General features: G+C 71.4%; 45 protein-coding genes. 18 read left to right on the plus strand and 27 right to left on the minus strand.

Annotation, left to right across the window (positions count from 1 at the left end; genetic code table 11):
- Nucleotides 1–522 precede the first annotated feature (522 nt).
- Nucleotides 523–1,209: an SCO3374 family protein gene (locus tag JF597_RS42660; protein ID WP_294009412.1), complete on the plus strand. Its 687-nt coding sequence runs from the start codon at nucleotides 523–525 to the stop codon at nucleotides 1,207–1,209.
- On the opposite strand, the gene JF597_RS42665 is transcribed toward JF597_RS42660, so the two are convergent.
- The 10 genes from JF597_RS42665 to JF597_RS42710 all read right to left on the minus strand — a co-directional run bounded on the left by JF597_RS42665 (nucleotide 1,188) and on the right by JF597_RS42710 (nucleotide 9,653).
- Entirely contained in the window at nucleotides 1,188–1,523 is a 336-nt protein-coding gene (locus JF597_RS42665) for an Lsr2 family protein (protein WP_093500012.1), read from the minus strand. The two genes, JF597_RS42660 and JF597_RS42665, sit on opposite strands and share 22 nt — an antisense overlap.
- Nucleotides 1,524–1,845: 322 nt before the next feature.
- The gene (locus JF597_RS42670; RefSeq protein ID WP_294009416.1) at nucleotides 1,846–2,379 is read right to left on the minus strand and encodes an amino-acid N-acetyltransferase; all 534 of its coding nucleotides are present in this window, start codon (nucleotides 2,377–2,379) and stop codon (nucleotides 1,846–1,848) included.
- 9 nt (nucleotides 2,380–2,388) lie between these two features.
- Nucleotides 2,389–2,823: a BlaI/MecI/CopY family transcriptional regulator gene (locus JF597_RS42675; RefSeq protein ID WP_294009418.1), complete on the minus strand. Its 435-nt coding sequence runs from the start codon at nucleotides 2,821–2,823 to the stop codon at nucleotides 2,389–2,391.
- 130 nt (nucleotides 2,824–2,953) lie between these two features.
- Nucleotides 2,954–3,133: a hypothetical protein gene (locus JF597_RS42680; RefSeq protein ID WP_294009420.1), complete on the minus strand. Its 180-nt coding sequence runs from the start codon at nucleotides 3,131–3,133 to the stop codon at nucleotides 2,954–2,956.
- 83 nt (nucleotides 3,134–3,216) lie between these two features.
- Nucleotides 3,217–3,834, minus strand: coding sequence for a hypothetical protein (locus JF597_RS42685; RefSeq protein ID WP_294009495.1), 618 nt, complete (start codon nucleotides 3,832–3,834; stop codon nucleotides 3,217–3,219).
- A 325-nt stretch (nucleotides 3,835–4,159) separates the two neighbouring features.
- Nucleotides 4,160–4,957, minus strand: a complete 798-nt coding sequence (locus JF597_RS42690; RefSeq protein WP_089099902.1) for a type III pantothenate kinase — start codon at nucleotides 4,955–4,957, stop codon at nucleotides 4,160–4,162.
- Nucleotides 4,958–4,961: 4 nt separating this feature from the next.
- On the minus strand, nucleotides 4,962–5,939 hold the full coding sequence (gene nadC / locus JF597_RS42695; RefSeq protein WP_294009424.1) for a carboxylating nicotinate-nucleotide diphosphorylase: 978 nt from the start codon (nucleotides 5,937–5,939) through the stop codon (nucleotides 4,962–4,964).
- Nucleotides 5,940–5,944: 5 nt separating this feature from the next.
- Complete coding sequence (locus JF597_RS42700) at nucleotides 5,945–7,693, minus strand: L-aspartate oxidase (RefSeq protein ID WP_294009426.1); 1,749 nt, start codon at nucleotides 7,691–7,693, stop codon at nucleotides 5,945–5,947.
- On the minus strand, nucleotides 7,690–8,691 hold the full coding sequence (panC, locus tag JF597_RS42705) for a pantoate--beta-alanine ligase (RefSeq protein WP_294009428.1): 1,002 nt from the start codon (nucleotides 8,689–8,691) through the stop codon (nucleotides 7,690–7,692). Before panC ends, JF597_RS42700 begins: the two co-directional genes overlap by 4 nt.
- Complete coding sequence (locus JF597_RS42710) at nucleotides 8,688–9,653, minus strand: DUF2520 domain-containing protein (RefSeq protein ID WP_294009430.1); 966 nt, start codon at nucleotides 9,651–9,653, stop codon at nucleotides 8,688–8,690. Before JF597_RS42710 ends, panC begins: the two co-directional genes overlap by 4 nt.
- A 174-nt stretch (nucleotides 9,654–9,827) precedes the next feature.
- Here JF597_RS42710 and JF597_RS42715 point away from each other — a divergent pair, with 174 nt between their 5' ends.
- Nucleotides 9,828–11,018, plus strand: coding sequence for a low specificity L-threonine aldolase (locus tag JF597_RS42715; RefSeq protein ID WP_294009432.1), 1,191 nt, complete (start codon nucleotides 9,828–9,830; stop codon nucleotides 11,016–11,018).
- A 113-nt stretch (nucleotides 11,019–11,131) separates the two neighbouring features.
- On the opposite strand, the gene JF597_RS42720 is transcribed toward JF597_RS42715, so the two are convergent.
- Nucleotides 11,132–11,806: a response regulator transcription factor gene (locus JF597_RS42720; RefSeq protein ID WP_294009434.1), complete on the minus strand. Its 675-nt coding sequence runs from the start codon at nucleotides 11,804–11,806 to the stop codon at nucleotides 11,132–11,134.
- 85 nt (nucleotides 11,807–11,891) lie between these two features.
- Nucleotides 11,892–13,097, minus strand: coding sequence for a sensor histidine kinase (locus JF597_RS42725; RefSeq protein ID WP_294009436.1), 1,206 nt, complete (start codon nucleotides 13,095–13,097; stop codon nucleotides 11,892–11,894).
- A gap of 118 nt (nucleotides 13,098–13,215) precedes the next feature.
- Here JF597_RS42725 and JF597_RS42730 point away from each other — a divergent pair, with 118 nt between their 5' ends.
- The gene (locus JF597_RS42730; RefSeq protein WP_294009438.1) at nucleotides 13,216–14,238 is read left to right on the plus strand and encodes an SAM-dependent methyltransferase; all 1,023 of its coding nucleotides are present in this window, start codon (nucleotides 13,216–13,218) and stop codon (nucleotides 14,236–14,238) included.
- Nucleotides 14,239–14,287: 49 nt separating this feature from the next.
- On the opposite strand, the gene JF597_RS42735 is transcribed toward JF597_RS42730, so the two are convergent.
- Entirely contained in the window at nucleotides 14,288–15,439 is a 1,152-nt protein-coding gene (locus JF597_RS42735) for an NADH-quinone oxidoreductase subunit D (RefSeq protein ID WP_294009440.1), read from the minus strand.
- A 31-nt stretch (nucleotides 15,440–15,470) separates the two neighbouring features.
- On the opposite strand from JF597_RS42735, the gene JF597_RS42740 reads away from it, so the two are divergent.
- Together JF597_RS42740 and JF597_RS42745 are read left to right on the plus strand one after the other, a co-directional pair.
- Entirely contained in the window at nucleotides 15,471–15,974 is a 504-nt protein-coding gene (locus tag JF597_RS42740) for a PH domain-containing protein (RefSeq protein WP_294009442.1), read from the plus strand.
- Complete coding sequence (locus JF597_RS42745) at nucleotides 15,971–17,299, plus strand: PH domain-containing protein (protein WP_294009444.1); 1,329 nt, start codon at nucleotides 15,971–15,973, stop codon at nucleotides 17,297–17,299. Before JF597_RS42740 ends, JF597_RS42745 begins: the two co-directional genes overlap by 4 nt.
- Before the next feature lie 211 nt (nucleotides 17,300–17,510).
- On the opposite strand, the gene JF597_RS42750 is transcribed toward JF597_RS42745, so the two are convergent.
- Both JF597_RS42750 and JF597_RS42755 read right to left on the minus strand, forming a co-directional pair.
- The gene (locus tag JF597_RS42750; RefSeq protein ID WP_294009446.1) at nucleotides 17,511–18,683 is read right to left on the minus strand and encodes a hypothetical protein; all 1,173 of its coding nucleotides are present in this window, start codon (nucleotides 18,681–18,683) and stop codon (nucleotides 17,511–17,513) included.
- A 130-nt stretch (nucleotides 18,684–18,813) separates the two neighbouring features.
- Entirely contained in the window at nucleotides 18,814–19,926 is a 1,113-nt protein-coding gene (locus tag JF597_RS42755; RefSeq protein WP_294009448.1) for an alpha/beta hydrolase-fold protein, read from the minus strand.
- 224 nt (nucleotides 19,927–20,150) lie between these two features.
- On the opposite strand from JF597_RS42755, the gene JF597_RS42760 reads away from it, so the two are divergent.
- From JF597_RS42760 to JF597_RS42785, 6 genes are all read left to right on the plus strand, one after another.
- Nucleotides 20,151–22,046 carry a phosphatidylglycerol lysyltransferase domain-containing protein gene (locus tag JF597_RS42760; protein WP_294009450.1) on the plus strand — a complete coding sequence of 632 codons (1,896 nt, stop codon included), beginning with the start codon at nucleotides 20,151–20,153 and terminating at the stop codon, nucleotides 22,044–22,046.
- A 100-nt stretch (nucleotides 22,047–22,146) separates the two neighbouring features.
- The gene (folP, locus tag JF597_RS42765; protein ID WP_294009452.1) at nucleotides 22,147–23,040 is read left to right on the plus strand and encodes a dihydropteroate synthase; all 894 of its coding nucleotides are present in this window, start codon (nucleotides 22,147–22,149) and stop codon (nucleotides 23,038–23,040) included.
- Complete coding sequence (locus JF597_RS42770) at nucleotides 23,037–23,540, plus strand: nuclear transport factor 2 family protein (protein WP_089099919.1); 504 nt, start codon at nucleotides 23,037–23,039, stop codon at nucleotides 23,538–23,540. Before folP ends, JF597_RS42770 begins: the two co-directional genes overlap by 4 nt.
- 248 nt (nucleotides 23,541–23,788) lie before the next feature.
- Nucleotides 23,789–24,148 carry a dihydroneopterin aldolase gene (gene folB, locus JF597_RS42775; protein ID WP_093500050.1) on the plus strand — a complete coding sequence of 120 codons (360 nt, stop codon included), beginning with the start codon at nucleotides 23,789–23,791 and terminating at the stop codon, nucleotides 24,146–24,148.
- Entirely contained in the window at nucleotides 24,145–24,756 is a 612-nt protein-coding gene (gene folK / locus JF597_RS42780) for a 2-amino-4-hydroxy-6-hydroxymethyldihydropteridine diphosphokinase (RefSeq protein WP_294009456.1), read from the plus strand. The genes folB and folK overlap by 4 nt, the downstream gene beginning before the upstream one ends.
- Before the next feature lie 50 nt (nucleotides 24,757–24,806).
- Nucleotides 24,807–25,295 (plus strand): DUF3180 domain-containing protein, encoded by a 489-nt coding sequence (locus tag JF597_RS42785; RefSeq protein ID WP_294009458.1) that lies wholly within the window; start codon nucleotides 24,807–24,809, stop codon nucleotides 25,293–25,295.
- Nucleotides 25,296–25,314: 19 nt separating this feature from the next.
- Here JF597_RS42785 and folE read toward each other — a convergent pair whose 3' ends face one another.
- The 6 genes from folE to dacB form a co-directional block, all read right to left on the minus strand.
- Entirely contained in the window at nucleotides 25,315–25,920 is a 606-nt protein-coding gene (gene folE / locus JF597_RS42790) for a GTP cyclohydrolase I FolE (protein WP_294009460.1), read from the minus strand.
- Nucleotides 25,921–26,057: 137 nt separating this feature from the next.
- Nucleotides 26,058–28,097: an ATP-dependent zinc metalloprotease FtsH gene (gene ftsH, locus JF597_RS42795; RefSeq protein ID WP_294009462.1), complete on the minus strand. Its 2,040-nt coding sequence runs from the start codon at nucleotides 28,095–28,097 to the stop codon at nucleotides 26,058–26,060.
- Between the two features lie 127 nt (nucleotides 28,098–28,224).
- Entirely contained in the window at nucleotides 28,225–28,785 is a 561-nt protein-coding gene (hpt, locus tag JF597_RS42800) for a hypoxanthine phosphoribosyltransferase (RefSeq protein ID WP_093500061.1), read from the minus strand.
- A 76-nt stretch (nucleotides 28,786–28,861) separates the two neighbouring features.
- The gene (tilS, locus tag JF597_RS42805; protein ID WP_294009464.1) at nucleotides 28,862–29,974 is read right to left on the minus strand and encodes a tRNA lysidine(34) synthetase TilS; all 1,113 of its coding nucleotides are present in this window, start codon (nucleotides 29,972–29,974) and stop codon (nucleotides 28,862–28,864) included.
- Between the two features lie 191 nt (nucleotides 29,975–30,165).
- Nucleotides 30,166–31,299 carry a zinc-dependent metalloprotease gene (locus JF597_RS42810; protein WP_294009466.1) on the minus strand — a complete coding sequence of 378 codons (1,134 nt, stop codon included), beginning with the start codon at nucleotides 31,297–31,299 and terminating at the stop codon, nucleotides 30,166–30,168.
- A gap of 254 nt (nucleotides 31,300–31,553) precedes the next feature.
- Nucleotides 31,554–33,215: a D-alanyl-D-alanine carboxypeptidase/D-alanyl-D-alanine-endopeptidase gene (dacB, locus tag JF597_RS42815; protein ID WP_294009468.1), complete on the minus strand. Its 1,662-nt coding sequence runs from the start codon at nucleotides 33,213–33,215 to the stop codon at nucleotides 31,554–31,556.
- Nucleotides 33,216–33,294: 79 nt separating this feature from the next.
- On the opposite strand from dacB, the gene JF597_RS42820 reads away from it, so the two are divergent.
- Nucleotides 33,295–33,786 (plus strand): inorganic diphosphatase, encoded by a 492-nt coding sequence (locus JF597_RS42820; protein ID WP_018547987.1) that lies wholly within the window; start codon nucleotides 33,295–33,297, stop codon nucleotides 33,784–33,786.
- A gap of 161 nt (nucleotides 33,787–33,947) precedes the next feature.
- The gene (locus JF597_RS42825) at nucleotides 33,948–35,603 is read left to right on the plus strand and encodes a threonine/serine exporter family protein (protein ID WP_294009472.1); all 1,656 of its coding nucleotides are present in this window, start codon (nucleotides 33,948–33,950) and stop codon (nucleotides 35,601–35,603) included.
- Between the two features lie 106 nt (nucleotides 35,604–35,709).
- Here JF597_RS42825 and JF597_RS42830 read toward each other — a convergent pair whose 3' ends face one another.
- A complete protein-coding gene (locus tag JF597_RS42830) occupies nucleotides 35,710–36,600 on the minus strand; it encodes a VTT domain-containing protein (RefSeq protein ID WP_294009474.1) in 891 nt (296 codons plus the stop codon).
- Nucleotides 36,601–36,738: 138 nt separating this feature from the next.
- On the opposite strand from JF597_RS42830, the gene JF597_RS42835 reads away from it, so the two are divergent.
- On the plus strand, nucleotides 36,739–37,104 hold the full coding sequence (locus JF597_RS42835) for a YbjQ family protein (protein ID WP_294009476.1): 366 nt from the start codon (nucleotides 36,739–36,741) through the stop codon (nucleotides 37,102–37,104).
- A 12-nt stretch (nucleotides 37,105–37,116) separates the two neighbouring features.
- Here JF597_RS42835 and JF597_RS42840 read toward each other — a convergent pair whose 3' ends face one another.
- A complete protein-coding gene (locus tag JF597_RS42840; protein ID WP_294009478.1) occupies nucleotides 37,117–37,878 on the minus strand; it encodes a MerR family transcriptional regulator in 762 nt (253 codons plus the stop codon).
- Nucleotides 37,879–38,014: 136 nt separating this feature from the next.
- On the opposite strand from JF597_RS42840, the gene JF597_RS42845 reads away from it, so the two are divergent.
- Nucleotides 38,015–39,301 (plus strand): ion channel protein, encoded by a 1,287-nt coding sequence (locus tag JF597_RS42845; protein WP_294009480.1) that lies wholly within the window; start codon nucleotides 38,015–38,017, stop codon nucleotides 39,299–39,301.
- Nucleotides 39,302–39,377: 76 nt separating this feature from the next.
- Entirely contained in the window at nucleotides 39,378–40,787 is a 1,410-nt protein-coding gene (locus JF597_RS42850; RefSeq protein ID WP_294009482.1) for a glutamate decarboxylase, read from the plus strand.
- 48 nt (nucleotides 40,788–40,835) lie between these two features.
- On the opposite strand, the gene JF597_RS42855 is transcribed toward JF597_RS42850, so the two are convergent.
- From JF597_RS42855 to JF597_RS42865, 3 genes are all read right to left on the minus strand, one after another.
- Nucleotides 40,836–41,375, minus strand: a complete 540-nt coding sequence (locus tag JF597_RS42855; RefSeq protein WP_294009484.1) for a DinB family protein — start codon at nucleotides 41,373–41,375, stop codon at nucleotides 40,836–40,838.
- Nucleotides 41,376–41,480: 105 nt separating this feature from the next.
- Nucleotides 41,481–42,941, minus strand: a complete 1,461-nt coding sequence (locus tag JF597_RS42860) for an aldehyde dehydrogenase family protein (protein ID WP_294009486.1) — start codon at nucleotides 42,939–42,941, stop codon at nucleotides 41,481–41,483.
- Between the two features lie 154 nt (nucleotides 42,942–43,095).
- A complete protein-coding gene (locus tag JF597_RS42865; RefSeq protein ID WP_294009498.1) occupies nucleotides 43,096–43,920 on the minus strand; it encodes a helix-turn-helix transcriptional regulator in 825 nt (274 codons plus the stop codon).
- Between the two features lie 333 nt (nucleotides 43,921–44,253).
- Here JF597_RS42865 and JF597_RS42870 point away from each other — a divergent pair, with 333 nt between their 5' ends.
- Entirely contained in the window at nucleotides 44,254–44,754 is a 501-nt protein-coding gene (locus tag JF597_RS42870) for an ATP-binding protein (RefSeq protein WP_294009489.1), read from the plus strand.
- A 91-nt stretch (nucleotides 44,755–44,845) separates the two neighbouring features.
- On the opposite strand, the gene JF597_RS42875 is transcribed toward JF597_RS42870, so the two are convergent.
- Nucleotides 44,846–45,115: a DUF397 domain-containing protein gene (locus tag JF597_RS42875; RefSeq protein ID WP_294009491.1), complete on the minus strand. Its 270-nt coding sequence runs from the start codon at nucleotides 45,113–45,115 to the stop codon at nucleotides 44,846–44,848.
- A gap of 223 nt (nucleotides 45,116–45,338) precedes the next feature.
- Here JF597_RS42875 and JF597_RS42880 point away from each other — a divergent pair, with 223 nt between their 5' ends.
- On the plus strand, nucleotides 45,339–45,629 hold the full coding sequence (locus tag JF597_RS42880) for a hypothetical protein (RefSeq protein ID WP_294009493.1): 291 nt from the start codon (nucleotides 45,339–45,341) through the stop codon (nucleotides 45,627–45,629).
- The last annotated feature ends 179 nt before the right edge of the window (nucleotides 45,630–45,808 follow it).

Consider the following 45,808-nt stretch of genomic DNA (forward strand, 5'->3'; position numbering starts at 1 on the left):
CGGTGCCGATGTAGTTGTGGTTGAGCATCCGGGCTTCTTCCTGAGCCAGGACGACAACCCGCCGCGCGCGGTCGGTGAACCTCTCGAACATCGTTAATCGCTCCTCAGAGCGGTCAGGCAGTGGGGGGAACTTCCCCTCTCTGTCCTTCCGCAGCTTAGTCCCGCAAGCGGGGACCGCTCATTCCAACTGCCGACACCGTCGATGGCCTCCCTGACCCCGAACGCCGACATCTGCTCCAACCCGATGGTGCGAGACGATGTTCCCGCAGGCCAGGCAGTTACCCTTTCCGTCAGTACGCCGATGGCGAACGTGAGACGGCCTCGCCTGCGTGTCGCCCCCTCCCACTAGGGATGTCTTACCCGCAGCTACGGACAGTCCATGCCGTGGGCCCCCGGTCCCTCCGCTACGGGCGAACAACCTTGCGTCCCTCCGGACCCCCGCATGCCCGCATTTCCGGAACCCTGCGCAGTCACACGCGCACCCAGCGTAACCTGGACGGCCTCGGGAGGGTTCCACCAGGCATGGCTGGCACAGCACCTCTGGCCGCTTCAACGGTCCCTCACCCCCGTCGTCCGTTCGATTCCGCTTCCGGTTCCGAGTGCGGCGCCGGTTCCGGTTCGGGCACCGTACGGCACTGGTACGAGAACGATCTGGGATGGGCAACGGTGCCCGCGGCTCCCGGAGAGCCACTGCGGCTGGTCACGGGCGTGCGCTTCGACGTGCTGGAGGTGCCGGCGCGGGCGGGCGTGCGAGCGCTCAGGCACCTGCTGCCGGGCTCTCCGGTGGCCCTTCAGGGCGACAGGATGCGGCTGCTGGTGGCGGCGGGCAGCGCGGAGGAGCTGCCGGGGCTGCTGGCCTGGCTGGAGTGGGGCGCACCGGCCCTCGATCTCGGCCTGCGGGCACTGGGCGCCGGGGGCGCGATGGACGCGCCGACCCGGCCCGGTCCCGCGGTCACCGGGATCCGGCCGCCGTCCGGATCCGCCGGGGCCCCGGCCGGGCCCGTGCAGGGGGCCGCCGTCTGGTTGCGGCCCCCCGAGTCGGGGTGCGAGGTCGAGGCCTCGCTGCCGACGCTGTCGGCCATGGGGGGCGTCAAAGGCGCCCCCGATCTCGTACGGCTCGTGCACACGGTGGCCACGGAGTGCCACCGCGTCCGGCTGCGGCGCGTGGGCCACGGGCCGGAGGACAGTCAGGCGTTCGCGTCCTCGTAGGCCTGGCGAATCGTCGCCGGAACACGGCCGCGGTCGTTCACGTCGTAACCGTTCTCCTTGGCCCACGCGCGAATCTGCGCGGTGTCCTGGCTGCCGCCGGAAGCCGCACGCGCCTTTCCGCGTCCGCCCGAAGCACGGCCGCCGGTACGCCGGCCGCCCTTGACATAGGGGTCGAGAAGGCCGCGCAGCTTGTCCGCATTGGCGGTCGTGAGGTCGATCTCGTACGTCTTGCCGTCCAACGCGAACGTCACGGTCTCGTCCGCCTCGCCGCCGTCGAGGTCGTCGACAAGAAGGACCTGAACCTTCTGTGCCACCGGATTTCCTTTCATCGATAACTTCAGGGCCGGGGGCCTGCGGCGCCCGCCGTTTCGCCGCCCCCTGTTATATGCAGTACTGCAGTACGTCGGAAAGCAAACCGCTTTTGCGGGAAAAACACAAACCCCTGGCAGAGACCGAGGGGCCCGCTCCCACCCGGAAACATGCGCGTTTCGGACATAGGGCACCGGGGCAAGGGGGGATGCCCGGAATAGCGGGCCGATCTCGGGCCCATCTCCGTCCATCTCTGCCTCGACGGCCCTTGTGTCAGCCCGCGATCCCTCAGGATCCTTCAGGATCCCTCTCGACCCCTCTCGGCGATCACAGATGCAGAAGCATCCGACTGTTGCCCAAGGTGTTCGGTTTCACTCGTTCGAGTCCCAGGAACTCAGCGACACCCTCGTCATAGGAACGCAGCAGCTCCGCGTAGACATCGGTGTCCACGGGTGTCTCACCGATCTCCACGAAGCCGTGCTTCCCGAAGAACTCGACTTCGAAGGTCAGACAGAAAACGCGGCGAACACCAAGCCAACGTGCGGTCTCCAGCAACTTCTCCAGCAACTGATGACCGACACCGGCGCCCTTGAGGCCCCGGTTCACCGCGAGAGTGCGCACTTCCGCGAGGTCTTCCCACATCACGTGCAGTGCGCCGCAGCCGACGACCTCGGCGTTGTCGTCGCGTTCCGCGACCCAGAACTCCTGGATGTCCTCGTAAAGCGTCACGGTGGCTTTGTCGAGCAGGATGCGGTCGCGAACGTACACGTCGAGGAGGCGGCGCACGGCCGGGACATCGCTGGTCCGGGCCCGCCGGACGGTGATGGCTTTTGCGGTGACTTCGGGGCGCGTCGCTGACATGAGCGGACGCTATCGCCCGCCGGCGTCCGTCGCCGAGCCGGGGTTCTCCTCTCGCGGAGCCGCCCGGTCTTCCCTCTCGCTATCCGGGCCCTGCACGATGCGTACGGCGTCCCGGAGGGCCTGGCGCTGTTCGTCGCTCATCATCCCGAAGAAGGCGACGAGCGCGGCGGCCGGGTTGTCGCTCTGCGACCATGCGTCGTTCATCAGGGCGGCTGCGTAGGCGGCCCGGGTGGAGACGGCCTCATACCGATAGGCACGCCCTTCGGCCTCCCGCCGGACCCAGCCCTTCTGATGGAGATTGTCCAGAACGGTCATCACCGTGGTGTACGCGATGGACCGTTCCTGCTGAAGGTCTTCCAGGACTTCTCGAACGGTCACCGGGCGGTTCCACTTCCACACCCGCGTCATGACCGCGTCTTCGAGTTCTCCCAATGGGCGAGGCACAGCTCAGAACAATAGTGGGAGATCTCGCCAATGGCGTGCCGGACGTGCACTTTCATCAACAAAGGCGAACAAAAGGGGCGTACACCCCGGAAAGGCGGTACACGCCAGCGGGCGCGGCCCGGGCTGGCCCTCAGGCGCCGTCGGTCTTGGTGACGGCGGCCTGGCGGGCGTTCTCCGCAAAGGCCGCGTCGACGGCGGCGTCCTCCTTGGCCTTGGCGGCCCCGCCCTGGGTCTTCACGATCACCCGGACCAGACCGATGAAGAAGACGGCCATGACGACCGGAGGAACGAGCGCGGAGACGTAGTCCATGGGTCCAGGGTAGCCACGGAGTATCGGGCGAAAGGGGTGGGGTGGGCGAACCACTCCGCAACCCCCCGCCAGCTGCCGTTTTCTCAGCCCGCGGCGAGTTGCTGCGGGGGCCCGGCGGGCGGCGCGGCGGGCCGGCGCCGCGGAAAGACCTCGCCCGGTGTGGGAATGGGCCGCTTCGGCACGGCGGGCTCGGGAGCCGCGGGCCGCGGCGCGGGCCGCTCCGCGGGCTTCTCCTTGGGCTTCTTCTCCGGCTCCTTGGCCACCCCGCCCGGCAGAGCCGTCAGCCGGACCCTGGAGGCCGGGACGGCAGGTGCCGGCACCTTCCGGGCCCCTTGGGCGAGCCGGGCCCGCACATCGCGCTCGGCGAGCTCCTGGCAGCGCCCGAGCAGAGCGGCGGCACCGGCGTTCCCCCGCAGCGCCCGCAGCGCGGCGAGGTCGTCCGGGGTGGGCCGGTGCCCGGCCCCCAGCGCCTCCTCCAGAACGGCGAGGTAACCGACCACCGTCCCCGGCAGGGCCGCACGGTACCGAGCCAGATCGGCCACCAGGAAGGCACGCAGCCGGGCCCCCTCGCCGATCGCCTCGTCGAGCGACTCGGCGAGCCGATGACAGTCCTTGACGTCCTCGGCGGAGACGGGACCGGGGTGAAGGGCGAGGGCGAGAGCACGGCGGAGCACACGCAGCTCCTCCGCACCGAACGCCATGCCGCCGCGGGATCCGTATGGCGTGGGCATGGACCGAAGATACGCGTAAATCAGACAAACTCGACATACCGACCAGGTGTGGCGCAACAGGTCCACCCACCTGGCCGCCGCCGACCGATAGCGCCCGCCCGAGGCCGGAGGACGAAAGCCGGTCGGCACCACATCAGCCCGTCCGGCGTTTGAGGACGAGGCCGTTCAGGCCGAAGCGGGGGTCCGGGGGCGGCAGCCCCCGAAATGGGCGGTCAAAGGGGGCCCACCCCCTGGAAGGACGGGACGGGTAGGGGCGGCGGGGGCGGGGAAAACCACGCCAGCCCCCACCGTCCGCTCACATCCGCGACACGTTCCGCTCGTACACCAGCCGCAACCCCACCAGCGTCAGCCACGGCTCATGCTCGTCGATCACCGACGACTCCCCCAGCACCATCGGCGCCAGCCCACCCGTCGCGATCACCGTCACATCGTCCGGATCATCGGCCAGCTCCCGCGCCATCCGCCCGACCACCCCGTCGACCTGCCCGGCGAACCCGTACACGATGCCCGCCTGCATCGCCTCCACCGTGTTCTTCCCGATCACACTCCGCGGCCGAGCCACCTCGATCTTCCGCAGCTGCGCCCCCTTGACGCCCAGCGCCTCAACCGAGATCTCGATACCGGGCGCGATCACACCCCCGACGTACTCCCCGCGCGCGGACACCGCGTCGAAGGTCGTCGCCGTCCCGAAGTCGACGACGATCGCCGGCCCCCCGAACAGCTCGACGGCGGCGACCGCGTTGATGATCCGGTCGGCGCCGACCTCCTTGGGGTTGTCGGTGAGGATCGGCACCCCGGTCTTCACCCCGGGCTCCACCAGCACCGCCGGCACATCGCCGTAGTACCGCCGCGTGACCTCGCGCAGCTCGTGCAGCACGCTCGGCACGGTCGCGCAGATCGCGATCCCGTCGATGCCGTCGCCCAGCTCGTCGCCGAGCAGCGGGTGCATGCCCATCAGGCCCTGGAGGAGCACCGCCAGCTCGTCCGCGGTACGGCGCGCGTCCGTGGAGATGCGCCAGTGCTCGACGATGTCCTCGCCGTCGAAGAGCCCGAGGACGGTGTGTGTGTTGCCGACGTCGATCGTGAGGAGCATGGGGTCACTCCGCCTCGCGCAGGTCCAGGCCGATGTCCAGGATCGGCGAGGAGTGGGTGAGGGCGCCGACGGCCAGGAAGTCCACGCCCGTCTCGGCGTACGCCCGCGCGTTGTCCAGCGTGAGCCGCCCGGACGCCTCCAGGAACGCGCGCCCGCCGACGATCGCGACGGCCTCCTCGCACTCCCCCGGCGTGAAGTTGTCCAGAAGGATCAGGTCGGCGCCCGCGTCGACGACCTCGCGCAGCTGGTGCAGGGTGTCGACCTCGACCTCGATCGCCAGCTCCGGGAACGCCTCCCGGACCGCCTTGAAGGCCTGCCTGACGCCGCCGGCGGCGACCACGTGGTTGTCCTTGACCAGGGCCGCGTCGGAGAGCGACATGCGGTGGTTGACGCCGCCGCCGCTGCGCACCGCGAACTTCTCCAGCGACCGGAGCCCCGGAGTGGTCTTCCGGGTGTCACGCACGCGTGCCTGCGTGCCCTCCAGGGCGTCCGCCCACGCGCGTGTGGCGGTCGCGATGCCGGAGAGCCGGTTCAGGATGTTCAGCGCGCTGCGCTCGGCCGTGAGCAGGTCGCGGGTGCGGGTGGTGATCGAGAGCAGCTTCTGCCCGGCCTCGACCCGGTCGCCGTCCTCCACGTGCCGCTCGACCTCGAACTCGTCGGTGCAGATCACGGAGACGACGGCCTCGGCGACCCGGAGGCCCGCGACGACTCCGGCCTCGCGCGCCACGAAGTCGCCGGTCGACACGGCCTCCTCGGGGATCGTGGCGACGGTCGTCACGTCCACGCCGCCGGCCAGGTCCTCCTGGACGGCCACGTTGGCGATGTCCTCGACCTCGATGGGGTCGAGCCCGGCGGCGGCCAGCAGCTCGGCGAGCGCGGGGTCGAGCCCGCACTCCAGGTACTCCTCGTCGCCCTCGGCGCCACAGGCACAGCCGTCGCCGCAGCCGCCGCCGTCGGCGAGGGGAAGGTCGTTGGTGCTCACGTCTGTCACTGCTCCTGGTGTGGCTGGTGCGGCCGGGTAGGGGGGAAGTCTGCGGTGGCGGTGGTGCCCACGGCCAGCGTCCGGTCCGGATTCAGCCGTACGACGATGTGGCGCCCCCAGCGGGCGTCGTCACGGTCGGCGTGGTCCTCGCGCCAGTGGCAGCCGCGGGTCTCCTCGCGGCGGCGGGCCGCCTCGACGAGAACGCGCGCGACGCACAGGAGGTTGGTGGCCTCCCAGGTGTCGACGCCGGGCTCGGCGGTCTTGCCGTTCTCGTCCAGGGCGTCGCGGGCCTCGGTGTGCAGTCGCTGGAGCTGTGCGGCGGCCCTGGCGAGGGACTCCTCTGAGCGCAGCACGCCGGCGCCCTCGGTCATGATCCGCTGGATGGCGAAGCGGCTCTCGGGGGCGAGCAGCGGGTGCGCGGGCTTCTCGGGGTGCGGGACCGGTGCGGGCACGCGCGCGTGCAGGCCGTCGTCCGCGCGTGCGGCCGTGATGTCGGCGGCGATGCGCTCGGCGTAGACGAGGCCTTCGAGGAGGGAGTTGGAGGCGAGCCGGTTCGCGCCGTGCACGCCGGTGCACGCGACCTCGCCGCAGGCGTACAGCCCGGGCACGGTCGTACGACCCTGCGCGTCGGTGCGCACGCCCCCGGAGGCGTAGTGGGCGGCGGGCGCTATCGGGATGGGCTCGGTGACCGGGTCGATGCCGTTGGCCCGGCAGGCGGCCAGGATGGTCGGGAAGCGGTGCTCCCACATGTCGGCGCCGAAGTGGCGGGCGTCGAGGTACATGTGCTCGGCGTCCCGCTCCTGCATGCGCCGCATGATGCCCTTGGCGACGACGTCCCGGGGCGCCAGCTCGGCGAGCTCGTGCTGCCCCACCATGAAGCGCACGCCGTCGGCGTCGACCAGGTGGGCGCCCTCACCGCGCACCGCCTCGGAGACCAGCGGCTGCTGGCCCTCGGCGTCGGGGCCGAGGAAGAGCACGGTCGGGTGGAACTGCACGAATTCGAGGTCGCTGACCTCGGCACCGGCCCGCAGGGCCAGCGCCACGCCGTCGCCGGTCGACACCGACGGGTTGGTGGTCGCGGAGAACACCTGGCCCATGCCGCCGGTGGCGAGGACGACCGCGGGAGCGTGCACGGCGCCCACGCCGTCGTGCTGGCCCTCGCCCATGACGTGCAGGGTGACGCCGGCCGTACGGCCCTCGGCGTCGGTCAGCAGGTCGAGGACGAGGGCGTTCTCGAAGGTGCGCAGCCCACGCGCGCGTACGGCCTCCACGAGGGCCCGGGAGACCTCGGCGCCGGTGGCGTCGCCGCCCGCGTGCGCGATCCGCCGCCGGTGGTGCCCGCCCTCGCGGGTGAGGTCGAGGCCGCCCTCGGAGGACTCGTCGAAGATGGCGCCGGTGTCGATGAGCCGCCGTACCGCGCCGGGGCCCTCCGTGACGAGGATCCGTACGGCGTCCTCGTCGCAGAGGCCGACACCGGCCACCAGGGTGTCCGCGAGGTGCTGTTCGGGGGTGTCGCCCTCGCCGAGGGCCGCTGCGATGCCGCCCTGCGCCCAGCGGGTGGAGCCGTCGTCCAGACGGGCCTTGGTGACGACGACCGTGGTGAGCCCGGCGGCCTGGCAGCGCAGGGCCGCTGTCAGGCCGGCCACCCCGGACCCGACGACGACCACGTCCGCCGAGATGCTCCACCCGGGGGCGGGCGCGTGCAGTCGTATGCCGGTGCTGGTGCCTGTGCTGCTGGTGCCTGTGCTGGTCACGAGGCGGCTCCGAGGGTTCCGAAGGTGAGCGGAAGGTTGTCGATCAGCCGGGTCGTCCCGACCCGGGCGGCGACGACGAGGACGGCCTCTCCGATGAAGTCGTCGTCGATCTCGGTGAAGTCGGACGGGTCGACCAGGGCGAGGTAGTCCAGTTCGAGCGGCGGGTCGTAGTGGACGGCCTCGTCCAGGACCTGGCGGGCGGCCGCGCGGACCGCCGCGGCGGCGTTCGGCACGGCCTTGGCGACGGCGTGCGCGTCGGCGGCCGCCCGGGACTCGCCGATGGCGCTGAGCGCCTCGGCGCGCGCCCGCGTGGACGGCACCTCCAGGGCCCGCGCGCGCAGCGCCTCCTGCGCCGCGTGCCGGTCGCGGCCGGCGAAGAGCGCGCGGGACAGCGTGAGCGCCGTGCGCCGGTCGTCGGCGGACAGGTAGCGGTTGCGGCTGGACAGCGCGAGCCCGTCGGCCTCGCGCACGGTCGGTACGCCGACGATCTCGATGCCGAAGTTCAGGTCGCGCACCATGCGCCGGATCACGGCCAGCTGCTGGGCGTCCTTCTGCCCGAACAGGGCCGCGTCGGGCCGGGTGAGGTGGAGCAGCTTGGCGACGACGGTGAGGACGCCGTCGAAGTGGCCGGGGCGGGAGGCGCCCTCCAGGAGCGTGCCCATGGGGCCGGCGGTGACCCGCACCTGGGGCTCCCCGCCCGGGTAGACCTCGTCGACGGAGGGGGCGAACACCACGTCCGCCCCGGCCTGTTCGGCGATCTTCAGGTCGGCGTCCAGGGTGCGCGGGTAGCGGTCGAGGTCCTCGCCGGCACCGAACTGGAGCGGGTTGACGAAGACCGTGACGACGACCTCGCCGTCCCGGCCCGCGATCTCGCGCGCGGTCCGGATCAGGGTGGCGTGGCCCTCGTGCAGGGCGCCCATGGTCATCACGACGGCGCGGCGGCCGTGCCGCACGCGCGCGTGCAGTTCGTCGGCGGTGCGCAGCAGGGCGGTGCTCATCGGGGGTTCCCCTCGGTGCCGTCGGTACCGGTCGTGCCGTGGCCGCCGTCGGCGCCGTCGGCACTGTGGGCGAGGACGCCGAGCAGGTCCTCTGCGAGTTCGGGCTTCAGCAGGCCGTGCGCGAGCGCGCGGTCGGCCGTCGCGCGGGCCATCGCCAGGTAGCCGTCGACGGCCTGCGGGGCGTGCCTGCGCAACTCGGTGACGTGCGCGGCGACGGTGCCCGCGTCCCCGCGCGCGACCGGCCCGGTCAGCGCCGCGTCACCGGAGCGCAGGGCGTTGTCCAGGGCGGCGCCGAGCAGCGGGCCGAGCATCCGGTCGGGGGCCTCCACGCCGGCGGTGCGCAGCAGCTCCATGGCCTGGGCGACCAGGGTGACCAGGTGGTTGGCGCCGAGGGCGAGGGCCGCGTGGTAGAGCGGGCGGTTCTCCTCGAAGATCCACTCCGGTTCGCCGCCCATCTCGATGACCAGGGCCTCGGCGGCCAGCCTCAGCTCCTCGGGCGCGGTCACCCCGAACGAGCAGCCCGCGAGCCGCTGCACGTCCACCGGTGTGCCGGTGAAGGTCATCGCCGGGTGCAGGGCCAGCGGCAGCGCGCCCGCGCGCAGGGCCGGGTCCAGGACCTTCGCGCCGTACCGCCCTGAGGTGTGCACGAGCAGCTGGCCGGGGCGCACGGCACCGGTCTCGGCGAGACCGGACACCAGGCCGGGCAGGGCGTCGTCGGGGACGGTCAGCAGGACCAGGTCGGCGCGCCGGAGTACTTCGGCGGGCGCTACCAGCGGGACGTCGGGCAGCATCGCCTCGGCGCGCCGCCGGGAGGCGTCGGAGACCCCGGAGGCGGCCACCGGGCGGTGCCCGGCGAGCTGCAGGGAAGCGGCCAGCGCGGGGCCCACCCGGCCGGCGCCGACGACGCCGACGGTGAGCCGCGCGGGGCGGTCACTGGGGTCTGGCTGTTGGACTGTACTCACGCGAGGGTGGCCTTCCCGTTCCAGTCCGCTCTGGGTACCGGACGATTTCTCGTCATGTTAACGCTATCCGGTCCGGGGCCGATCGGTCGTCCACAGGCTGTGGGTGACGGATCACACCGGCCCTGCGGAAAAATGACGGGCCCTCGGTCGACGTGCCACGGCATCATCCACGGCATGAGTGATACGGCCACGGCCCAGGACGAACAGCCGAAGGAACCCCTGTCGGCTCAGGACCGGATGCGGGAGCGGCGCTCCGCCGCCTACCGGGGGGCGACCCGCATCCTCGCGCGCGTGGGCGTGCGGGCTTCGCTGCGCGAACGGCTCGCGCGGCTCCAGGAGGCGGCCCCCGAGGTGTACGACCTGGACGAACCGTCGGACGTCTACGGCAACGGCGTGGTCGAGGCCCTGGAGCGGCGCGTCGCGGCCCTGCTGGGCACGGAGGCCGCCGCGTTCTTCCCGACCGGCACGATGGCCCAGCAGGTCGCCCTGCGCTGCTGGGCGGCCCGCACCGGCAACCCCACGGTCGCCGTGCACGCCCTCGCCCACCCCGAGGTGCACGAGCGCAACGCCTTCCGCGAGGTGGCCGGCCTGCGCACCGTGCGCGTCACCGGCGAGCCCCGGCTCCCCACCGCCGAGGAGATACGCGACTTCCCGGAGCCCTTCGGGGCGCTGATGCTGGAGCTGCCCCTCAGGGACGCCGGTTTCGTCCTGCCCTCCTGGGAGGAGCTCACGGAGGTGGTGGCCGCGGCGCGCGAGCGCGACGCGGTGGTGCACTTCGACGGCGCGCGCCTGTGGGAGTCCACCGTCCACTTCGGGCGCCCCCTGCCCGAGATCGCGGACCTGGCGGACAGCGTCTACGTGTCGTTCTACAAGTCCCTCGACGGCTTCGGCGGCGCCGCGCTGGCGGGCCCGAAGACCCTGGCCGAGGAGGCGAAGACCTGGCGCCACCGCTACGGCGGAATGGTCTTCCAGCAGTTCCCGACCGCCCTGTCGGCCCTGGCCGGCCTGGACCGCGAACTGCCCCGCCTCCCGGACTACGTCCGCCACGCGCGCGTGGTCGCCGCGGCCCTGCGGGACGGCTTCACCGCGGCGGGCGTCCCCTGGTCCCGCATCCACCCCGAGGAACCCCACACCCACCAGTTCCAGGTCTGGCTGCCGTACGCCTCCGAAGCCCTGACGGAGACGGCGGTACGCCAGGCCGAGGAGACCGGCACCTACCTCTTCTCCGGCTTCTGGGAGCCGAAGGGCCCGGGTCTGTCGATGACCGAGGTCACAGTGGCTGAGGCGGGCCTGGAGTGGACGGCGGAGGACGTGCGGGCAGCGGTCGCGGACTTCGTGACGCGGTTGCCTGACGCGCCCCGCTAGGGGCGCTGGGGGTCCCCCCCGGCCGACGGCTGGGGGGAACTTGCGCGATCAGCCACGACGGCGCCGCAGACGGCAACGGCAGACGGCGCCCCGCGGCACTTCCAGCGGAGCGCCTAGCCGAGTCCGCCGCCCGCCCGCACCAGCCCGGTCTCGTAGGCCAGCACGACCACCTGGACGCGGTCGCGGAGCCCGAGCTTGGTCAGGATGCGGCCCACATGGGTCTTCACGGTCGCCTCGGACAGCACCAGCCGGCTCGCGATCTCGCCGTTCGACAGGCCCTGCGCGACCAGCACCATCACCTCGCGCTCGCGCTCCGTGAGCCGCTCCAGTTCCTGGTGCCGGGGCTCCTTGCCGGCGGAGGGCAGCATCGGCGCGAAGCGGTCGAGGAGGCGCCGGGTGGTGGAGGGCGCGACGACGGCGTCGCCGCTGTGCACGGAACGGATGGCGGCCAGCAGTTCGCCCGGAGGCACGTCCTTGAGCATGAAGCCGGAGGCACCCGCCTTCAGCCCCGAGAAGGCGTACTCGTCGAGGTCGAAGGTGGTCAGGATGAGCACCTTGGGCGCGTCGGGCTGCTCGCAGATGCGGCGGGTGGCCTCCACACCGTCCAGCTTGGGCATGCGTACGTCCATCAGGACGACGTCCACGGCGGTGGACTTCAGCACCTGGAGGGCCTCGACGCCGTCGCCCGCCTCGGCGACGACCTCCATGTCCGGCTGGGCCGCGAGCACCATCCGGAACCCGGTGCGCAGCAGCACCTGGTCGTCGACGAGCATCACGCGGATCGTCATCGGGTCCTCTTCCGTTGCTTGTTCTTCTTGATCGGGCGCTCGGCCTGGGGGCGTGACAGGTGTCAACCAGGGGCGTGCGTCTGCGTCAATGCGCCGGCTTGAGCGGCAGCAGGGCACTGATGCGGAATCCTCCGCCAGGGCGGGGGCCCGCGTCGAGGGTGCCGCCCACCATGCCGACGCGTTCGCGCATGCCGATCAGGCCGTGCCCCTGGCCGTCGGCGCCGCCCTCCTCGTACATCTCGTGCGGGGCGCCCTTGCCGTCGTCCTCGACCAGCAGGCCGAGGCCGTCGTCGAAGTAGACCAGCCGCACGCTGGCGCCCGCGTTGGGGCCGCCGTGCTTGCGGGTGTTGGTGAGCGCCTCCTGCACGATCCGGTACGCCGTGAGCTCGACGCCGCTGGGCAGCGGGCGCGGGGTGCCCTCGACCTTGAAGTCGACGGGCAGGCCGGAGGTGCGGCACTGCTCGACGAGGTCGTCGATCTGCTCCACGTCGGGCTGCGGAACGTACTCGCCGACCTCCTTGTGCTCACCGGTGCGCAGCACGCCCAGCAGGCGGCGCATCTCGGCGAGTGCCTGGCGGCCGGTGGAGGAGATCGTCTCCAGGGCCTTCTTGGCCTGGTCGGGGGCGGCGTCGAGGACGTAGGCGGCGCCGTCCGCCTGGACCACCATCACCGACACGTTGTGCGCGACCACGTCGTGCAGCTCGCGCGCGATCCGGGCGCGCTCGGCGGCGACCGCGACCTTGGCCTGCGCCTCGCGCTCCTTCTCCAGCCGGGCGGCGCGCTCCTCCAGCTGCGCGAAGTACGCGCGGCGGGTGCGCATGGAGTCGCCGAGCACCCAGGCGAGCACGAACGGCACCGTCTGGAACAGCACGATCGCGACGTGCCCCGCGAAGCTCGCCTCCCGCTGCGGCCACCGGATCTCCGCCAGGGGCGCGGCGAACAGTCCGGCGTAGAGGCCGAACCGGGACGCCCAGCGCGGGCCGACGGCGGCGTTCGTGCAGACGATCACCAGCATGGCGAAGTTGGCGACGGTCGTCTCCACGTCCAGCACCAGCTGGGCCAGGCCGGTGGCCGCGGCCAGCACGAGCATCTGCTCCGGGAAACGGCGGCGCAGCGCGACGACGACGCACATCACGACGGACACGGCCAGCATGCCGGCCCTGGATCCGTGGTGCTGCTGGGCCTCGCCGAGCTTCCAGATGCTCGCGCCGGAGAGCCCGAGCAGGACGACGGCCCAGAAGCTGTCGACCCATGTCGGGTGCCTGCGGAGGAAGTCATAGAGGCGCTGCACGTAACCCAGAGTAGCGAAGCGTGATAGGTGCAGGGGTCAACCGGAGGGCCGATCCCTGTTCCGCACGCGTACTCCCCAAGGTGGAGAAGGTGATCACCTGTGCGCCTAGTCTGGCCCGGTGACGGATGAGGCGACGCGAGAGACGGCCGACGACGCCCCTGGCTGGCGTGCGGCCACCGAGGCGGCCCTGTACGGCCCCGGCGGCTTCTACCGCCGCCCGGAGGGCCCGGCCGGGCACTTCCGTACGTCGGTGCACGCCTCGCCACTGTTCGCCGAGGCCGTGGCCGAACTGCTGTGCCGGGTCGACGAGGCCCTGGGCCGCCCCGAGGAGCTGGACTTCGTGGACATGGGCGCCGGCCGGGGCGAACTGGTCACCGGCGTGCTCGCGGCCCTGCCCGCGGACGTGGCGGCACGCACGCGTGCGTACGCCGTCGAACTCGCCGACCGCCCGCCGGGCCTGCCCGACCGGATCACCTGGCTGACCGAACTCCCGCGCACCGTCCGGGGCCTGCTCTTCGCCAACGAATGGCTGGACAACGTGCCCGTCGAGGTCGCCGAGGTGGACGCGGCCGGGGTGCCCCGCCTGGTGCACGTCCGGCGGGACGGCACCGAGCTGCTCGGCGAGCGCGTGTCGGGTGCGGAGGCGCAGTGGCTCGCGCGGTGGTGGCCGCTGGCCGCCGAACCGGGACTGCGCGCGGAGATCGGGCTGCCCCGGGACCGGGCGTGGGCGTCCGCCGTCACCAGCCTCCAGCGGGGGCTCGCGGTGGCCGTGGACTACGCGCACACCGCGGCCGCGCGCCCCCCGTTCGGGACCCTCACCGGCTTCCGCGAGGGCCGCGCGACGGCACCCGTGCCGGACGGGGCGTGTGACATCACGGCGCACGTGGCGCTGGACGCGTGCACGGCGCTCGACCCGGCGCTCAGGCTGCCCGAAGCGCTCCTGTGCACGCAGCGCGACGCCCTGCGCGCCCTCGGCCTGGTCGGCGCCCGCCCGCCGCTCACGCTCGCCTCCACGAACCCCGCCGGTTACGTGCGCGCCCTCGCGACCGCGGGCGAGGCCGCCGAGCTCATGGCCGTCGGCGGCCTCGGCGACTTCCTCTGGCTGCTCCAGCCGGTGGGTATCGAGGACGCGCTGCTCTAGGGGCTCCGCTTGTTCCTCCCCCGGCCTCGGCCGGGGGTACCCCCAGCCCCTACTTGTCGATGTCCCCCACCACGAAGAACAGCGACCCCAGGATCGCGACCATGTCCGCCACCAGCGTCCCCGGCAGCAGTTCGGTGAGCGCCTGGATGTTGTTGTACGACGCCGAGCGCAGCTTCAGCCGGTACGGGGTCTTCTCGCCCTTGCTGACGAGGTAGTAGCCGTTGATGCCGAGCGGGTTCTCGGTCCAGGCGTAGGTGTGGCCCTCGGGCGCCTTGAGGACCTTGGGGAGCCGCTGGTTGATCGGTCCCGGCGGCAGGGCGGCGAGCCGGTCCAGGCAGGCGTCGGCCAGGTCCAGGGCGTTGTGCGTCTGCTCCAGGAGGCACTCGAAGCGGGCCAGGCAGTCGCCCTCGCTCCGGGTGACGACCTTCAGGGTGTCCTGGAGCTCGCCGTAGGCCAGGTAGGGCTCGTCCCGGCGCAGGTCGAAGTCGACGCCCGAGGCGCGCGCGATGGGCCCGCTCACGCCGTACGCGTGCACGGCCTCCGCCGCGAGGACGCCCACGCCCCGGGTACGGCCGCGGAAGATCTCGTTGCCGAGGACGAGGTCGTCGAAGACGTCCGTGCGGGAGCGCACGGCGGCCACGGCCGCACGCGCGCGTGCCGTCCAGCCGGCCGGCAGGTCCTCCTTGAGGCCGCCGACGCGGTTGAACATGTAGTGCATGCGCCCGCCGGAGACCTCCTCCATGACGTTCTGGAGCTCCTCACGCTCGCGGAACGCGTAGAAGACCGGGGTGATGCCGCCCAGCTCCAGCGGATAGGAGCCGAGGAACATCAGGTGGTTGAGGACCCGGTTCAGCTCGGCGAGCAGGGTGCGGGTCCACACCGCGCGGACGGGCACCTCCATGCCGAGCATGCGCTCGACGGCGAGGACCACGCCCAGTTCGTTGGAGAAGGCCGACAGCCAGTCGTGGCGGTTGGCGAGCATGATGATCTGCCGGTAGTCGCGGGCCTCGAAGAGCTTCTCCGCGCCCCGGTGCATGTAGCCGATCACCGGCTCCGCCGAGACGATCCGCTCGCCGTCCAGCACCAGCCGCAGCCGCAGCACGCCGTGCGTGGAGGGGTGCTGGGGGCCGATGTTGAGCACCATGTCCGTGCTCTCCGCGGCGCCGCCGATCCCGACCGTGGTCTCCGTCGTAGGCGTCATGAACCCAGTCTCCCCTACGTACGCTGGCCCCATGGAGACGGGGAGCGCCACCGGCGCCGAGACCACGGGGACCGAGCCGGTGTGGACGGGACTGCCGCCCGGCCTGCTGCGGATGCGCCGGCTGCTGCTGGTGGTGTGGCTGGGGCTGCTCGCCCTGGCCCTGGGACTGCTGCCGGGCCTGCTCGCGGGCCCGGCGTGGGCGGCCTGCGCGCTGCTGCCACTGGCCGCGCTGGCCTGGGGCTGGGTGCTACTGGGCCGCAACTGGCGCTCCTGGCGTTACGCCGAGCGCGCCGACGACCTGCTGATCACCCGCGGGGTGCTGTGGCGCGAGGAGACCGTGGTGCCGTACGGGCGGATGCAGCTGGTGGAGGTGACCTCGGGGCCCGTCGAGCGGCACTTCGGGCTCGCCACCGTGCAGCTGCACACCGCCGCCGCGGCCACCGACGCGACGATCCCCGGGCTCGACCCGGCCGAGGCGGAACGGCTGCGCGACCGGCTCACCGAGCTCGGCGAGGCCCGATCGGCGGGGCTGTGACCGCGCCGGGCGTCGAGAGCGCCATACCCGCGGGCCGGACCGTCGGCGAGCGGCGCCTGCACCCGGTGACGCCGTTCCGGCGGGCGTGGGCGCCGGTCGCGGTGCTCACCGGCTGGGCGGTCCACGACCCGAACCAGGCGCAGGAGCAGCTGACCAAGCTGACCACGACCATGGTCCTGGGCGGGCTCGCCGCCCTGGTCACCGCGGGCGCCCTGTACGGCTTCCTGACCTGGTGGTTCACCTACTTCTCGGTGACCGACAGCGAACTGCGCATACGCACCGGCCTGTTGTTCCGGCGGACCGCGCACATCCGGCTGGAGCGGATCCAGGCCGTCGACATCACCCAGCCGCTCCTCGCGCGCGTGGCGGGCGTCGCCAAGCTGCGGATAGACGTCGTCGGCACCGACAAGAAGGACGAACTCGCCTTCCTCGGCCAGGGCGAGGCGCGTGCGCTGCGCGCGGAACTGCTCGCGCGCGCCGCCGGGTTCGCACCGGAGACGGCGCACGAGGTCGGCGAGGCTCCGGCGCACGAGCTGATGCGGGTGCCCCCGGCCAAGCTCGCCCTCTCCATCGTGCTGACGGGTGCCACCTGGGGTTCCCTGGCCGCCGCCCTCGTGGCGCCGCCGTTCCTCTGGCTGACCACCCACAGCGTGTGGACGGTGCTCGCGACCGCCGTGCCGCTGCTCGGCGCGGCGGCCACGACCAGCGTGGGGCGGTTCGTCGGGGAGTACGACTGGACGGTCGGGGAGTCCCCGGACGGGCTGCGCATCGACCACGGGCTCCTCGACCGCACCCACGAGACCGTGCCGCCGGGGCGGGTCCAGACCGTGCGGATCGTGGAGCCGCTGATGTGGCGGCCGCTGCGGTGGGTGCGGGTCGAGCTGGACGTGGCGGGGTCGGCGAACTCGGTGCTGGTCCCGGTCGCACCGCGCGCGGTCGCCGAGTCGGTCGTCGCGCGCGTGCTGCCCGGTGTGACCGTGCCCGGTGAGCCGCTGCGGCCGCCGGGGCGGGCGCGGTGGTGCGTGCCGCTGTGGTGGCGCGGGTACGGGCTCGCGGTGACCGACACGGTGTTCGCGGCGCGCCACGGGCTGCTGCGCCGGCACCTCGCGCTCGTCCCGCACGCCAAGGTCCAGAGCGTACGGCTCACCCAGGGGCCCTGGCGGCGGCTGTGGCGGCTCGCGGACGTCCATGTGGACACGGGGGCCGGCAAGACCGTGACGGCGCGGCTGCGGGGCGCCGAGGAGGCCGCGGCGCTGCTGCGGGAGCAGGCCGAGCGGTCACGGACGGGGCGCCGGACGGCGCGACCGGACCGTTGGATGGCCTGACGGCCGTTTCGGCCGGTGGGTGCTCGGGTGCGGGTGAGCGGGGCTGGTCGCGCAGTTCCTACCCCAGCCTTCGGCCGGGTGGACCCCCAGCGCCCCTCACGGGGCGCTCACCGCAGTGCCCTGCTTTTAGGGGCGCGGGGAACTGCGCGACCGGCCACGGCGGCGCCGCACCCGACCACCGGCCGTCCCCCGGCTGGGCACCGCCGCGTGTTCAGGACGCGGCGCTGCGCAGGCCGCCGAGGTTGATCTGCTCCGTCTCGTCGTGCGCGGTCAGGTCGATGACCTGGCCGACGCCGCGCGCCTGCGCGTCGGCGGGCTTGAAGTCGGCCTCGGACTCGGCCTTGTGGAGCGCGAGCGCCTCCTGGCCGACGACGTCCGCGAGGTCCTCGTTGTGCATGGCCTCCAGGCCGCCCGCCGGCGAGCCCTTCTGGGTGCCGAAGAAGTCGAAGCCGCCGGTGACCAGCGGCCGCGGAATGGGCGCGGCCGGCAGGACCGCCACCGCGGTGGGCACCGTGAAGTGGCCCGAGGGCTGCACGGAGCGGGCGGACGGTGCCGTCGTGGGGTGGGCGTCCTGCTCCGCCGGCGCCGGGGCGGTGTCCGCCGTCTCCGGTCCGGCCGTGGTGACGGCGGCCGCGCGCGCGTGCCCGTCGGCCGCCTCGGGCTGCCCCTGCGCCTCGTCCTCCGGCGCGGACTCGCCCGTCGGGGTGGCCGCGGACTCGCCGGCCGTCACCACCGTGCCCTCGGTCTCGGTGCCCGCCTCGGTCTCGCCCTTCGGGGCGTCCTTCTCGTCGAACCGGGCCAATGCCACCTTGGCCCGCAGGAACAGCTTGGAACCCTCCGGCGAGAAGACCGCGGGAACCGTCTCCTCGACCGTCAGCTCCTCGGCCTTCTCCTCGACGGCCGCCAGGGACTCCTCGGCGTCTTCCGCACTGCGGGCGGCCGGCAGCGCGTTCGACGGCGCGGTGGCCTCGATCTCCAGCAGGCGGCGGCCCTCCAGGGCGCTCGCGCGCTCGGTCTCGGCCGTGGCGTACCGGCGCAGCAGGGACGCGTGCTCGTTGCGCAGCCCCGCCAGCTCCGACCGCTTCGCGCGCAGCCGTTGCTCCAGCTTGGCGCGCAGCTCCCGCGACTCCTCCAGGTCGGTCTCCAGCTCGGCGATCCGCTCCTCGTGGCGCCACTCGTCGCTCGCACGCGCGCGCGACAGGTCGGCCACCTGCTTGCCCGCCTCGCTGTCCCAGCGCCGCATGACGGCGGCGCCGACGGCCGCGGTGGCCGCGGCCACCGCGGCCAGGGTGCGCAGCACCGTCGGTTCGGAGAACAACCAGGGGCCAAGGGCGCAGACGAGGGAGACACCGGCGATCGCCGAGGGAGGCAACAGCCTGTGCAAGGGCGGGGAATGACGGTGACGTCCACGTGGCATGGCCAGAAACTTACCGCGCGTAGGCGAATCGTGGTGCCCCGGGCCGTAAAAACACAGCGACAACGAAGTCTTCGCACGGCATCGGCGGGGCCGGGGCTCAGCGGCCGCTCAATCGGCCGCTGATCCACTGGAGCGTCGCGGGGATCTCGCGGCGCCAGGTGTTGAAGTTGTGGCCGCCGCTGTCGAGGATGATCGACGAGATCCGGGTCAGCTTGGTGGCCTCCACGCTCTTGATGAACTTCAGCGTGGCCTTGTAGTTGGTCTCTCCGACTTTGCTGCTGGTGACCAGCAGGGAGGTGTCCGGGGCGGGCTCGTGCTTCAGGAACCACCAGAGGTCGGCGCGGTTCTCGAGCTTCCGGTCGCCCTGGAAGAGGTCGCCGGTCGTGGCGTCGAGGGGCGCCTTGTACGACGGGGAGAGCCCGGCGCCGGCCCCGTACACGCCGGGATGGTGCACGGCGAGCTTGAGTGCGCAGTACCCGCCCGTCGAGTCGCCGACGATGCCCCAGCCGCCCGGCTTCACGGCGGCCCGGTAGTGCGCGCGCACGGCGGCGGGCAGGTCCCTGGCGAAGAAGGTCTCGGTCTGCGGGCCGTGCGGGACGTCCACGCACTCGGTGTCCCGGGGCGGCGCCACCGTGGGCCGCAGCATCACCAGGATCGTCGGCCGCATCTTCCCGTCCCGGACCAGGTGCTGCGCCGTGCGCGGGTAGTGCAGCTTTTCGACCAGCGCCCGCGCGGTGCCGGGATAGCCGCTGAGGACGACCACCACCGGGAACGTCCGCGTGCGGTACTGCGGCTGGAAGTACTCCGGCGGCAGGTACACGTACGCGGGCGTGGCGATGTGGGTGGTCCGGCCGACTATGCCGACCTGCTGGATCTGCCCGGCCGTCGTCGGCAGCGACCCGCCCATGCCGTGCACCTCCGACGTGGACACCACCTGGACCGGTCCGGACGCGTGGTCGACGACGACGCCCTGGTCGGTTTCCGTGCCGAACAGGTCGGCCCAGCTCGCGTAGAAACCGAAGGCCTGGTTGACCGCTATCCCGACGCACGCGAAGAGCGCCAACTGCGTGGCCAGCAGAAGACCGACGCGGCCGCTGACGGCCCGCCAGCTCCGGCGGCCCAGCCGGGGCCACAGCCACACCGTGCCTACGAACAGCAGTGCGGCGAACAAGATCGCCAATGCCAGCAATTTATTGCTCGTGAGACCCATGAGGTGCTTCCTGCCTGCGCTTCCCCCCGTGACCACCGCCGCTTTCAGCGAGGCTTGCCCCGGGCTTTCCCTGGCCTTTGAACCGGCTTTCCGGTGGGGAGTGAACCTCTCCCCCCGAGACACCGTCCTAGAGGGCGCAATGTCGCCGGATGCCCGAATCGGGCCCGGGTTCAAGGTCTCTCGCAGAACTACGGGATGCGATGTCTGTCAGGATAGATGGGGAATTGTCGGGCGAGGTTCCGAGCCGATCAAGCCGGGCGCGGCGCATAGTCCGCGGCCCGCGCCCTGAGGCCGTCCCCGCCCTGGTCGGCAGGGCGTGCGCGGTCGTGGGCGTCCTGGACATCGCCGCGGGTGTGTTCCCGCGCTTCCGTCACAGCCGTATGCACGCCATGGCCGAGGTGCTGCCGGGCTCGCTCGGCCCGTTCGCCGCGGCGCTCTCGCTCAGCGTCGGCGTGCTGTTGCTGCTGCTCGCGCACGGGCTCAAGCGGCGCAAGCGGCGGGCCTGGCGGGCCGCGGTCGTGCTGCTGCCGGCCGGCGCGGTCTCGCAGTTCGTGTACCGGCACTCGGTCATCGGCGCGCTGATCTCACTGGCCCTGTTCGTGCCGCTCGTGCTCCACCGCGACGAGTTCAAGGCGCTCCCCGACCCGCGCAGCCGGTGGCGCGCGCTCGCCAACTTCGTCCTCATGAGCGCCGGTTCGCTCGCGCTCGGCCTGGTCATCGTCAGCGCCCACCCCAACCGCACGATCGGCGACCCCAGCCTGGCCGACCGCATCACCCACGTCCTGTACGGCCTGTTCGGCTTCGAGGGCCCCGTCGACTACGAGGGCTCCACCTCCTGGACGGTCGCCTTCTCCCTCGGCGCCCTCGGCCTGATCACCGTGGTCACCACCATCTACCTCGCCTTCCGCCCCGAACACCCGGCGGCCCACCTGACCGAGGAGGACGAGACCCAGCTGCGCGCCCTGCTCGAGAAGCACGGCGCCCGCGACTCCCTCGGCCACTTCGCGCTCCGCCGCGACAAGGCGGTCGTCTTCTCGCCCAGCGGCAAGGCGGCGGTCACCTACCGCGTCGTCTCCGGCGTGATGCTCGCCAGCGGCGACCCGATCGGCGACGTCGAGGCCTGGCCCGGCGCCATCGAACGCTTCATGGACGAGGCCAAGGCCCACTCGTGGACCCCCGCCGTCATGGGCTGCTCGGAGACGGGCGGCGAGGTGTGGACCCGCGAGACCGGCCTGGACGCGCTCGAACTGGGCGACGAGGCGGTGGTGGACGTGGCGGATTTCTCGCTCGCCGGACGCGCGATGCGCAACGTGCGCCAGATGGTCAAGCGCATCGAGCGGGCCGGCTACGAAACCCGGGTGCGGCGCATCCGTGACCTCGGCGAGGCCGAACTCGACCGCATCCGCCGGGCGGCCGAGGACTGGCGCGGCACCGACACCGAGCGCGGCTTCTCGATGGCGCTCGGCCGCATCGGTGACCCCGCCGACGGCGACTGCCTGATCGCCACCGCCCACAGAATCGAAGGGGCGGCGCGATGGGGGTCCCCCCAGGCTTTCGGCTCTGGGGGAGCCTCGGGTAGGGCGGCGGTGGGAGACGGGGGGGCGGACGAGACACCCGGCCAGTACGGCGACCTCAAGGCGATCCTGCACTTCGTGCCCTGGGGCGCCGACGGCGTCTCCCTCGACCTGATGCGCCGCGACCGCTCCGCCGACCCCGGGATGAACGAACTGCTCATCGTGGCCGCCCTCCAGGCGGCCCCGAAGCTCGGCATCACCAGGATCTCGCTCAACTTCGCGATGTTCCGCTCGGCGCTCGCCCGCGGCGAGAAGATCGGCGCGGGACCGGTGCTGCGCGCCTGGCGCGGACTGCTGGTGTTCCTCTCCCGCTGGTTCCAGATCGAGTCGCTCTACAAGTTCAACGCCAAGTTCCAGCCCCGCTGGGAGCCGCGGTTCGTGGTCTACCGGGCCTCCGGCGACCTCCCGCGCATCGGGCTCGCCGCCATGCAGGCCGAGGGCTTCGTCAGCCTCGCCCTGCCGCTGCCCCGCTTCCTGCGCCGCCAGGCCCTCGCCCCCCGCCCGTGCGCCCACGGCATCGCCGAACAGGGCGTACGAGCGGCCTGACCCCATGACCGGCCCGAGCGGACGCCCCTCCCCCTCCGGCCCGGGGGCGCCGCTCGGGCCACGGGAGCTGGCCACGGGGCCCTGGGCCTACGCTGAACGTATGAGCAACCACAGCGGACGTGGCCAGGTGACAGGGCTTCCGGCATGGGACCGGTGCGCGGTCATGGGGGTCGTGAACGTCACCCCCGACTCCTTCTCCGACGGCGGCCGCTGGTTCGACACGACGGCCGCCGTCAAGCACGGCCTCGACCTCGGCGCCCAGGGCGCCGACCTGGTCGACGTCGGCGGCGAGTCCACCCGCCCGGGGGCCACCCGCGTCGACGAGGACGAGGAACTGCGCCGGGTCGTCCCCGTCGTCCGCGGCCTCGCCTCCGAAGGCGTCGTCGTCTCCGTCGACACCATGCGCGCCTCCGTCGCCCGGCAGGCCCTCGCCGCCGGCGCCGCACTCGTCAACGACGTCAGCGGCGGCCTCGCCGACCCCGACATGATCCCCGTCGTCGCCGACTCCGGCGCCCCCTTCGTCGTCATGCACTGGCGCGGCTTCCTGGAGGGCGGCAACGTCCAGGGCGTGTACGCCGACGTCGTCGGCGAGGTCCTCGACGAACTGCACGCGCGCGTGGACGCCGTCCTGGCCGGCGGCATCTCCCCCGACCGGATCGTCGTCGACCCCGGCCTCGGCTTCTCCAAGAACTCCGAGCACGACCTGACCCTGCTCGCCCACCTCGACCGGCTGCACGCCCTGGGCCACCCGCTGCTCGTCGCCGCCTCCCGCAAGCGGTTCCTCGGCCGGGTCCTGGCCGGACCCGAAGGAGCGCCCCCGCCGGCCCGGGAGCGCGACGCCGCGACGGCCGCCGTCTCCGCACTCGCCGCGCAGGCCGGCGCATGGGCGGTGCGCGTGCACGAGGTACGCGCCACGGCGGACGCGGTACGGGTCGCGCGCGCGATAGAGGGAGCGCGCACCGGAACGGACGCGCCGGGCGAAGGAGCCCGGTGAGCGCCCCCCACACCGACGTCGAGCAGGTCGAGGCCGCCAACACCGCCTTCTACGAGGCACTGGAGAACGGCGACTTCGAGACCGTCTCCTCCCTCTGGCTCACCCCCGCCGACCTGGGCGTCGACGAGGAGTACCACGACCCCGCCGACAGCGGCGTGATCTCCTGCGTGCACCCGGGCTGGCCGGTGCTGACCGGCCGCGGCGAGGTCCTGCGGTCGTACGCGCTGATCATGGCGAACACCGACTACATCCAGTTCTTCCTCACCGACGTGCACGTCTCCGTCACCGGCGACACCGCCCTGGTCACCTGCACGGAGAACATCCTCAGCGGCGGACCGGCCCCCGAGGGCAGCCAGGAACTCGGCCCGCTGGTCGGCCAGCTGGTCGTCGCCACGAACGTGTTCCGGCGCACCCGGGACGGCTGGAAGCTCTGGTCCCACCACGCCTCCCCGGTGCTCTCCGAGACCGACGAGGACGAGGAGGACGACACGCCCTCCTGACCCCGGGACACCCCTGGCGGCCCAAGAAGTGGCTGGAATCACGAACTCGCGAGTAGGTACGGCCACCGGCCCGTGAGCCGCCGGGTTCTCCGGGGGAAACAGCCGGTGAACCCTGCCGCACCCCGGCGGACCACACGCCCCGTACCCGGGCTGTGTCGGTGCCCGCAGGTAGATTCGTGTGAGGCCGGTCCTTCGTCCGCACGCGATGCCGCCCGGCCGCCACCCCGACGATTGCAGGAGTGATTCGCGTGGATCGTGTCGCGCTGCGCGGCCTGAGGGCCCGCGGGCACCACGGTGTCTTCCCCAAGGAGCGCGAGGAGGGCCAGACCTTCATCGTGGACCTCGCCCTTGGCCTGGACACCCGTCCGGCGGCGGCCGACGACGACCTGACGAAGACCGTGCACTACGGCATCGTGGCCGAGGAGGTCGTCGCCGTGGTCGAGGGGGAGCCGGTGAACCTGATCGAGACGCTCGCCGAGCGGATCGCCCAGGTCTGCCTCAAGCACGAGGGGGTAAGAGAGGTCGAGGTCCAGGTCCACAAGCCGGACGCGCCCATCACCGTCCCCTTCGACGACGTCACCGTCACCATCACCCGGAGCCGAGTATGACCGCATCCTCCCTGCGGGGGCCGAGCGACCCGACCGTACAGCCGGTGCCCGCCTCCGTCGTCGAACAGGTCGACGCCGCCGACACCACCCTGTCCAACCCCAAACGGGCCGTGGTCGCCCTCGGCTCCAACCTCGGCAACCGCCTGGAGACCCTGCAAGGCGCCGTCGACGCGCTGGAGGACACCCCGGGCGTCCGCATCAAGGCCGTGTCGCCGGTGTACGAGACGGAGCCGTGGGGCGTCGAGCCCGGCAGCCAGCCGACGTACTACAACGCGATCGTGGTGCTGAAGACCACCCTCCCGCCGTCCTCCCTGCTGGAGCGGGCCCACGCGGTCGAGGAGGCGTTCAACCGGGTGCGGGACGAGCACTGGGGACCGCGCACCCTCGACGTCGACATCGTCGCCTACGCCGACGTCGTCTCCGACGACCCGCAGCTCACCCTCCCCCACCCGCGCGCCCACGAGCGCGCCTTCGTGCTCGCGCCCTGGTACGACATCGACCCGGAGGCCCTGCTGCCCGGCCGCGGCACGGTCGCGGACCTCCTGGCGGCCGTCACCCGGCACGGTGTGGAAGCGCGGGGAGACCTGGAACTCCGACTGCCCGAGTAGTCGTTAAGGTCGAGACGACCACATCGCTGCGGGGGAGCTGAAGGAAAACAGTGAAAGAGCTGCGGATCAGGGTGCTGGCCGGCGTCTTCGTCGTGGCCGGAGTGCTGTCCTGGGCGGCCGCCCGCCTCTGGAACGCGGTGGGGACACTGCCCAGCGTGCCGGTGGCCGCCCCGATCGTCCTCGCCCTGATCGCCGTGGTCCTGCTCTCCACCGCGCTCTCGCTGCGCGCCCGCCTCAAGGCGCAGCGCGAGCGCCGCCCCGGCGCCAAGGGGGTGGATCCCCTGATGGCGGCCCGCGCGGTGGTCTTCGGCCAGGCGAGCGCCCTCGTCGCCGCCCTCGTCGCCGGCATGTACGGCGGCACCGGCGTCTTCCTCCTGGAGCTCCTCGACCTGCCCACCCGCCGCGACCAGGCCCTCTACGCGGCCTTCTCGGTCGTCGCCGGCATCGGCGTGATAGCGGCGGCCATCTTCCTGGAACGGGTGTGCAAGCTCCCGGAGGACGACGACAACGACCACAGCGGGGCCGAGCCGGTCGCCTGAGCCCCGCCCGCCGAGGCGGTCAGCGCGCCAGTATCAGGCTCATCGCCTCGGCGCGGGTCGTTGCGTCCCTGAGTTGGCCGCGGACCGCCGACGTCGTCGTCTTGGCACCCGGCTTGCGGATCCCGCGCACCGACATGCACATGTGCTCGGCCTCGACCACGACGATCACCCCCCGGGCCTCGAGGATCCGCATGAGCGAGTCCGCGACCTGGGTGGTGAGTCGTTCCTGCACCTGCAGACGGCGGGCGAACACCTCGACCAGACGCGCCAGCTTCGACAGACCCGTGATCTTGCCGGTCTCCGCCGGGATGTAGCCGACATGAGCCACCCCGTGGAACGGCAGCATGTGATGCTCGCAGAGACTGACGATCTCGATGTCCTTGACCAGCACCATCTCGTCATGTCCGAGGTCGAAGGTCGTCGTCAGGACCTCCTCGGGCGACTGGTGATTGCCCGCCAGAAGCTCGCGATACGCCCGTGCCACCCGCGCCGGAGTCTCCCGCAGGCCCTCGCGGTCCGGGTCCTCGCCGACCGCGATGAGGAGTTCGCGTACGGCGTTCTCGGCGCGCTTCTCGTCGAACTCGCCGATGGTGCCTTCGCCGTCCAGGGTCACGGGGTCGGTCATCTGGGGTGCCTCGTTCCTCGGGGTGGGCGCATGTGGATCACACACCTCATGTACAGGCATTACGGAAATGCCGCGCCCCCCAGGCTAGATCCTGGGGGGCGCGGCATCCATTCCGAGCCGGACGAGGCCGGTGTGAGTCAGCTCTCGGGGCGGTCCTCGGGAGCCTTCTCGACCGCGGAGGCGGATTCGGCCGCCGTGGCCTTGGCGGTGCTGATTGCCGCGGTGGCGCCGTTGGTCCCGTTGGTCAGTGCGAGCTCCTTCGGGGAGAGCACCGGCGGGCGGGTGGACGGCGTACGGCGGGAGGAACCGGTCCAGGCGGGCCGGGCCGGGCGCTTGACGATGGCGGAGAAGATCTCGGCGATCTCCTCCTTGCCCAGCGTCTCCTTCTCCAGGAGCTGGAGCACCAGGTTGTCGAGGACGTCGCGGTTCTCGACCAGGATCTCCCAGGCTTCGTTGTGCGCGTTCTCGATGAGCTTCTTGACTTCCTCGTCCACCAGGGCGGCGACCTCTTCCGAGTAGTCGCGCTGGTGGGACATCTCACGGCCGAGGAAGGGCTCGGTGTTGTCGCCGCCGAACTTGATCGCGCCGAGACGCTCGGTCATGCCGTACTGCGTGACCATCGCGCGGGCGGTGGCCGTGGCCTTCTCGATGTCGTTGGCGGCGCCGGTGGTCGGGTCGTGGAAGACCAGTTCCTCGGCCGCGCGGCCGCCCAGCATGTAGGCGAGCTGGTCGAGCATCTCGTTGCGCGTGGTCGAGTACTTGTCCTCGTCCGGCAGGACCATCGTGTAGCCGAGGGCACGGCCGCGGGACAGGATCGTGATCTTGTGGACCGGGTCGGAGTTCGGGGAGGCCGCCGCGACCAGGGCGTGGCCGCCCTCGTGGTACGCGGTGATCTTCTTCTCCTTGTCCGACATGATCCGGGTCCGCTTCTGCGGGCCCGCGACCACGCGGTCGATCGCCTCGTCGAGCATCTGGTTGTCGATGAGCTTGCGGTCGCTGCGGGCCGTGAGCAGGGCCGCCTCGTTCAGCACGTTCGACAGGTCGGCGCCGGTGAAGCCCGGGGTACGGCGGGCGACCGCCGCGAGGTCGACGTCGGGCGCGACCGGCTTGCCCTTCTGGTGGACCTTGAGGATCTCCAGACGGCCCTGCAGGTCCGGCGGGTCGACCGCGATCTGGCGGTCGAAGCGGCCGGGGCGCAGCAGCGCCGGGTCGAGGATGTCGGGCCGGTTGGTCGCGGCGATGAGGATCACGCCGCCCTTGACGTCGAAGCCGTCCATCTCGACGAGCAGCTGGTTCAGCGTCTGCTCGCGCTCGTCGTGACCGCCGCCGAGGCCGGCGCCGCGGTGGCGGCCGACCGCGTCGATCTCGTCGACGAAGACGATCGCCGGGGCGTTCGCCTTGGCCTGCTCGAAGAGGTCACGCACTCGGGAGGCACCGACACCGACGAACATCTCGACGAAGTCGGAACCGGAGATCGAGTAGAAGGGGACGCCCGCCTCGCCGGCGACGGCGCGCGCGAGCAGCGTCTTGCCGGTGCCGGGACGGCCGTAGAGGAGCACGCCCTTGGGAATCTTGGCGCCGACGGCCTGGAACTTGGCCGGCTCCTGCAGGAACTCCTTGATCTCGTGGAGTTCCTCGACGGCCTCGTCACAGCCCGCCACGTCCGAGAAGGTCGTCTTCGGGGTGTCCTTGGTGATGAGCTTCGCCTTGGACTTGCCGAAGTTCATGACCCGGGAGCCGCCGCCCTGCATCTGGTTCATCAGGAACAGGAAGACGACCACGATGAGGACGAAGGGCAGCAGCGAGAGCAGGACGCTGACGAAGGCGTTCTGCTTGGTCGGCGCGACGGTGTAGCCGTCGGGGATCTGCTTGTCCTGGTACTTGGTCTGCAGCGTGTTGGCGAGGGCCACGCCCTGGTCGCCGATGTAGCTCGCCTGGATCTTCGAGCTGCCGTCGACCTTCTCGCCGTTCTTGAGCGTGACCTTGATGGTCTGCTCGTCACCGGTGGTCAGCTTGGCCGATTCCACCTTGTTGTCATTGATCGCCGCCACGACCTGGCCGGTGTCCACCGTCTTGTAGCCGCCGGACGAGCCGACGACCTGCATCAACACGACCACGGCAAGGACGGCCAGCACGATCCACATGACCGGCCCACGGAAGTATCGCTTCACGTCCATCCATACGGAGCGGTGTCGCCCCGTCCCTCCTGCCATAGTGAGTTTCTCTGCATGCTCCAACGGCGCGAAACCCGCTGGGGTTCCCGATCGTCTTACGTAAGTGGACCCTGCGGCGTATCAGCCGGGGTCAGCCGCCGTAGACGTGAGGCGCGAGCGTACCGACGAACGGGAGATTGCGGTACTTCTCCGCGTAGTCGAGGCCGTAGCCGACGACGAACTCGTTGGGGATGTCGAATCCGACCCACTCGACGTCGATGGCGACCTTGGCCGCGTCCGGCTTGCGCAGCAGGGTGCAGATCTTCAGGGTCTCGGGCTCGCGGGAGCCGAGGTTGTTGATCAGCCAGGACAGGGTCAGGCCCGAGTCGATGATGTCCTCGACGATCAGGACGTGCCGGCCCTTGATGTCGGTGTCGAGGTCCTTGAGGATCCGCACCACACCGGAGGACTGGGTGCCCGCGCCGTACGAGGACACGGCCATCCAGTCCATGGTGACGGGGGTGGACAGCGCCCGGGCGAGGTCTGCCATGACCATCACGGCGCCCTTGAGGACGCCGACGATGAGCAGGTCCTTGCCCGCGTACTCCGCGTCGATCTTCGCGGCCAGCTCGGCCAGCTTCGCGTCGATCTCTTCTTTGGTGATGAGCACCTGCTGGAGGTCGGCACCCATGTCTTTCGCGTCCACCCGCATCACTTTCGGTCGGTCGTCCCACCGGCCTACCCGGTCCTTCGGAGGAGCGCCGAGGAGCTCTTCGCGAGGTCGGGATTCAGCCTTGCCGAATCACCAGTCTGCCACCCTGGCGCTGGGCGACGACTTTGCCGGGGAGATTGATGGCCCCCTGGCCTCGCCAGCCGGTGATGAGGCGGTCGACTTCCTCGATGTGCCGGGCGAACAGGGAACCGGCCGGTGCGCCCGCCTCGATGGCCGCGCGGCGCAGGATCCGGCGGCGTACCGCGGGAGGCAGGGCGTAGAGCTTGGCGCACTCCAGCAGGCCCGCGGCGTCCCGTACGGAGGCCTCCGCCTGGCTGGCCCAGGTGTCGAGGGCGTCGGCGTCGTCCCGGGAGAGCTGGGCGGTGCGGGCGAGCGCCTCGACGACGCCCTTGCCGAGGGCTTTCTCCAGCGCGGGCAGGCCCTCGTGGCGAAGCCGGGAGCGGGTGTACGCCGGGTCCGCGTTGTGAGGATCGTCCCAGACGGGGAGGGCCTGGACCATGCAGGCCTTGCGGGCGGTCTGCCGGTCCAGTTGGAGGAACGGACGGCGGTAACGGCCGCCGGCCCCCGAGACCGCGGCCATTCCGGACAGGGAGCGGATGCCGGAGCCGCGGGCGAGGCCGAGCAGGACGGTTTCGGCCTGGTCGTCCCTGGTGTGGCCGAGCAGGATCGCGGTGCCGCCGTGCCGCTCCAGCGCGGCGTCCAGGGCGGCGTAGCGGGCGTCGCGGGCGGCGGCTTCCGGTCCGCCGTCGCGGCCGACGGTCACGGTGATGGCCTCGACCGGGTCGAGGCCCAGTTCGCGCAGCCGCAGGACGACCTCCTCGGCGCGCAGGTCGGAGCCGGGCTGCAGGCCGTGGTCGACGGTGATGCCGCCCGCGCGGATGCCGAGCTTGGGGGCCTCGAAGGCGAGGGCGGAGGCGAGCGCCATGGAGTCGGCGCCGCCGGAGCACGCGACGAGGACGAGCGGGGAGGGGGGCCGCTCGTTCGGTGTCTGCTCCGGGATCTCCGGGGCCTCGGGGAAGCCGCCGACGGGGCGCGCGAGGCGCACGCCGATGCGCCCACCGGTGCGCTCACCGGCGGTGCGGGCGTGGCGGCTGTCGTCGGTGAGGATGTCGTGGAGGACGCGGCGGACCGCCAGGCGTATCGCCGCGACCGCAGGATGGGGACCCATGTCCGGTTCCCTTCATGAAGTTTTCGGGGGGTGAACCCGAGACCGGTCACTCAGAGTGTGTCGATGGTGACAGAAACGGGCCGTTCCCCGAGCATCGCACGCCTACCCATCGCTCACGGTCCCTCGGACGGGTGATTGGAGGGGCGTTCGCCTGCCGTCGGCCGGTTTCCGTTCACCCCACATCCGTCGGTTCACGACTCGGCCCTGCGGTGCACCCGCGCGACCCAGTCCGCCGGTTTGGCGATCTCCGCCTTGGTCGGCAGGGTGTTCGGGGAGGTCCACACCCGGTTGAAGCCGTCCATGCCGACCTGCTCGACGACGGCCCGCACGAACCGTTCGCCGTCCCGGTACTGACGGAGTTTGGCATCCAGGCCGAGCAGCTTGCGCAGGGTCATGTCGAGCCGGGAGGCGCCCTTGGCGCGCCGCTGCTGGAACTTCTCGCGGATCTCGGCGACGGTCGGCACGACCGCGGGCCCGACGCCGTCCATGACGAAGTCGGCGTGGCCCTCCAGGAGGGACATGACGGCGGTGAGCCGGCCGAGGATCTCGCGCTGGGCCGGGGTCTGCACGAGTTCGACGAACGACCGTCCGCCGTCGTCCTCCTCGGCCTCCGGGCGGCTACCGGCGAGGGACTGGGCGGCGTCCCGGATGCGTTCGAGCACGGTCATCGGGTCGACGTCGGTCTCCGACAGGAACGACTGGATCTCGCCCTCCAGATGGGCGCGCAGCCAGGGGACCGCCGTGAACTGGGTGCGGTGGGTCTCCTCGTGCAGGCACACCCACAGGCGGAAGTCGTGGGGCTGAACGTCGAGTTCGCGCTCCACGTGGACGATGTTCGGGGCGACGAGCAGCAGTCGGCCGCCGCCGTTCTCGTCCGCCGGGAGGTCGCGGGAGGAGGGGGCGAAGGTCTCGTACTGGCCGAGGACCCGGGACGACAGGAACGACAGCAGCATGCCGAGTTCCACGCCGGTGACCTTGCCGCCGACCGCGCCGAGGACCGCCCCGCCGGGGGTGCCGGAGCGCCGCTCCTGCATCTTCTCGAGGAGCGGCTTGAGGAGTTCACGGAAACCGGCGACGTTCGCCTTCACCCAGCCGGGCCTGTCCACCACCAGAACGGGGGTGTCGTGGATGTCGTCGGTCCCCATACGAGTGAAGCCCCGGACGTGTTCCTCCGAGGCCTTCGCGTGCCGCCGCAGTTCCGCGACGATGGCCCGGGCCTCGTCGCGGCTCACCTCCGGCCCCGGCCGCACGAGCCGGGTCGCGGTCGCCACCGCGAGATTCCAGTCGACCATCCCAGAAGAAGCAGCGCCACCGATGCTCGTCATGCGTCAACCGTACGTTAGCGCTACCGCTTGGGGCAGGCCGTGCGGGTTGGTGAGGTTGGCGTGACTTGTGTGGTGGGGTCGGGTTGGGGGCTTGCGTCGGCAGGGGGCGGGTCGGTTTCCAGGCGCCCGGCGCCGTGGGCACGGCGGTTGAGGAGCGGCCGCGCCACGGCGGCGCGGCGGGCAGAAGGCGGCGGGCGGAAGGCGGCAGGCAGCTCGCAGCAGGCAGTCGGCGGACGGGCGGCAGGCGGACGTGATTACAGGCCCGCCAAGGCCGTCGCCGTTCTGTCCAGGGCCGCCTGGGCCGCCGGTGGGTTGGTCGTGTTGGAGGTGAGGAAGGCGAAGGCCAGGAGGCGGCCGTCCTTGTCGACGACCGTGCCGGCGAGGGTGTTGACGCCGGTGAGGGTGCCTGTCTTGGCGCGTACGACGCCTGCCGCGCCGTCCGTGTAGCGGCCGGTGAGGGTGCCGGTGAAACCGGCGACGGGGAGGCCGGTGAGGACCGCGCGCAGGCCCGGCCGGTCGACGTCGGCGGCCTTGACGAGGAGGGCGGTGAGGAGGTTCGCCGTCAGCCGGTCGTCGCGGTTCAGGCCGCTGCCGTCGTGGAAGGAGGCTCCGGCCATCGGCAGGCCCAGCCCGGTCAGCTCGGCGTCGATCGCGGCCGCTCCCCCGTCGAAACTGGCCGCCTTGCCGCTCGCGAGCGCCGTCTGGCGGGCCAGGGCCTCGGCGATGTCGTTGTCGCTGTTGGTCAGCATGCGTTCGACGATCGAGGAGAGCGGCGGCGAGGAGACGGTGGCGAGGGTCTCGGCGCGGCTGCTCGCCTTGGAGGTGCCGGGCGACGAGGTCTTGATGCCGGCGTCCGCCAGGAAGCCCGCGAACTTACGTGCCGCGTCGGCCGCCGGGTCGCCCACCCGGAGCACGGGTCCCTCGGTGGAGTCGTTGGTGCGGCCCTCGTCGGCCGTCAGGGGGCTCACGCGCGCGAGGTTCTCGTTGACGCCGATGGAGTGCAGGTCGGGGCCGGAGTAGAGCGTGGTGTCGTAGGAGAGCGTGATCTCCCTGATGCCCCGCGCGGTCAGCGACTTCGCCGTCTCGGCGGCGAGGGTGCGCAGGCTGGCCCAGCCGGCCGCGTCCTTGCGGGCGGTCAGGGTGGGGTCGCCGCCGCCGATCAGGACGGCCTCCCTGGTGCCGGGTTCGAGGGCCACGCGCGTGGTGATGCGGTGGTCGGGGCCGAGAGCGGAGAGGGCGGCGACGGCGGTGGCGATCTTGGTGGTGGAGGCGGGGGTCATGGCGGTGTCGGCGCCGGAGCCGTACAGGCGGCTGCCGGTGGCCACGTCGACGACCACGGCGGTACGGGTGCTGCCGAGCGCCGGAGCCTTCAGGAGCGGCCCCAGGAGGTTCGTGACGGCCCTTCCGGAGATGCCGACGGACTTTCCGGCGGGCGCCGACTTCACCGTGTTCGTGGCGCCGTCCAGCCCCGTCAGGACCGGCCCGGCACTGGGTGCGGGGCCGGTCGGGCCGTCGGCTGTGACGGAGTCCGCAGCGGAGGCGTGATCTACGCCACCCGTCCGTTCCAGAGCGGCGGCCCGGTCCCGCTCGGCCGTACGCTGACCGTCGGCGTCCCAGGGGCCCGCCGCGGTCACCGCACCGGCGGCCAGCGCGAGCCCGGCCGTGGCGGCGCCCGCGGTGTACTGCCAGGTCCTGAGCGTCCGGGACCGAGGTCGAGGGGGGCGGACCAGGGTGGCCAGCCGGGGTCCCGTCACGCGCACGACGCGTGCGAGCCGCGGTCCCGCTGCCCGCCGCAACCGTGCGACCTGCGGTTTCGTGCCGTTCACCAGGCGTGCCAGCCGCGGTCGTACGGCTCCCGCGATCTTCCGCACACGCGGTTTCGCGGACTGCCAAGGCCTCAGCTCTGGCACGACCACCAGCCCCTTTCGCGATCACACACCAGCGTGGGGGACACTTAACCATCAGAACTATGTGTTGATCATGGAGGAGCCACCGGTGGAGTTCGACGTCACGATCGAGATCCCGAAGGGTTCGCGGAACAAGTACGAGGTGGACCACGAGACCGGTCGGATCCGCCTCGACCGTCGTCTCTTCACCTCGACCGCCTACCCGACCGACTACGGCTTCGTCGAGAACACCCTCGGCGAGGACGGCGACCCGCTGGACGCGCTGGTCATCCTGGACGAGCCGACCTTCCCGGGCTGCCTGATCAAGTGCCGCGCCATCGGCATGTTCCGGATGACGGACGAGGCCGGCGGCGACGACAAGCTGCTGTGCGTCCCGGCGACCGACCCGCGCGTGGAGCACCTGCGCGACATCCACCACGTGTCGGAGTTCGACCGCCTGGAGATCCAGCACTTCTTCGAGGTCTACAAGGACCTGGAGCCCGGCAAGTCCGTCGAGGGCGCCAACTGGGTCGGCCGCACCGACGCCGAGGCGGAGATCGAGCGGTCGTACAAGCGCTTCAAGGAGACCGGCGGTCACTGAGACCGCTCCGGTGGACCGGTACCGGGGAACGGGCCGCACGCACGCGTGGGGCCCGTTTTTCGTGCCCGCCGCGTTCCCCCACGGCTGGTTTTCGTGTCAGCTGTGTGGTCACGCGCATACTGAGGCTGTTGTGAAGGTGTAGGTCAGGGAGCGTTACGACGGTGACGGAGACGGAGGACCGCAAGCCCAGGTCGGACGAGGCGCGGTACGACCCGGAACTCACGTCCGAGTTCGCCCTCCCCCGGGGCATCGAGGTCCCCGAGGGCGGCGGTGAACCGGAGACGACGTCCGAGTTCGCGGTGCCGCGGGGACTCGCCGCACCGCAGTCGGCGGGTGCCGAGCCGGAGGGGTCGGCGTTCAGCCCGCCGAGCACCTACAGCGCCCATGACGCCCCGCCCGTTTTCACACCGGCCTCCGGGTTCCCCGCGGTCAGCCTCGTCAAGGACGCGCCCTGGCAGGACCGGATGCGGACGATGCTGCGCATGCCGGTGGCCGAGCGGCCGGCCGTGGAGCCGGTGCAGAAGGCCGAGGAAGGCGCTCCCGCCGTCCCGCGCGTGCTCGACCTGACCCTGCGCATCGGGGAGTTGCTGCTGGCGGGCGGTGAGGGCGCGGAGGACGTGGAGGCCGCGATGTTCGCGGTCTGCCGGTCGTACGGGCTGGACCGGTGCGAGCCGGGTGTCACCTTCACGCTGCTGGCGATCTCGTACCAGCCCTCGCTCGTCGACGACCCCGTGACCGCCTCCCGGACGGTGCGGCGGCGCGGGACCGACTACACGCGCCTGTCCGCCGTCTTCCGGCTCGTGGACGACCTCACCGACCCCGAGACCCATGTCTCCCTGGAGGAGGCCTACCGGCGGCTCGCGGAGATCCGCCGCAACCGCCACCCGTACCCCGGCTGGGCGCTGACCGCCGCGAGCGGGCTGCTCGCCGGGGCCGCCTCCGTGCTGGTCGGCGGTGACCTGCTGGTGTTCGTTGCGGCCGCGATCGGGGCGATGCTCGGTGACCGGCTGGCGTGGCTGTGCGCGGGACGCGGGCTGCCGGAGTTCTACCAGTTCATGATCGCCGCGATGCCGCCGGCCGCGATCGGGGTCGCCTTCGCGCTCGCCCACGTCGACGTGGCGGCGTCCGCGGTCGTCACCGGTGGCCTGTTCGCACTGCTGCCCGGGCGGGCCCTGGTGGCGGGCGTCCAGGACGGGCTCACCGGCTTCTACATCACCGCCTCCGCGCGCCTGCTGGAGGTCATGTACTTCTTCGTCGGCATCGTCATCGGGGTGCTGACGGTCCTGTACTTCGGCGTCAAGCTGGGCGGCCGGCTCAACCCCGACGCGGCGCTGATCGGCTCCGCGCGGCCGCTGCTGCAGATCGCCGCGTCGATGGTGCTGTCGCTGACCTTCGCCGTCCTGCTCCAGCAGGAACGGTCCACCGTGCTGGCGGTGACCCTCAACGGCGGTGTGGCGTGGTGCGTCTACGGTGCGATGCACTACGCCGGGAGGATCTCGCCGGTCGCCTCCACGGCGGTGGCGGCCGGGCTGGTGGGGCTGTTCGGGCAGTTGCTGTCGCGGTACCGGTTCGCCTCCGCGCTGCCGTACACGACGGCGGCGATCGGGCCGCTGCTGCCGGGGTCGGCGACCTACTTCGGGCTGCTGTCGATGGCGCAGAACGAGGTCGACAAGGGGCTGGTGTCGCTGGCCAAGGCGGCGTCGCTGGCCATGGCCATCGCCATCGGGGTCAATCTGGGGTCGGAGATCTCCCGGCTGACTTTGCGGGTGGGGTCGGCCGGGAAGCGGAGGGCCGCGAAGCGGACCAGGGGGTTCTGAGCGCCATCCGTGGGGGCCGATGAGGCGCGTCGGCGGGTGCGGGTGCGTCGTGGCTTGTCGCGCAGTACCTCCCCAGCCTTGGGGCGGCGGTGCCCCCCAGCGCCCCTCAGGGGCGGTACTGCTGCTCCTCGTTGTACGGGTACTGCTGCTGGTCGTAGCCGCCCTGGTCGTAGTACGGCTGCTGCTGGCCGTAGCCGTACTGCTGCTGAGGCTGGGGCTGCTGGCCGTACTGCTGCTGAGGCTGGGGCTGCTGGCCGTACTGCTGCGGGGTGTATGTCGGCTCGATCCTGCGGAGCCGGGTCGTCGCGTCGTCCATCACCGGGGGTGCCGGGTACTGCGGGACGGGCGCCGGCTCCGGCTGCTGTGCTGCCGCCTTCTTGTCCTTCGCGCGGGCCCGCAGGAACTCGATGATGATCGGGACGACCGAGATCAGGACGATCAGGATCAGGATCGCCTCGACGTTGTTCTTGACGACGTCGATCTTGCCGAGCCAGGAGCCGAGCAGGGTGACGCCGGCGCCCCACAGGACGCCGCCGATGACGTTGAACGTGAGGAACGAGCGGTAGGCCATGCCGCTGACGCCGGCGATGATCGGCGTGAACGTGCGGATCACCGGCACGAAGCGGGCCAGGATCAGGGACTTCGGGCCGTGCTTCTCGAAGAACTCGTGCGCCTTCGCCACGTTCTCCTGCTTGAAGAGGCGGGAGTCCCGGCGGTTGAAGAGGGTCGGGCCGACCTTCTTGCCGAACATGTAGCCCGCCTGGTCGCCGAGGACCGCGGCGAGGCAGATCAGGGCGATGGCGCCCCACAGCGGGAAGTCCAGCTGGTTCGAGGTGATCAGCAGACCGCAGGTGAACAGGAGGGAGTCGCCCGGAAGGAAGAACCCGATCAGGAGGCCGGACTCGGCGAAGACCACCAGGAGCAGGCCCCAGATGCCGAACGAGTCGAGAAGTTGGTTCGGATCCAGCCAGCTCGGGCCGAGGGCGAGCGTCATCACGGTTCCGGGCTCCTGAAGGGGGAAGGCACGTCGGGTTCCTTGTGCGGGCGCACAAAGCTATCAACGTAATGTGTCCGCCCCAGGTTCCACCGGTGGAACCTGGATGGACTGTGCCCGGCCTGGGGAATGGCTGTGGACATGGGTATCGAAGAGTACGGCGGCGGTCAGGGACCGCAGGCCGATGTGCTGGTCGTCACCACGAACGACGTTCCCGGGTACCGGGTGCGGGAGGTCGTCGGCGAGGTCTTCGGGCTGACCGTGCGCTCCCGGCACCTGGGCAGTCAGATCGGCGCGGGTCTGAAGTCGATGATCGGCGGCGAGCTGAAGGGGCTGACGAAAACGCTCGTCCAGACCCGCAACCAGGCCATGGAAAGGCTGATCGAGCAGGCACGCGCGCGTGGGGCCAACGCGGTGCTGGCGTTCCGGTTCGACGTGACCGAGGCGGCGGACGTGGGGACCGAGGTCTGCGCGTACGGCACCGCCGTCGTCGTCGACAGGGAGTAGGCCCGAGCTGGCTCACGCCGGGTGCCGGGCCGCGTTCGCCTCGATCGCCTCCTTGAGGTGCTCGGCCAGGCCCGGCGCCATCGCGTCGTAGAAGGCCTTGAAGCGTTCGTCCGAGACGTACATCGCGGCGAGGCAGCGGTGCATCTCGTGCGGGCAGTCGTAGAACCAGGCCGAGATGTGCGCCCGGTGCTCCTCCGCCATGTCCATGGCCCGTTCGCCGGCCGGCGGCTCGGCGGCGGTCACCAGGGCGGCGTACCGCGCGCTCCAGTCGTCGACCTCGGCCTTCATACGCTGCCAGTCGGCCTTGGTGTAGCGGGCCGCGCGGCGCTGGGACTCGGCGTAGGCCTCGGTGCCGCCCCAGCGCTGCTCGGCCTCCTCGGCGTACTGCTCGGGGTCCTTGTCGCCGAAGACCTCGAAGCGTTCCTCGGGGGTGAGGTTGATGCCCATCCTGCGTGCCTCCATGGCGTGCTCCACGGCCGCGGCCATCTGCTGCAGTTTCTCGATCCGGGCGGTCAGCAGTTCGTGCCGGCGGCGCAGGTGCGCGCGCGGGTCCGCGTCCGGGTCGTCGAGCAGGGCCGCGACCTCGTCGAGCGGGAAGCCGAGCTCCCGGTAGAACAGGATCTTCTGCAGCCGGTCGAGGTCGGCGTCGCCGTAGCGCCGGTGTCCCGCGGTGCTGCGCTCGCCCGGCACCAGCAGGCCGATCTCGTCGTAGTGGTGCAGGGTGCGCACGGTGACGCCGGCGAACCCGGCGGCCTGTCCTACGGAGTAGTTCACTTCCGCTCCTTTCCGTGCTCCACCCTGGGGCCTCACGTCGCGTGAGGTGCAAGCCCGTTCCGCACGGACGTCCCCGGACCCCGTTCGCCGAACAGTTCGGGATGTTCTGTCGGTTTTACCCGCTTATCGTGAGCCCGTGGCCCAGGACACCGCGCAGCAGGCGCTCCCCATCCCGCCCTCGGCCCCCGCGCGCGCCCTGCTGCCGCTGATCCTGCCCGCACTCGTCGTCGGTGTCGGCAGCAGCCTGCTGTTCCTGCTGGTGAGCTCGCTGGCCGAACGGCTCCAGCACGTGCTGTGGAACAACCTTCCGGACGCCCTGGGTGTCGGACGCTACTCGGTGCTGTGGATGCTGGTGATGCTGACGGTCACCGGGATCGTGGTGGGGCTGGTGGTGTGGAAGGTACCCGGGCACGCGGGGCCCGATCCGGCCACCCTGGGTCTGGAGGCGGTCGCGCTCCCGCCCGCCGTGCTGCCGGGGCTGACGCTGGCGACCGTGCTGATGCTCGCGGGCGGGCCGAGCCTCGGCCCGGAGAGCCCTCTCATCGCCGTGAACGTCGGGCTCGCGCTCTGGCTGGGACGGCTCGCGATGCCCCGGCTGCCGGGCTCGCTGTGGCCCGCGCTGGCCGACGCGGCGACGCTCGGCGCGCTGTTCGGGACGCCGGTGGCGGCGGCCCTGGTGATCTCCGAGGCGCTGGCCGGGAAGCCGCTGAAGGGGGCACTGTGGGACAACCTCTTCGGTCCGCTGACGGCCGCGGGGGCGGGTGCGATGACGACCGCCCTGGTGGCCCGACCGACCCTCGACCTCGGTCTGCCCGGGCTCGGCCACCCGCGCTGGCCCGACCTGGTGGCGGTCCTGGTGATCGCGCCCGCGGCCGCCCTGCTCGGCCTGTGCGCCGTCTACGCCTTCCCGACCGTCCACGACGCCTTCAGGCGCCTCGGGCACCCCATGGTGGCCCTTCCGGTCGGCGGACTGGTCCTGGGCCTCCTGGGGGCACTGGGTGGCCACCTGACGCTCTTCAAGGGGCTGGACGAGGTCGCGGAGCTCGCGAAGGACCCTGCGGGCTGGTCGGCGGGCCAGTACGCCGTGATGACGGTCGTCAAGCTGGCGGCGCTGACGGTGGCCTCCGCCTGCGGGTTCCGCGGTGGCCGGATCTTTCCGTCGGTGTTCATCGGCGCGGCCTTCGGGCTGTGCGCCCACGCCCTGGTTCCCGCGGTCCAGCCCTCGGTGGGCGTGGCGGCCGGCGTCCTGGGCATGTTGTTGGCGATCACCCGGCAGGGCTGGGTGAGCCTGTTCACGGCCGCGGTCCTGGTGGCCTCGACGAGCATCCTCGCGCTGCTGTGCATCGCGTCGCTGCCCGCATGGCTGCTGGTGACCGGGCGGCCGAGAATGCAGTTGCGGGCGGACGGTACCGCCCTGCGCTGATCCCTGTGGATTCCCCCGCTTCGTCCGTGTCGCACACATCACCTATATCGTTCGCGTCGTTCAGGAGGCACACCTCATGCCGCTGCACAAAGGTCCCCAGAAGCACCAAGAGCGACCCATGTCCGTCAACCCGTTCTTCGGCGAGGCGAACCCGGTCGCCGGCATGGCCGAGGCCCCGCCCACGCACCGGCTGCCGGACGGCCCGCTGCCGCCCTCGACCGCCTACCAGCTGGTGCACGACGAGCTGATGCTGGACGGCAACGCCCGGCTGAACCTGGCCACTTTCGTGACCACGTGGATGGAGCCCCAGGCCGGGATCCTGATGGCGGAGTGCGACGACAAGAACATGATCGACAAGGACGAGTACCCGCGCACCGCCGAACTGGAGCGGCGCTGCGTGGCCATGCTCGCCGACCTGTGGAACGCGCCGGATCCGGCCAGCACCATCGGCTGTTCGACGACCGGCTCCAGCGAGGCCTGCATGCTGGCCGGGATGGCGCTCAAGCGGCGCTGGACGAAGCGCAACACCGACCGCTATCCGGGCGGCGCCCGCCCGAACCTGATCATGGGCATCAACGTCCAGGTCTGCTGGGAGAAGTTCTGCAACTTCTGGGAGGTGGAGCCCCGGTTCGTGCCCATGGAGGGCGACCGCTACCACCTGGACCCGCAGGCCGCCGCCGACCTCTGCGACGAGAACACCATCGGGGTCGTCGCCATCCTCGGCTCCACCTTCGACGGGTCCTACGAGCCGGTCGCCGACCTCTGCGCGGCCCTGGACGCCCTCCAGGAGCGCACCGGCATCGACGTCCCGGTCCACGTGGACGGCGCGTCCGGCGCGATGGTCGCGCCCTTCCTCGACGAGGACCTGGTGTGGGACTTCCGGCTCCCGCGGGTGGCCTCGATCAACACCTCGGGGCACAAGTACGGGCTGGTCTACCCGGGTGTCGGCTGGGCGCTGTGGCGGGACAAGGAGTCGCTACCCGAGGAACTCGTCTTCCGGGTCAACTACCTGGGCGGCGACATGCCCACCTTCGCCCTCAACTTCTCCCGCCCCGGCGCCCAGGTGGTCGCGCAGTACTACACGTTCCTGCGCCTGGGCCGGGACGGCTACCGCGCGGTCCAGCAGGCGTCCCGGGACGTGGCGACCGGGCTCGCCGAACGCATCGAGGCGCTCGGCGACTTCCGGCTCCTCACCCGGGGCGACGAGCTGCCCGTGTTCGCCTTCACCACCGCCGACCACGTGACCGCGTACGACGTCTTCGACGTGTCCCGGCGGCTGCGCGAGAACGGCTGGCTGGTGCCCGCGTACACCTTCCCGGCGAACCGGGAGGACCTGTCCGTGCTGCGGGTGGTGTGCCGCAACGGGTTCTCGAAGGACCTGGCGGACCTGTTCGTCGAGGACCTGTCCCGGCTGCTGCCCGGACTGCGCCGGCAGCCGCATCCGCTGACCCACGACAAGGACGCGGCCACCAGCTTCCACCACTGAGCGCTCCGCCGGAAGCGCCCCTTCGGGGCGCGCCCCCCCGAGCAGGAGCTAGGAGCCCTGTTCCAGCGCCACGAGTTCGAAGGCCGTCTTGCCGTCCAGCGACTCGCGGATGATGTCGGCGTGGCCCGCATGCCGGGCGGTCTCGCGGATGAGGTGGAGGCAGACCCAGCGCATGGAGACCCGGCCCTCCGGCGGGAACCAGGGCTGCGGCGGAAGGGGGAAGGTGTCGTCGAGGCTGGGGACGGAGCGGATGAACTTCTCGGTCTCGGCGGCGACCTGCTCCCAGTACGCCAGCTGCGAGGCCACCGTCTCCTCGCCGACCAGCTGGAAGGTCTCGTGCCAGTTCGACTGGTCGCGCTGGATCGCCGGCGGCTCCTGCTTGGCCCGCGCGATCCAGCTCTGCTCGACCTCGGCGCAGTGCTTGAGCAGGCCCGCCAGGGACAGCTCGCCGGCGCTCGGCCTGCTGGCGGCCTGCTCGTCGGTCAGGCCGAGCAGGGCGCGGCGGATGCCGCCGCGCTGCTCCTCGATGAAGGAGAGCAGTGCTCCGCGCTCGTCGCCCTGTGCTTCCGCGGGAACGTGAGTGACCATGTCCGGCCGCCTTTCCTCGGTCTGTGCTGCCCTGACCCGACCGAAGCTACGGGCCCTTTAGGACAGCTAGCGTCCTAAAGGGCCCGGGGGGCCGAACTTCGTCGGCTAGAAGGGGAAACCGCTCCGGCCGTGCTGCACCGAGATCCACTTGAGGGTGGTGAAGGACTCCACGGTCGTCTCGCCGTTCAGGCGGCCGATCCCGGAGTGCTTCTCGCCGCCGAAGGGGACGAGGGGCTCGTCGTGGACGGTGCCGTCGTTGACGTGGAACATCCCGGTGTCGATCTGCTTGGCGAAGGCCACGCCCCGCTCGACGTCGCCGGTGTGGACCGCGCCACTGAGACCGTACGGGGTGTCGTTGACCAGGCGCACGGCCTCCTCCTCGCCGTCGAACGGGATGAGGAAGGCGACGGGGCCGAAGACTTCCTGGCGGAGCAGGTCGGAGTCGGCCGGGACACCGGTGAGGACCGAGGGCTCGACCAGGTTGTCGGTGGTCGTGCCGTGCACCAGGGCCGTGGCACCCTCGGCGACGGCCTGCTGGACCGTGGCCGAAACCGACTCCGCCTGCTGGGAGTTGATCAGCGGCCCGATGACGGTCTGCGGGTCGTTCGGGTCGCCGGCCCTGAGGGTCCGCACCTTGGCGACGAACTTCTCGGTGAACTCGTCCGCGATCGAGCGGTCGACCAGGACGCGGTTGGCGGCCATGCAGACCTGGCCCTGGTGGACGTACCGGCTGAAGACCGCGGCGTCGACCGCGTAGTCGATGTCGGCGTCGTCGAGGACCACGATCGCGCTGTTGCCGCCCAGTTCGAGCACCGAGCGCTTGAAGAGCGAGGCGCAGACGGTGGCCACGTGCCGGCCGACCTTGTCGGAGCCGGTGAAGGAGATGACCTTCGGGATCGGGTGCTCGATGAAGGCGTCGCCGATCTCCGCGATGTCGGTGACGACGACGTTGAGCAGTCCGCCGGGCAGGCCCGCGTCCTCGAAGATCTTCGCGACCAGGGTGCCGCCGACGATCGGGGTGTTCTGGTGCGGCTTGAGGACCACCGCGTTGCCGAGGGCGAGCGCCGGGGCGACCGACTTGATCGAGAGCAGGAAGGGGAAGTTGAAGGGGCTGATCACACCCACCACACCGACCGGCACCCGGTAGACGCGGTTCTCCTTGCCGTCCACCGGGGAGGGCAGGATCCGGCCCTCGGGGCGCAGCGCCCACTGGATCGACTCGCGCAGGAACTCCTTGGCGAGGTGCAGCTCGAAGGCCGCCTTCAGACGGGTGCCGCCGAGCTCGGCGATGATCGCCTCGGTGATCTCCGCGTCCCGCTCCTCGATGAGGCGCAGGGCTTTCTCGAAGACGGCGCGGCGGGCGTAGGGATTGGTGGCGGCCCACTTCTTCTGGGCGCGCGCGGCGGCCTGGTAGGCCTGATCTATCTCCTCGACCGCGGCTATGGTGATCGACGCGAGCTTCTCACCGTCGTACGGGTTGAAGTCGATGATGTCCCAGGAACCGGTCCCCGGGCGCCACTCACCGTCGATGTACTGCTGGGCCAGGTCGGTGAAATAGGACGACATGTGATCCCTCGATCCCCTGCTGCGACGGCAGTCGATGCGGACACCGGGTCCACATCCACATCACGGTCTGATCACGCGTCATCGTACTTGCGTCACACGGGAGTTGGGGCACCAGTTCGATGATCTAGGGGTATCCCCCGGTGCGTCACCATGTCTACGACAGCTGGAGCAGCCCGCGCAGCAGGTCCCGGCTCTCGTCCGGTCCCGGGCTGTCCTGCTGGAGTTCCTTGAGCGCCTGCTCGTACTGGGCGACGTCCTCGCGCTTGTCGAGGTAGAGGGCGCTGGTGAGCTGCTCCAGGTACACCACGTCGGACAGGTCCGACTCGGGGAAGCTCAGGATGGTGAACGCACCGCCCTCCCCGGAGTGCCCGCCGAAGCTGAACGGCATGATCTGCAGCCGTACGTTGGGCCGCTCGGAGATCTCGACGAGGTGCTGGAGCTGGCCGCGCATCACCTCGCGGTCGCCGTAGGGTCGGCGCAGGGCGGCCTCGTCGAGGACGATGTGGAAGTCGGGTGCGTTCTCGGCCACGAGGTACTTCTGCCGCTCCAGGCGCAGTGTGACCCGCCGTTCGATGTCGGCCTCACCGGCCCCCTTCATACCGCGCCGCACCACCGCGCGCGCGTACTCCTCGGTCTGGAGCAGGCCGTGGATGAACTGCACCTCGTAGGCGCGGATCAGGTGTGCCGCGCCCTCCAGGCCGACATAGGTGGGGAACCAGCTCGGCAGGACGTCGGAGTAACTGTGCCACCAGCCGGCCACGTTGGCCTCGCGGGCGAGGGAGAGGAGCTGTTCGCGCTCGGCCTCGTCGGTGATGCCGTACAGCGTCAGCAGGTCTTCCACGTCCCTGGTCTTGAAGCTCACCCGGCCCAGCTCCATGCGACTGATCTTCGACTCGGAGGCGCGGATCGAGTACCCCGCGGCTTCCCGGGTGATCCCCCGGGCCTCGCGCAGCCGCCTGAGTTGCGAGCCGAGCAGCATTCGCCGCACCACCGATCCGGGCTCTCCCGCGCTCACGTTCGCCAGCCTCCCCAACCGTCTTCAGGGCCCGCAGTCTGCCACTAAAACACTTCGAGCAGTACTCGTCCGGTTACGGAAACGGCAAGCGGCCAAAGTTTAAGCACAGGAACTTGCAAGCAGATAGTGAGCCAAGGGCAGCAAGTTGGCGGAAAAAATGGCCAAGAAGCGGTACGGGAGGGTCCAATTCGGTCTCGTGCACGTGCATCTGCCCTTGCATCTGCTCTACGCATCCGAAACCATGGTCCCGCGCCACCGCTGCATCGCAACGACCGCGAATTCCCGGGAGTGCCTCGCATGGGGACGAATGGATCGACCATGCTCAAGCCATTACGGCAGGGCCTTCCGCCGCTTGATCCCGCGGCCGTGTCCAACGCCGCCTCCTGCGCCCTGCCCGCCCGCTACGAAGCGGTGCGCGAGGCCCGCCTGTTCACCCGGAGAACGCTCGGCCAGTGGGACGTCGGCGACCGCTTCGACGACATCTGTCTCGTCGTGTCGGAGCTCGTCACCAACGCCCTGCGGCACGCGGTGCCCGGTGAGACCGACTGCCTCGCGGCGCCCCAGGGGCGGGCGGTGCGGCTGCACCTGATGCGGTGGACCGGACGGCTGGTGTGCGCGGTGCGCGACCCCAGCCACGAGACCCCCGTCCCGCGCGACTCCGACGACTTCTCGGCGGAGTCGGGCCGCGGGCTGTTCCTGGTCGACTCGTTCAGCGACGGCTGGGGCTGGCATCCGCTGGCCGGCTCCCTCAGCGGCAAGGTCGTGTGGGCGCTATTCCGGCTGCAGGCCGTCGAGTGATGGACCCGGCGTCTTCGGACGCCGGGTTTCTACGCGCGTCACCGCGGCGTTGTGCACCGAACGCACCGGGTTGCCCCGGATACGGCCGCCGTCAGCTCGCGATCAGGTGGTCGAACTCGCCGTCCTTGACACCGAGGAGCATCGCCTCGATCTCGGCCCGCGTGTAGACGAGCGCCGGGCCGTCCGGGAAGCGCGAGTTGCGGACCGCCACGTCGCCGCCCGGCAGCCGGGCGAACTCCACGCAGGACCCCTGCGAGTTGCTGTGCCTGCTCTTCTGCCAGGCCACTCCGTCCAGCTGCGTGGCAGCCATGCCGTTGTACACGTCAAACCCCCCGTACACGCCGTCAACGTCGAGGTTCACAGGTCGCTCCCCGGTGGTGCACTAACTGGCTGATGTGACCATTGATGCCATTGATGCAGCGGTCAACTGACCCGGATCATAACCTTGTTCACGTGCAGATGCATGAGCAGATGCACGTGCACGGGGGGTGTTCCTGCGGTTACAGCTTTGACGTCCGCTTTACTCAACCCGTTCCAGCGTCTGCCCCAGACTCCGCAGGACATGCGACCGCCAGCCCCCGTTCATGATCACGCGCCGTGATCTGCGCGGGATCGCCCGGATCGAATCCTTCATGCACAAAGAAAAGACGCATACCTGGGCCCTGGTGTTCCAGCGCTCGTGTGACGGTCCGGTGAGCGACATTGGCCGGATCCGCATCGAATCACCGGAGGGACGGCATCCGCTGCCTGTCGTGGACGAGAACCTGCACGTCGACGACACCGGAGAGGTCGGCACGCCGTCATGCGACGGCCCGCGCGCGGCGGCGGCTCCGCGCTCCTCCGGGAGGCCGGCGCGCCGTGAAAACCCTCGATGACACCGGCGGCCGCCCGCGCGGTCGCTTCCGTACGCCCGCCCGTTCCGGGTGAATCCGCGGCACCGGGCCCACAGCGGATCCCTACCTGACGTACGCAAGTCCCCTGGGCGGGGCTGGTAGCTTGCCGCTGTCGTCCGGGCAGCCGGGCGGCCGACCCCCTAGAACTCGGGAGCGTTGCG

It is taken from the genome of Streptomyces sp., from assembly GCF_019510245.1.
Classification (GTDB): Bacteria; Actinomycetota; Actinomycetes; order Streptomycetales; family Streptomycetaceae; genus Streptomyces.

What these genes read in the sequence shown, in the direction of transcription:
- JF597_RS42680 (WP_294009420.1), bottom strand. Translation starts at nt 3,133, where the DNA reads ATGGACTACGTCTCCGCGCTCGTTCCTCCGGTCGTCATGGCCGTCTTC.
- JF597_RS42660 (WP_294009412.1), top strand. Translation starts at nt 523, where the DNA reads ATGGCTGGCACAGCACCTCTGGCCGCTTCAACGGTCCCTCACCCCCGT.
- JF597_RS42715 (WP_294009432.1), top strand. Translation starts at nt 9,828, where the DNA reads ATGAGTGATACGGCCACGGCCCAGGACGAACAGCCGAAGGAACCCCTG.
- JF597_RS42865 (WP_294009498.1), bottom strand. Translation starts at nt 43,920, where the DNA reads ATGCTGCTCGGCTCGCAACTCAGGCGGCTGCGCGAGGCCCGGGGGATC.
- JF597_RS42755 (WP_294009448.1), bottom strand. Translation starts at nt 19,926, where the DNA reads ATGGGTCTCACGAGCAATAAATTGCTGGCATTGGCGATCTTGTTCGCC.
- folP (WP_294009452.1), top strand. Translation starts at nt 22,147, where the DNA reads ATGAGCAACCACAGCGGACGTGGCCAGGTGACAGGGCTTCCGGCATGG.
- JF597_RS42740 (WP_294009442.1), top strand. Translation starts at nt 15,471, where the DNA reads ATGGAGACGGGGAGCGCCACCGGCGCCGAGACCACGGGGACCGAGCCG.
- JF597_RS42850 (WP_294009482.1), top strand. Translation starts at nt 39,378, where the DNA reads ATGCCGCTGCACAAAGGTCCCCAGAAGCACCAAGAGCGACCCATGTCC.
- JF597_RS42670 (WP_294009416.1), bottom strand. Translation starts at nt 2,379, where the DNA reads ATGTCAGCGACGCGCCCCGAAGTCACCGCAAAAGCCATCACCGTCCGG.
- tilS (WP_294009464.1), bottom strand. Translation starts at nt 29,974, where the DNA reads ATGGGTCCCCATCCTGCGGTCGCGGCGATACGCCTGGCGGTCCGCCGC.
- hpt (WP_093500061.1), bottom strand. Translation starts at nt 28,785, where the DNA reads ATGCGGGTGGACGCGAAAGACATGGGTGCCGACCTCCAGCAGGTGCTC.
- JF597_RS42835 (WP_294009476.1), top strand. Translation starts at nt 36,739, where the DNA reads ATGGGTATCGAAGAGTACGGCGGCGGTCAGGGACCGCAGGCCGATGTG.
- panC (WP_294009428.1), bottom strand. Translation starts at nt 8,691, where the DNA reads ATGAGCACCGCCCTGCTGCGCACCGCCGACGAACTGCACGCGCGCGTG.
- ftsH (WP_294009462.1), bottom strand. Translation starts at nt 28,097, where the DNA reads ATGGACGTGAAGCGATACTTCCGTGGGCCGGTCATGTGGATCGTGCTG.
- JF597_RS42685 (WP_294009495.1), bottom strand. Translation starts at nt 3,834, where the DNA reads ATGGCGTTCGGTGCGGAGGAGCTGCGTGTGCTCCGCCGTGCTCTCGCC.
- JF597_RS42690 (WP_089099902.1), bottom strand. Translation starts at nt 4,957, where the DNA reads ATGCTCCTCACGATCGACGTCGGCAACACACACACCGTCCTCGGGCTC.
- JF597_RS42810 (WP_294009466.1), bottom strand. Translation starts at nt 31,299, where the DNA reads ATGACGAGCATCGGTGGCGCTGCTTCTTCTGGGATGGTCGACTGGAAT.
- folK (WP_294009456.1), top strand. Translation starts at nt 24,145, where the DNA reads ATGACCGCATCCTCCCTGCGGGGGCCGAGCGACCCGACCGTACAGCCG.
- JF597_RS42855 (WP_294009484.1), bottom strand. Translation starts at nt 41,375, where the DNA reads ATGGTCACTCACGTTCCCGCGGAAGCACAGGGCGACGAGCGCGGAGCA.
- JF597_RS42860 (WP_294009486.1), bottom strand. Translation starts at nt 42,941, where the DNA reads ATGTCGTCCTATTTCACCGACCTGGCCCAGCAGTACATCGACGGTGAG.
- JF597_RS42720 (WP_294009434.1), bottom strand. Translation starts at nt 11,806, where the DNA reads ATGACGATCCGCGTGATGCTCGTCGACGACCAGGTGCTGCTGCGCACC.
- folE (WP_294009460.1), bottom strand. Translation starts at nt 25,920, where the DNA reads ATGACCGACCCCGTGACCCTGGACGGCGAAGGCACCATCGGCGAGTTC.
- JF597_RS42870 (WP_294009489.1), top strand. Translation starts at nt 44,254, where the DNA reads ATGGGGACGAATGGATCGACCATGCTCAAGCCATTACGGCAGGGCCTT.
- JF597_RS42880 (WP_294009493.1), top strand. Translation starts at nt 45,339, where the DNA reads ATGATCACGCGCCGTGATCTGCGCGGGATCGCCCGGATCGAATCCTTC.
- JF597_RS42735 (WP_294009440.1), bottom strand. Translation starts at nt 15,439, where the DNA reads ATGACGCCTACGACGGAGACCACGGTCGGGATCGGCGGCGCCGCGGAG.